This is a genomic window from Parviterribacter multiflagellatus, from assembly GCF_056863265.1.
In genome coordinates, this window is sequence record NZ_JBXPIZ010000001.1 from 566,864 (window position 1) to 622,506 (window position 55,643).

52 protein-coding genes and 2 tRNA genes (2 of these 54 running past the window's edge) are annotated in these 55,643 nt (G+C 74.3%); 23 read left to right on the forward strand and 31 right to left on the reverse strand.

From position 1 onward, the window contains the following. A protein-coding gene (locus AC1UE5_RS02510; protein ID WP_482920484.1) for an exonuclease domain-containing protein crosses the window boundary here: on the forward strand, nt 1-1,194 show its 3' portion. It extends 513 nt beyond the left edge of the window; only the last 1,194 of its 1,707 coding nucleotides appear in the window; its start codon lies off the left edge, out of view; it ends in the stop codon at nt 1,192-1,194. Nucleotides 1,195-1,262: 68 nt separating this feature from the next. Next, entirely contained in the window at nt 1,263-2,054 is a 792-nt protein-coding gene (locus tag AC1UE5_RS02515) for a hypothetical protein (RefSeq protein WP_482920485.1), read from the forward strand. On the opposite strand, the gene ygfZ is transcribed toward AC1UE5_RS02515, so the two are convergent. Then, nucleotides 2,051-3,022, reverse strand: a complete 972-nt coding sequence (gene ygfZ, locus AC1UE5_RS02520; RefSeq protein WP_482920486.1) for a CAF17-like 4Fe-4S cluster assembly/insertion protein YgfZ — start codon at nt 3,020-3,022, stop codon at nt 2,051-2,053. The genes AC1UE5_RS02515 and ygfZ overlap by 4 nt on opposite strands. 27 nt (nt 3,023-3,049) lie before the next feature. On the opposite strand from ygfZ, the gene AC1UE5_RS02525 reads away from it, so the two are divergent. The 3 genes from AC1UE5_RS02525 (at nt 3,050) to AC1UE5_RS02535 (ending at nt 5,814) form a co-directional block, all read left to right on the forward strand. Then, complete coding sequence (locus AC1UE5_RS02525) at nt 3,050-3,412, forward strand: hypothetical protein (RefSeq protein ID WP_482920487.1); 363 nt, start codon at nt 3,050-3,052, stop codon at nt 3,410-3,412. A gap of 44 nt (nt 3,413-3,456) precedes the next feature. Next, nucleotides 3,457-4,086 carry a hypothetical protein gene (locus AC1UE5_RS02530; RefSeq protein WP_482920488.1) on the forward strand — a complete coding sequence of 210 codons (630 nt, stop codon included), beginning with the start codon at nt 3,457-3,459 and terminating at the stop codon, nt 4,084-4,086. 78 nt (nt 4,087-4,164) lie between these two features. Then, complete coding sequence (locus AC1UE5_RS02535; protein WP_482920489.1) at nt 4,165-5,814, forward strand: calcium-binding protein; 1,650 nt, start codon at nt 4,165-4,167, stop codon at nt 5,812-5,814. 6 nt (nt 5,815-5,820) lie between these two features. On the opposite strand, the gene AC1UE5_RS02540 is transcribed toward AC1UE5_RS02535, so the two are convergent. Together AC1UE5_RS02540 and AC1UE5_RS02545 are read right to left on the reverse strand one after the other, a co-directional pair. Further along, nucleotides 5,821-7,002 carry an MFS transporter gene (locus tag AC1UE5_RS02540; RefSeq protein ID WP_482920490.1) on the reverse strand — a complete coding sequence of 394 codons (1,182 nt, stop codon included), beginning with the start codon at nt 7,000-7,002 and terminating at the stop codon, nt 5,821-5,823. A gap of 2 nt (nt 7,003-7,004) precedes the next feature. Next, on the reverse strand, nt 7,005-7,985 hold the full coding sequence (locus AC1UE5_RS02545; RefSeq protein ID WP_482920491.1) for an ABC transporter substrate-binding protein: 981 nt from the start codon (nt 7,983-7,985) through the stop codon (nt 7,005-7,007). A gap of 53 nt (nt 7,986-8,038) precedes the next feature. Here AC1UE5_RS02545 and cofH point away from each other — a divergent pair, with 53 nt between their 5' ends. Next, nucleotides 8,039-10,252, forward strand: coding sequence for a 5-amino-6-(D-ribitylamino)uracil--L-tyrosine 4-hydroxyphenyl transferase CofH (gene cofH, locus AC1UE5_RS02550; RefSeq protein WP_482920492.1), 2,214 nt, complete (start codon nt 8,039-8,041; stop codon nt 10,250-10,252). Nucleotides 10,253-10,333: 81 nt separating this feature from the next. Then, a complete protein-coding gene (locus AC1UE5_RS02555; protein WP_482920493.1) occupies nt 10,334-13,264 on the forward strand; it encodes a hypothetical protein in 2,931 nt (976 codons plus the stop codon). Here the strand turns inward: AC1UE5_RS02555 and AC1UE5_RS02560 are convergent. From AC1UE5_RS02560 to cofD, 7 genes are all read right to left on the reverse strand, one after another. Further along, entirely contained in the window at nt 13,261-13,914 is a 654-nt protein-coding gene (locus AC1UE5_RS02560; RefSeq protein WP_482920494.1) for a calcium-binding protein, read from the reverse strand. The genes AC1UE5_RS02555 and AC1UE5_RS02560 overlap by 4 nt on opposite strands. 24 nt (nt 13,915-13,938) lie before the next feature. Further along, nucleotides 13,939-15,360 carry a M1 family metallopeptidase gene (locus AC1UE5_RS02565; RefSeq protein WP_482920495.1) on the reverse strand — a complete coding sequence of 474 codons (1,422 nt, stop codon included), beginning with the start codon at nt 15,358-15,360 and terminating at the stop codon, nt 13,939-13,941. A 52-nt stretch (nt 15,361-15,412) separates the two neighbouring features. Continuing rightward, nucleotides 15,413-18,028 carry an ExeM/NucH family extracellular endonuclease gene (locus AC1UE5_RS02570; RefSeq protein ID WP_482920496.1) on the reverse strand — a complete coding sequence of 872 codons (2,616 nt, stop codon included), beginning with the start codon at nt 18,026-18,028 and terminating at the stop codon, nt 15,413-15,415. A gap of 67 nt (nt 18,029-18,095) precedes the next feature. Continuing rightward, nucleotides 18,096-18,953 (reverse strand): DUF5718 family protein, encoded by an 858-nt coding sequence (locus tag AC1UE5_RS02575; protein ID WP_482920497.1) that lies wholly within the window; start codon nt 18,951-18,953, stop codon nt 18,096-18,098. A 14-nt stretch (nt 18,954-18,967) separates the two neighbouring features. Next, the gene (gene cofE / locus AC1UE5_RS02580) at nt 18,968-19,693 is read right to left on the reverse strand and encodes a coenzyme F420-0:L-glutamate ligase (protein WP_482920498.1); all 726 of its coding nucleotides are present in this window, start codon (nt 19,691-19,693) and stop codon (nt 18,968-18,970) included. Continuing rightward, a complete protein-coding gene (cofC, locus tag AC1UE5_RS02585; RefSeq protein ID WP_482920499.1) occupies nt 19,690-20,283 on the reverse strand; it encodes a 2-phospho-L-lactate guanylyltransferase in 594 nt (197 codons plus the stop codon). The genes cofE and cofC overlap by 4 nt, the downstream gene beginning before the upstream one ends. After that, nucleotides 20,280-21,206 (reverse strand): 2-phospho-L-lactate transferase, encoded by a 927-nt coding sequence (cofD, locus tag AC1UE5_RS02590; protein ID WP_482920500.1) that lies wholly within the window; start codon nt 21,204-21,206, stop codon nt 20,280-20,282. Before cofD ends, cofC begins: the two co-directional genes overlap by 4 nt. A gap of 26 nt (nt 21,207-21,232) precedes the next feature. Here cofD and AC1UE5_RS02595 point away from each other — a divergent pair, with 26 nt between their 5' ends. From AC1UE5_RS02595 to AC1UE5_RS02605, 3 genes are read left to right on the forward strand one after another with little or no spacing between them, the layout of a single operon-like run. After that, a complete protein-coding gene (locus AC1UE5_RS02595) occupies nt 21,233-21,601 on the forward strand; it encodes a thioesterase family protein (protein ID WP_482920501.1) in 369 nt (122 codons plus the stop codon). Then, a complete protein-coding gene (locus AC1UE5_RS02600) occupies nt 21,598-22,509 on the forward strand; it encodes a hydroxymethylglutaryl-CoA lyase (RefSeq protein ID WP_482920502.1) in 912 nt (303 codons plus the stop codon). Before AC1UE5_RS02595 ends, AC1UE5_RS02600 begins: the two co-directional genes overlap by 4 nt. Then, nucleotides 22,506-23,573 carry a M28 family metallopeptidase gene (locus AC1UE5_RS02605; RefSeq protein ID WP_482920503.1) on the forward strand — a complete coding sequence of 356 codons (1,068 nt, stop codon included), beginning with the start codon at nt 22,506-22,508 and terminating at the stop codon, nt 23,571-23,573. Before AC1UE5_RS02600 ends, AC1UE5_RS02605 begins: the two co-directional genes overlap by 4 nt. A 15-nt stretch (nt 23,574-23,588) precedes the next feature. Here AC1UE5_RS02605 and AC1UE5_RS02610 read toward each other — a convergent pair whose 3' ends face one another. Continuing rightward, a complete protein-coding gene (locus AC1UE5_RS02610; protein WP_482920504.1) occupies nt 23,589-24,380 on the reverse strand; it encodes an MlaE family ABC transporter permease in 792 nt (263 codons plus the stop codon). 65 nt (nt 24,381-24,445) lie between these two features. Here AC1UE5_RS02610 and AC1UE5_RS02615 point away from each other — a divergent pair, with 65 nt between their 5' ends. The 7 genes from AC1UE5_RS02615 to AC1UE5_RS02645 all read left to right on the forward strand — a co-directional run bounded on the left by AC1UE5_RS02615 (nt 24,446) and on the right by AC1UE5_RS02645 (nt 32,318). Next, nucleotides 24,446-25,138: a GntR family transcriptional regulator gene (locus AC1UE5_RS02615; protein WP_482920505.1), complete on the forward strand. Its 693-nt coding sequence runs from the start codon at nt 24,446-24,448 to the stop codon at nt 25,136-25,138. A gap of 88 nt (nt 25,139-25,226) precedes the next feature. Then, nucleotides 25,227-26,432 (forward strand): hypothetical protein, encoded by a 1,206-nt coding sequence (locus tag AC1UE5_RS02620; protein WP_482920506.1) that lies wholly within the window; start codon nt 25,227-25,229, stop codon nt 26,430-26,432. Nucleotides 26,433-26,528: 96 nt separating this feature from the next. Continuing rightward, nucleotides 26,529-27,668 (forward strand): hypothetical protein, encoded by a 1,140-nt coding sequence (locus AC1UE5_RS02625; RefSeq protein WP_482920507.1) that lies wholly within the window; start codon nt 26,529-26,531, stop codon nt 27,666-27,668. A gap of 18 nt (nt 27,669-27,686) precedes the next feature. Next, nucleotides 27,687-28,577 (forward strand): 3-hydroxyacyl-CoA dehydrogenase family protein, encoded by an 891-nt coding sequence (locus AC1UE5_RS02630; RefSeq protein ID WP_482920508.1) that lies wholly within the window; start codon nt 27,687-27,689, stop codon nt 28,575-28,577. Between the two features lie 54 nt (nt 28,578-28,631). Next, complete coding sequence (locus AC1UE5_RS02635; protein WP_482920509.1) at nt 28,632-29,795, forward strand: hypothetical protein; 1,164 nt, start codon at nt 28,632-28,634, stop codon at nt 29,793-29,795. A 46-nt stretch (nt 29,796-29,841) separates the two neighbouring features. After that, nucleotides 29,842-30,756, forward strand: a complete 915-nt coding sequence (locus AC1UE5_RS02640) for a hypothetical protein (RefSeq protein WP_482920510.1) — start codon at nt 29,842-29,844, stop codon at nt 30,754-30,756. Nucleotides 30,757-30,782: 26 nt separating this feature from the next. After that, a complete protein-coding gene (locus tag AC1UE5_RS02645) occupies nt 30,783-32,318 on the forward strand; it encodes an acyl-CoA carboxylase subunit beta (RefSeq protein ID WP_482920511.1) in 1,536 nt (511 codons plus the stop codon). 28 nt (nt 32,319-32,346) lie between these two features. Here AC1UE5_RS02645 and AC1UE5_RS02650 read toward each other — a convergent pair whose 3' ends face one another. From AC1UE5_RS02650 to AC1UE5_RS02675, 6 genes are all read right to left on the reverse strand, one after another. Next, entirely contained in the window at nt 32,347-33,588 is a 1,242-nt protein-coding gene (locus tag AC1UE5_RS02650) for an Ig-like domain-containing protein (protein WP_482920512.1), read from the reverse strand. A 114-nt stretch (nt 33,589-33,702) separates the two neighbouring features. After that, nucleotides 33,703-34,755, reverse strand: coding sequence for an ATP-binding protein (locus AC1UE5_RS02655; RefSeq protein WP_482920513.1), 1,053 nt, complete (start codon nt 34,753-34,755; stop codon nt 33,703-33,705). 41 nt (nt 34,756-34,796) lie between these two features. Beyond that, nucleotides 34,797-35,111 carry a hypothetical protein gene (locus AC1UE5_RS02660; protein WP_482920514.1) on the reverse strand — a complete coding sequence of 105 codons (315 nt, stop codon included), beginning with the start codon at nt 35,109-35,111 and terminating at the stop codon, nt 34,797-34,799. Between the two features lie 51 nt (nt 35,112-35,162). Then, the gene (locus AC1UE5_RS02665; protein WP_482920515.1) at nt 35,163-35,441 is read right to left on the reverse strand and encodes a hypothetical protein; all 279 of its coding nucleotides are present in this window, start codon (nt 35,439-35,441) and stop codon (nt 35,163-35,165) included. Nucleotides 35,442-35,519: 78 nt separating this feature from the next. Further along, nucleotides 35,520-35,831, reverse strand: coding sequence for a hypothetical protein (locus AC1UE5_RS02670; protein ID WP_482920516.1), 312 nt, complete (start codon nt 35,829-35,831; stop codon nt 35,520-35,522). A 74-nt stretch (nt 35,832-35,905) separates the two neighbouring features. Continuing rightward, complete coding sequence (locus AC1UE5_RS02675; RefSeq protein WP_482920517.1) at nt 35,906-37,606, reverse strand: DNA polymerase III subunit gamma/tau domain-containing protein; 1,701 nt, start codon at nt 37,604-37,606, stop codon at nt 35,906-35,908. Between the two features lie 95 nt (nt 37,607-37,701). On the opposite strand from AC1UE5_RS02675, the gene AC1UE5_RS02680 reads away from it, so the two are divergent. Next, nucleotides 37,702-39,633, forward strand: a complete 1,932-nt coding sequence (locus AC1UE5_RS02680) for an acetoacetate--CoA ligase (RefSeq protein ID WP_482920518.1) — start codon at nt 37,702-37,704, stop codon at nt 39,631-39,633. Here AC1UE5_RS02680 and AC1UE5_RS02685 read toward each other — a convergent pair. From AC1UE5_RS02685 to AC1UE5_RS02700, 4 genes are all read right to left on the reverse strand, one after another. Further along, on the reverse strand, nt 39,617-40,330 hold the full coding sequence (locus AC1UE5_RS02685) for a hypothetical protein (protein WP_482920519.1): 714 nt from the start codon (nt 40,328-40,330) through the stop codon (nt 39,617-39,619). The genes AC1UE5_RS02680 and AC1UE5_RS02685 overlap by 17 nt on opposite strands. Beyond that, a complete protein-coding gene (locus AC1UE5_RS02690; RefSeq protein ID WP_482920520.1) occupies nt 40,330-41,670 on the reverse strand; it encodes a DUF1501 domain-containing protein in 1,341 nt (446 codons plus the stop codon). Before AC1UE5_RS02690 ends, AC1UE5_RS02685 begins: the two co-directional genes overlap by 1 nt. After that, on the reverse strand, nt 41,667-43,331 hold the full coding sequence (locus AC1UE5_RS02695) for a DUF1800 domain-containing protein (RefSeq protein WP_482920521.1): 1,665 nt from the start codon (nt 43,329-43,331) through the stop codon (nt 41,667-41,669). The genes AC1UE5_RS02690 and AC1UE5_RS02695 overlap by 4 nt, the downstream gene beginning before the upstream one ends. 113 nt (nt 43,332-43,444) lie before the next feature. Next, nucleotides 43,445-44,446, reverse strand: a complete 1,002-nt coding sequence (locus AC1UE5_RS02700; protein WP_482920522.1) for a hypothetical protein — start codon at nt 44,444-44,446, stop codon at nt 43,445-43,447. Nucleotides 44,447-44,491: 45 nt separating this feature from the next. Here AC1UE5_RS02700 and AC1UE5_RS02705 point away from each other — a divergent pair, with 45 nt between their 5' ends. The 3 genes from AC1UE5_RS02705 to AC1UE5_RS02715 are packed head-to-tail and all read left to right on the forward strand — an operon-like array spanning nt 44,492 to nt 46,844. Continuing rightward, complete coding sequence (locus AC1UE5_RS02705; protein ID WP_482920523.1) at nt 44,492-45,877, forward strand: amidase; 1,386 nt, start codon at nt 44,492-44,494, stop codon at nt 45,875-45,877. Further along, nucleotides 45,874-46,659 carry an inositol monophosphatase family protein gene (locus AC1UE5_RS02710; protein ID WP_482920524.1) on the forward strand — a complete coding sequence of 262 codons (786 nt, stop codon included), beginning with the start codon at nt 45,874-45,876 and terminating at the stop codon, nt 46,657-46,659. Before AC1UE5_RS02705 ends, AC1UE5_RS02710 begins: the two co-directional genes overlap by 4 nt. A gap of 38 nt (nt 46,660-46,697) precedes the next feature. Next, nucleotides 46,698-46,844, forward strand: a complete 147-nt coding sequence (locus tag AC1UE5_RS02715; RefSeq protein WP_482920525.1) for a hypothetical protein — start codon at nt 46,698-46,700, stop codon at nt 46,842-46,844. An 18-nt stretch (nt 46,845-46,862) separates the two neighbouring features. Here AC1UE5_RS02715 and AC1UE5_RS02720 read toward each other — a convergent pair whose 3' ends face one another. Both AC1UE5_RS02720 and AC1UE5_RS02725 read right to left on the reverse strand, forming a co-directional pair. Beyond that, complete coding sequence (locus tag AC1UE5_RS02720) at nt 46,863-47,264, reverse strand: TIGR03618 family F420-dependent PPOX class oxidoreductase (RefSeq protein ID WP_482920526.1); 402 nt, start codon at nt 47,262-47,264, stop codon at nt 46,863-46,865. Between the two features lie 4 nt (nt 47,265-47,268). Next, nucleotides 47,269-47,538, reverse strand: coding sequence for a DUF167 domain-containing protein (locus AC1UE5_RS02725; RefSeq protein WP_482920527.1), 270 nt, complete (start codon nt 47,536-47,538; stop codon nt 47,269-47,271). Between the two features lie 42 nt (nt 47,539-47,580). On the opposite strand from AC1UE5_RS02725, the gene AC1UE5_RS02730 reads away from it, so the two are divergent. Beyond that, nucleotides 47,581-49,041 (forward strand): flavin-containing monooxygenase, encoded by a 1,461-nt coding sequence (locus AC1UE5_RS02730; RefSeq protein ID WP_482920528.1) that lies wholly within the window; start codon nt 47,581-47,583, stop codon nt 49,039-49,041. Here the strand turns inward: AC1UE5_RS02730 and AC1UE5_RS02735 are convergent. From AC1UE5_RS02735 to AC1UE5_RS02750, 4 genes are all read right to left on the reverse strand, one after another. Then, nucleotides 49,038-49,832: a leucine-rich repeat domain-containing protein gene (locus AC1UE5_RS02735; protein ID WP_482920529.1), complete on the reverse strand. Its 795-nt coding sequence runs from the start codon at nt 49,830-49,832 to the stop codon at nt 49,038-49,040. The genes AC1UE5_RS02730 and AC1UE5_RS02735 overlap by 4 nt on opposite strands. Beyond that, nucleotides 49,829-50,596 carry a helix-turn-helix domain-containing protein gene (locus AC1UE5_RS02740; protein ID WP_482920530.1) on the reverse strand — a complete coding sequence of 256 codons (768 nt, stop codon included), beginning with the start codon at nt 50,594-50,596 and terminating at the stop codon, nt 49,829-49,831. The genes AC1UE5_RS02735 and AC1UE5_RS02740 overlap by 4 nt, the downstream gene beginning before the upstream one ends. Before the next feature lie 32 nt (nt 50,597-50,628). Further along, nucleotides 50,629-50,712, reverse strand: a tRNA-Leu gene (locus AC1UE5_RS02745). Between the two features lie 24 nt (nt 50,713-50,736). Beyond that, nucleotides 50,737-51,252, reverse strand: a complete 516-nt coding sequence (locus tag AC1UE5_RS02750; protein WP_482920531.1) for a hypothetical protein — start codon at nt 51,250-51,252, stop codon at nt 50,737-50,739. A 60-nt stretch (nt 51,253-51,312) separates the two neighbouring features. Here AC1UE5_RS02750 and AC1UE5_RS02755 point away from each other — a divergent pair. Beyond that, nucleotides 51,313-51,394 (forward strand) — tRNA-Leu (locus AC1UE5_RS02755). Nucleotides 51,395-51,491: 97 nt separating this feature from the next. On the opposite strand, the gene poxB is transcribed toward AC1UE5_RS02755, so the two are convergent. From poxB to AC1UE5_RS02775, 4 genes are all read right to left on the reverse strand, one after another. Next, nucleotides 51,492-53,237: a ubiquinone-dependent pyruvate dehydrogenase gene (gene poxB, locus AC1UE5_RS02760; RefSeq protein ID WP_482920532.1), complete on the reverse strand. Its 1,746-nt coding sequence runs from the start codon at nt 53,235-53,237 to the stop codon at nt 51,492-51,494. Further along, on the reverse strand, nt 53,234-53,497 hold the full coding sequence (locus AC1UE5_RS02765; protein ID WP_482920533.1) for a response regulator transcription factor: 264 nt from the start codon (nt 53,495-53,497) through the stop codon (nt 53,234-53,236). Before AC1UE5_RS02765 ends, poxB begins: the two co-directional genes overlap by 4 nt. A gap of 69 nt (nt 53,498-53,566) precedes the next feature. Further along, nucleotides 53,567-55,162, reverse strand: a complete 1,596-nt coding sequence (locus tag AC1UE5_RS02770; protein ID WP_482920534.1) for an MFS transporter — start codon at nt 55,160-55,162, stop codon at nt 53,567-53,569. Between the two features lie 8 nt (nt 55,163-55,170). Continuing rightward, nucleotides 55,171-55,643 carry the 3' portion of an alpha/beta fold hydrolase gene (locus tag AC1UE5_RS02775; RefSeq protein WP_482920535.1) on the reverse strand. It continues 247 nt past the right edge of the window, so only the last 473 of its 720 coding nucleotides appear in the window; its start codon lies beyond the right edge, outside the window; it ends in the stop codon at nt 55,171-55,173.

A 55,643-nucleotide genomic window follows, 5' to 3' on the forward strand; every position in this document is an offset into this window, starting at 1 on the left:
CTCCTGCCCAAGCTGTGCGCGAACGCGATGACGATCCGCGACGCGCTCCAGGCGATCCGCCCGTCCAAGCGCAAGACGCAGCGGCCGAAGCTCAAGAAGCCGGCGGTGCTGGAGCGGCCCGACCTCAAGGACCTGCCGGACACGCCCGGCGTCTACATCTTCCGCAACGAGTCCGGCCAGCCGCTCTACGTCGGCAAGTCGGTGAAGCTGCGCACGCGCGCGCGGGCGCACTTCGCGCCGTCCAACGAGGGCGGCGACTGGCAGACGCAGGCGGCGATCGTCGATCACCGCGCGACGCAGTCCGAGCTCGGCGCGCTCGTGCTCGAGAACCGCCTCATCAAGGCGCTGCGCCCGCCCGGCAACGTCAAGCTCAAGCACAACGACCGCTACGTCTACCTGCGCTGCCGGTTCGACATCGCGTACCCGGTGCTGGAGATCGCGCCCGAGCCCGCCGCCGGGCACGCGGTCAACGTCGGGCCGCTGTCGTCGCGCTCGGCGGCGATCGAGCTCAAGGAGCAGCTCGACTCGCTCTTCGGCCTGCGCCACTGCCAGCGCTCGCTGCCGCGCCGGTACTCGCCGTCGATCTACGGCCAGATGGGCAAGTGCCTCTCGCCGTGCCTCGGCGACCTCGATCCGAACCTGTACCGCCGGCGCCTGGACGAGGCGCTCGCGCTGTTCACCGGCGATGGTGACGGCGGAGCGGCGCTGCTCCGGCACGTGGACGGCCAGATGCGCGCGGCGTCGGCGTCCAGGCAGTACGAGCGCGCGGCGTGGCTGCGGCGCAGGCGCAAACGGCTGAGCGTGCTGCTGGAGCGGCTCGGCCCGCTCGTGCGCGCGGCGCACACGCACCCGCGGATGTTCGTGGTGCCCGGGCCCGAGGGTGCCGACGTCTTCTGGCTGGTCGGCGGCCGGGTGGCGGACTGGGGCGCCGCCGGGCCGGACGTGGTGGAGCGGACCGAGCGCGCGCTGGCCGCGCGCGTGGAGCCGTACGTCCCGCCGGACGAGGTCGACGAGCTGCGGATCGTGTCCACCTGGGTCGCCGCGAAGGAGCCTGCGACGCTGGAGCTGGCGCGGTGGCCGGGAGCGCACGCGATCGAGCGGTTCGTCTCCCGCGCGAGCGGGGACATGAGCATCGCTGTGAGCGCTCGACGAATGTCTGATTCCGGTTCAGCGCTCCAGCACTCCACAATCTGAGCGCCGGCTGACGCGGCCTGGACGGATCCAGGCGCGGGCCGGCACCCCGGAGAAGACGAGGATCACGGATGAACCAGGGCCACGGCGACCCGCCGGCGGACGTGCGAGCGTTCCTGCCGCGACCGGGCGAACCCGTCCAGCAGTACGCGGAGCGTCTCCGTGCGCTGCACCGTGATCTCACGCTCGTGCTCGAAGCGGTCGAGCGCGGACTGGCGACAGCGAGGCGGATCGAGGGGGAGGAGGTGCCCGCGTCGGAGCCGGACGCGGGTGAGGAGCCCCCTCGCTGGCGCCGCTCGGAGGCGCCGCGCGCGGAGGACGAGCCGCGCGCGGCCGCCCCGGGGGACGTCGAGATCCGCTCGGACGTGCCCGACGAGCTCGCCGACCCGTGGGACGAGGGGCCCGTCGAGATCCACCCCGTCGCCGCGCAGCCGCCCGCCGAGGCCTCGGACGACGTCGCGCGCACCCGCTCGCCCCGCCCGGCGGTCCCCCGCATCGAGGTACGGCCCGCGCCGTCCGGCGAGCGCCGCCGCGACGACGCCGACACGCGCCGGCCCGAGCCGGTGGACGCACCCGCGCCCGCGCCCGCGGACGCCCGCGCGCGCGAGGAACCGCCGCGCCCTGCCCGATTCCCGCCGCGACCGTCCGCCGCGGCGACCTCGGGCGCGGCGCGCGAGCCGGAATGGGTGGAGGGCGAGCACGGCGCCGCGCCGCACGCCGCCGCCTCCGCGCCGGTTGCCTCCCCACGGCACGCCCTCCCCGCGGCGCCCGCGCCCTCCCCGCTCTCACCCCTCGTGGTCGGCGGCCTGGTCGCCGGCTGGGTGACGGCGGTCGCGCTGCTGCTGGCGCTGCTGCTCGGCTAGGAGAAGGGCAGCTCGACGACCGTCGCGGTCGTCCCGCCGTCCGGCTCGCCGACCGCCAGCGTCGCGCCCGGCTCGGCCTCGCGACGCACGAGCGCCAGTGCGATCGTTCCCCCGAGCCGCTCGGACTCGACGACCGTGCCGAGCCGCCCGACGACCTTCTCGCCCAGACGCAGCTCGTCGCCCGTCGACGCGGGGCCGGACAGCCGCAGCCCGCGCAGGTGGCGGTTCGGCTTGCCCTTGTAGAAGAGGCGCGCGACGGTCTCCTGGCCGACGTAGCACCCCTTCGTGAAGCTCACGGCGCGGTCGTTCAGGCCGGCCTCCTGCGGGATCGTCGCGTCGTCGAGCTCGACCCCGTACCGCGGCCGGCCCTGCTCCACGCGCACGACCTCCGCGGCGGCCTCGGACACCCGCACGGCGCCCGCCTCCTCCAGCGCGCCGACGACGGCGACCGTGTCCTCGGCGAGGCAGAGCACGTCGACGCCGACGTCCGTGACGATCAGGCGCACGTCGCGCCCGCCCAGGACCGCCGGCACGTGCGTGTGCTCGGGGGCGTCGGCGGGGAGCTCCGCGGCGCCGGCGAGCACCTCGCGCACGCGCGGGCCGACCAGCGACAGCAGCCCGCGCTGGAGCGTGCGCTTGTGCAGCTCGACGTCGAACCCGACCTTGTAGCGGCGGATCATGTCGAACAGCGCCTGCAGCGCGACGCGCTCGGTGTCGAGGAGCACGCCCTCGTCGCCGGCGTCCAGGACCCGGACGTCGCCGAGCATCTTGCCCTTGTGCGTGAGGAACGCGGCGTAGACGCCCTCGCCGGGGGACAGCTTCTCGATCTCGTTCGTCACCTGGCCGTTGAGGAACGCCTTGGCGTCCGGGCCGGTGAGGGCGAGCTTGCCGCGCTCGGAGCGGTCCACGAGCGCGCAGCCCTCGACGAGCACCTGGTGCTCGGAGGACGCTGACACGGTGACTGCCACGAGGTCGAGGGTACTGTTCATGGGAGCATGGCCCTCGCCGACACCTTCAACGAGATCGTCGGGTCCCTCCCGGACGACTGGACGGACCTCGAGCTCGACCTGCGCATCCACGACGAGACCCGCTACGTCGAGGCCTCGACGTACCTCGTCGTCGTCAACGCCCAGCCGTACTCCAAGCACGACTGGCACTGGCGGATCCTCGTCGCCCACCGCTTCGGCCACGCCGCGGCCGTCCCGGCGGTCCACGCCACGCTGAAGATGCTCGACGACGTCGAGATCAGCGGCGAGCTCGCCGTCCGCGGCGTCCGCGAGGGCCGCGCCGAGGTCGTCCCGATGTGGGGCCGCCCCGAGTCGGTGCGGCAGGAGTTCCGCAAGATCCGCGCGCAGTAGGGCGGCTCAAGCCGCCCGGCTGACGGCCGATCAGCGCGGGGTGCATGCCGCATCGCCGCCCCGCGCTCCTCACCCTCCTCACCGTCCTTCTCGTGACCCTCGCCGCCGCGCCGGCCGCGCACGCGTTCCGGCTCCCGCTGAGCCTCGGGCCGCAGGCGAACAACCCCGCCGAGACGCTCGCGCACCTGCCGATGGACGCGCCGGAGTACGACGGCGCGCGGCGCTGCGACCCGAAGGCCAAGCAGGGCGTCGTGCGGCTGACGACGTGGCTGCAGCGCAACGCGCGCGGCCAGTTCTGGGGTTCGTACCGCTGTGAGAAGTGGGGCAGGGGCCAGGCGTCGCTGCACGCCGAGAACCGCGCCATCGACTGGCACCTGAACGCGTTCGACGCGACCGACTCCCGCGCGGCGCGCAAGCTCATCCGGCTCCTCCTCGCGCCCGACTCGACCGGCGCGCCGCACGCGCTCGCGCGCCGGATGGGGATCGAGGAGCTCATCTGGGACTGCTCGTACTGGGGCGCGGGGATGGACCAGTTCCGCCCGTACTCCGCGTGCCTGAACAAGCACGGCGACGTGCGCCGGCGCGTCAACCGCACGATCGCCCACCGCGACCACATCCACATCGGGATGAGCAAGCGCGGGGCGGCCGGGCGGACCAGCTTCTGGCGCCGTTAGCGCGGCAACTCACCCGATCGGTGGGTTCTGCGGAGGAGGCGCGCAGCTCCCCGCTCCGATGGGGTATCCCCGACGGAGATGCCCCGCTTCGCACGCCTCCCCCTGATCGCCCTCGCCGTGGTGCTGCTCACCGCCACCGCCGTCGCCTACGCCGGCACCAAGCGCGGGACCTCGAGAGCCGACACGCTCGTCGGCACCGACCAGCGCGACCGCCTCTACGGCTTCGGCAACCGCGACACGATCTCCGGCCGCGCGGGGGACGACCTCCTCGACGGCGGCTCGAACCGCGACAAGATCGACGGCGAAGACGGCAACGACACGATCCGCGGCGACCAAGGCACCGACACGATCGTCGGCGGCCCGGGCAACGACAGCATCGACGCGGCGAGCGGCAACGACGACATCGACGCTGGCGACGGCGACGACAGCGCGTTCGGCGGCCCCAACGCCGACCGGCTCCGCGGTGGGCTCGGCAACGACATCGTCGAGGGCCAGACCGGCTCGGACCAGATCGACGGCGGCGACGGCAACGACGCGATCGAGGGCGGCAGCGGCAGCGACCGGCTGTTCGGCTCCGCGGGCTTCGACCGCCTCGGCGGCGGCGCGGCGCAGGACCAGATGTCCGGCGGCGACGGCAACGACCTGATGGCGGGCAACACCGGCGACGACACGATCGACGGCGGCCTTGGCAACGACACTGCGATCGGCGACAGCGGCAACGACGTCGTCGGCGGCGGTGCGAACGACGACCGGCTCGACGGCGGCGACGGCGACGACCGCGTCGACGGCGGCGAGGGCAACGACTTCGTGGTGGAGGAGCGCTTCGGCGACGACATCTCCATCGCCGGCGGCCCGGGTGACGACTACGTCCACTCCAACCGCGGCCGCGACAAGCTCGCCGACGGCGGCCCCGGTAACGACGTCGTGCTCGGCGGCTCGGGCCCCGACCGCGTCGAGGGCGGCGAGGGCAACGACATCCTCCTCGGCGGCACCTCGCCCGACGACCTGTTCGGCGGGCCCGGCGACGACCAGATCTACGGCGGCACCGCGCCCGACGACATCGACTGCGGCGAGGGCAACGACGTCGCGTACGTCGAGGGCGGCTACGAGGCGCAGGGCCGCGGGCCGAACACGATCACCGGCTGCGAGCAGGTGATCCAGACCGACCCGAGCGCGGCGCCGGGCAACGAGGCGTTCGACGGGCTCAACGGCGGGTTCCACCCGGGCAAGGCCGCGGGCGGCGAGGAGGGCCTGCGCATCCTCGACGACATCGCCAAGAAGCAGGAGTCGCGCCGGCGCGTCGGCGACAACGGCGCGGACATGTTCAACGGCAACGACGAGCCGGAGATCCTGATCGGCAACGGCGGCGGCGACCTGATGCGCGGCAACGGCGGCGACGACGACCTCGACGGAGGCCCCGGCAACGACCGGATGCTCGGCGGCGCGGGCCTCGACCTGCTCTTCGGCCGCACCGGCGACGACGAGATCCACGGCGACGACGGCGACGACGAGATGACCGGCGACCGCGGTGACGACGAGCTGTACGGCGGCAACGGCAACGACACGATCGCCGGCGGCTTCGGCGTCGATCGCGTCTTCGGCGGCAGCGGCAACGACCGCATCGCGGTCAACGGCGGCTCGCGCGACGTCGTCGACTGCGGCCCGGGCTTCGACCGCGTCAGCCGCGACCGGCGCGACCGCACGCGCAACTGCGAGGTCGTGGAATAGCGGCCGCTAGGCCGCCACGGCGGCAGGGCTGAGCTGGCGGCGGCGCGTCGTCGCCAGCAGCGTCCCGAGCGCGATCGCGGCGACCGCCTGGAGGAACGGCCCGCGCGCGGTCTGCTCGGCAAGCACCCCGCCGAGCGCCGCGCCGCCCGCCAGCCCGCCGCCGATCGCGCACGACGTCCACGAGTAGGTCTCGGTCAGCGTGCCGGGCGGGGCGAGGTCGCCGATCAGCGCCATCGCGCCGGTGAGCGACGGCGCGATGAGGCCTCCGGCGAGGAAGAGGAGTGGCGCGAGCACGAGCGGCTCGGTCGTGACGAGCAGCATCGCGTGCGCGGCGGTGAGGACCGCGAACTGCGCCGCGAGCGCCCGCGGCGGGTCCGTGGGCTTGGGCCGGCGCGCGACGACGAGGCCGCCGACCATCGAGCCGGTCGCCCAGACGCCGAGGAGCACGCCCGCGATCCCGCGCGCGTCGGCGGCCTCGGCGATCGCGGCGACGCCGACCTCGATCGACCCGAAGCCGACCCCCATCCCGAAGAGCACGAGGAGCATCGTCCGCACGGGCGCCGCGCTGAGCGGCCCGAGGAAGCTGTGGTGCTCGCGCGCCGCGCCCCGCCACGCGCGGACGATCGGCCGCGTCACGTACAGCGCGACGCCGGCGAGCAGGATCACGGCGCTCACCAGCAGCGCGAGCCGGCTGTTCCACGTCCCCAGCCCGCCGGCGAGCACGGCCGGCCCGAGCGCGTACGTGGCCTCGACCCCCGCCGAGTGCAGCGCGAAGACCCGGTGGCGGTCGTCGGGGTCGAGCTCCGTCGTCCAGATCGCCCGCACGTTCGACCCGCCCGGCGGCATCGCGAGGCCGGTCAGCAGCGCAAGGACGACGATCGCGCCCGTCGGCGCGCTGTCGGGCAGGACGGCGATGGCGACGAGCAGCGCCACGACCGCGACCGTCATCCCGACCATCAGCGGGACCTGGCCGTGGCGGTCCATCAGCCGGCCCACGACGGGCGCGCTCACCGCGAGGCCGAGCGCGAACGCGGCGGACGCCAGGCCGGCGATCGCGAACCGGTCGGTGAGGTGCTCGACGTGCAGGAGGAGCAGCAGGCCGAGGCCCGTCACCGGGATCGTCCCCAGCAGCGAGCCGGCCAGCGGCCCGGGCACGCCGGGCGTCCGGAGCACGGCGCGCAGCGACACGGCTACCCGGCGCTGTTGGCGAAGCGGGGGTTGAACGCCTGGTCGACGTCCGGCGCCTCGTCGACCAGGCCGAACTCCACGACCCACGCCGACCACGCGTCCAGCCGCTCCTTGTCGAGCATCCCGAAGCGCGGCACGCCGGACGTGAACGCGGGGGAGACGGCGCGCAGCTCCTTCATGACCTGCGCGCGGTCGGTGCCCTTGACGCGGCTGACGAGCGCCTCGACGCCAGACTCCGGGTCGGTCAGCGCTTCGTCGTAGCCCCGGCGCAGCGAGGTGACGAGGCCCTGGACGAGGTCGGGCGAGTCCTGGATGGTCGTGGCGAGCGCGCAGATCACGAGCTCGGGGTACGCGGGCGCCCCGTAGCGGTCGACGCGGAACTCGCGGACGCCCGGCAGCTCCTCCTCGGCGGCGAGGCCCTCGGCGTTCCAGAAGGCGGTGACGGCGTCGACCTTGCCGCTGACCAGCGAGGGCACCGCCGTGAAGCCGATGTTCGTCTTCTCGACCTTGGCGGGGTCGGCGTCCGAGCCGCGCAGGACGGACTCGAGGACCGCGTCGTCGCTCGGCAGCCCGGCCACGCCCGCGCGCCTGCCCTCGAGGTCCTTCGGCGTCTTGATGCCCGGCCGGGCGAGGACGGCGGCCAGCGGGCGCTGCACGATCGCCATCACGCCGACGATGTCCGCGCCCTTCGCGCGGGCGAGCGCGAGGTCGCTGATCGAGAGGATCGCGAAGTCCGCCCGGCCGGCCTGCAGCAGCCGCACCGAGTCGGTCGTCTCGGACGGCGGGCGCACGCGGAGGTTGACCTGCTCGGCCCCGTCGTAGTCGCGCGCCAGCGCCGTGTAGATGCCCGTATGGACCGCGTTCGGCGTGAAGTCGAGCACGAGCGAGGCATCGTCGGTGCCGCTGCTGGACTCGCTGCCGCAGGCGGCGAGGAGCAGGGTCGAGGCGACGGCGGCGAGGAGGGCGAGGGGGCGGGTTGTCACCGCGCGAGCATAGGCGCGCGGCAGACGCATGCGGCGTCATACACTCCGCCCGAGTGCGCCGCCGCGTCACCTTCTCGCGCAACGTCACGCTGTCGCTCTCGCGGACCTGCGTGTCGCACTGCAAGTACTGCGCCTTCCAGACGCACCAGCCGCACCTCCACGAGCCGGACGAGGTCCTGCGGCTGCTCGACGGCGCCGCGCGCCGCAACGTCAAGGAGCTGCTCGTCCTCACGGGCGACGATCCCGATCACCATCCGGGCGTCCGCAAGAAGCTCGCCGAGCTGGGGTTCGAGGACTTCGTCGCCTACGTCGTGTGGTGCTGCGAGCAGGGTCTGGAGCGGGGGCTCCTCCCGCACACGAACCTCGGCGCGCTGGCCAAGGACGACCTCGCCCGCCTGCGCGAGGTCACCGCGTCGCAGGGGCTGATGGTCGAGTCGACGCGGCCGGACCTGGTCGCGCACCAGGGCTCGCCGACCAAGGATCCGGCGCTGCGCCTGGCGACCGTGCGCGCCGCGGGGGAGCTGCGGATCCCGTTCACGTCCGGGATCCTCGTGGGGATCGGCGAGACGGCGGCGGACCGGCTGGAGGCGCTCGAGGCGCTCGCCGCGCTGCACCGCGAGCACGGGCACCTGCAGGAGGTGATCCTCCAGAACTTCGTCCCGCACCGGAAGTACTACGGCGAGGAGCCGGCGGAGATCGCCTCCGCCGCCGCCGAGGCGTACTGGAAGTCGGGCCTCCACACCGGCCCGGACGTCCCCGCGCCGGCGTGGGCGTCGCCGGTGAGCCTGGACGACATGGTCGGGCTCGTCCGCGACGCGCGCGAGATCCTCGGCCCGGACGTCGGCATCCAGGTCCCGCCGAACCTGTCGGACTGGTGGCCGCAGCTCGTGGCCGCGGGCGCGACCGACCTCGGCGGCCTGTCGCAGAACGGCGACCACATCTCGCCCGAGCACCCGTTCCCGTCGCCGCACCAGGTCCGCAAGACGCTCCAGAAGGACGGCGTCGCGCTGACCGAGCGGCTGTGCGTCTACCCGCAGTACATCGACCCGGAGTGGGTCGCGCAGGGCGTGCTGGACGTGGTCAAGCTCAAGTACTGGTCGTTCATCCCGCGGCGCGGCAGCGGCCGGACCGACGCCCCGTTCGCGATCAGGCAAGACCTCGTCGGCCCGGCGACCGAGAAGGCGCGCGACGGCGGCGCGCTGTCGGCCGAGGAGCTCACCGCGATGTTCGCGTCCACCGACGCCGGGGCGATCGAGGGCATGCGGCAGGCCGCGGACGAGCTGCGCGCCGAGCTGGCGGGGGAGACCGTCACGTTCGTCGTCAACCGCAACATCAACGTGTCGAACGTCTGCGTCGTCGGGTGCGCGTTCTGCGGGTTCGGGCAGGGCAAGCGCTCGCCCGACGCCTACCAGCACGACGAGGCGGAGTTCCGCTCCCGCATCCAGGACGCCGTCGCGTACGGCGCGACGGAGCTGTGCATCCAGTCGGGCATCCACCCGGACTGGACGATGGACGACTACCTGCGCTACCTGCGGATCGCGAAGGACGAGGCGCCGCACCTGCACCTGCACGCGTACTCGCCGATGGAGATCGCGCACATCTGCGACATCTCCGGGCTGCCGCCGGCCGACGTGTTCGCGGCGCTGCAGGACGCCGGCCTGGGCTCCACGCCGGGCACCGCGGCCGAGGTGCTCCACGACGGCGTGCGCGAGCGGATCTCCCCGAACAAGCTGCCGGTCGCGCGGTGGGTCGAGATCATCGAGGCGTCGCACCGCGCGGGCCTGCGCTCCACCGCGACGGTGATGTTCGGCCACATCGAGGAGCCGTGGGAGCTGGCCGAGCACCTGCGGGTCGTGCGCGAGCTGCAGGAGCGGACGGGCGGCTTCACGGAGTTCGTGCCGCTCTCGTTCATCCCGTTCATGACCCTGCTCGGGCGCACGCACGGCGTCGAGGAGATCTCGCGCGAGGAGAACCTCAAGCACACCGCGGTCTTCCGCCTCGCGCTCGGCAAGACCGTGTCGTCCCTTCAGGCGTCGTGGGTGAAGATGGGCCTCGACGCCGCCACGGAGGCGCTCCGCTGGGGCGTCAACGACCTCGGCGGCACGTTGATGGAGGAGTCGATCAGCCGGCTTGCGGGCTCCTACCACGGCGTCAAGCTCGACCCGCCCGAGCTGATCGCCGCGGCCCACCGCGCCGGCCGCCCCGCGGCCGAGCGCACCACGCTCTACGACCTGCGCCGCACCTACCCGCTCCCGCTCGCGGCCTAAGGGGGAACCGGCGCGCCGGCCGCGCCGTTCTGACACGCTGCCGTCTCAGTAGGACACGGACGTGTGCGTGAGGGGGAGCCGATGAGGCAGTGGGTCACGGGGTTGGTCATGGCGGTCGCGGTGGCGCTGGCGCTGCCGGCGGCTGCGCCGGCGCAGGACGCCGCGCAGTTCGGCCTGGCTGAGGCCGAGACCGGTCGCATCGGGTCCTCGAACGCCGGCGCGCACCCGACGGTGTGGTCGCGCTTCAAGTTCAAGACGAACTGGCTGGGCCTCCCGCTCGGGACACCCCAGCGCGTCGCGGTGGACATGCCGTACGGGCTCGTGGGCGACCCGAGCGTCATCCCGCACTGCTCGATGGAGGACTTCAAGGCGCACGCCTGCGCGCCGCAGTCGCAGGTCGGCGTGGCGGACCCGCAGGCCGTCGTGCTCGGCCAGCGCACGAACCGGCCGATCTACGTCCTCGAGCACGACGGCGGGGCGGGCACCGCGCTGTTCGGCATCGACGTCGACCCCGTCCTCAACGTCTTCTCGTACTACCGGATCTACGTCCGGCCCGACGGCGGTCTGCGCCAGATGACCGACCCGCTGCCCCAGCAGCCGACGCCGCTCATCTCCAACAAGCTGACGCTGTGGGGCGTGCCGGCCGACGAGAACCGCTGCAACCCGGAGCATCCGGAGTACGGCGGGCCGCTCAGCACGCCGTACGGCTACGCGTGCGGGAACGACGCCGATTGGGAGCGCAAGCCGTTCATGACCTCCCCGACCGACTGCACCGTGACGCCGAGCTCCCTGATCCGCGCGTGGTCCTACGAGGGCGGCTACGACGAGCGGCGCGTGTTCCAGCAGCACCCGCCGCTCGACTGCGAGAACGTCCCGTTCGAGCCCTCGGTCCGCGTCGCCCCGACCAACCCGTCGTCCGACGGCGTCAGCGGCATCACGGTCGACCTGGACGTCGCCCAGAACGAGGACCCCGACGGCCGCGGCGCCTCCCACGTCAAGCACGTCGCGATGACGCTGCCCGAGGGCGTCTCGATCAACCCGGGCGCGGCGGTCGGGCTGGAGACGTGCCCTGACGCGGCGTTCGGCAAGGGCGCGGACGGCGCCCCGACCTGCTCGGCGGCGTCCAAGGTCGGCACGGTGCGGATCACGTCGCCGCTGCTCGACGACCCGCTCACCGGCGACGTCTTCATGGGCGCCGAGCAGCCGGGCGCGCGGTTCCGCCTGTTCGTCTACGCGCACGGCCACAACGCCGAGGTCAAGCTGATCGGCACGCTGCGGCCGGACGCGCGCACCGGGCAGATCACCGCGATCTTCCGCGGCGCGCCGCCGCTGCCGTTCTCGAACTTCCACCTCGAGTTCCGCGGCGGTGAGCGCGGCGTTCTCGCGATGCCGGTCTCGTGTGGGACGAAGACCGCGAGCGCGGCGATGACGCCCTACCGCGGCGGCGCGGACGTCGTGCCGACCGCCTCGTTCGACGTCGCGGACTGCCCGGCGCCCACGCCGTTCGGGCCGGGCGTCGAGGCGAGCGTCACGTCGACCCAGGCCGGTGCCCACGCGCCGCTGACGATGACGTTCACCAAGCCCGACAAGCACGACGCGCTCGCGGGCCTGAGCGTCGACCTGCCGCCCGGGCTGCTCGCGAAGGTCCGCGGCGTGCCGAAGTGCGGCGACGCCGACGCCAGCGCGGGCACGTGCCCGGAGGCGACCCAGGTCGGCTGGGCGCGCACGTCGTCCGGGCCGGGCGGGGCGCCGCTCACGCTCGACGGCAAGGTCTTCTTCACCGGCCCGTACAAGGGCGCGCCGTACGGGCTCGCGGTCGCGGTGCCGGCGAAGGCCGGGCCGTACGACCTCGGCGTCGTCGTGGTGCGCCAGGCGCTGCACGTCGACCCGACCGACGCGCACGTCACGGTCGTCAGCGACCCGCTCCCGACCATCCTCGAGGGCGTCCCCCTGCGGCTGCAGCGCATCCAGGTGACGGTCGACCGGCCGGGCTTCACGCTGAACCCGACGTCGTGCGCGCCGCTCAGCTTCCGCGCGAGCCTGACCGCGGTCGGCGGGGCGCTCGCGTCGCCGGCGGCGCCGTTCCAGGCCACCGGCTGCGAGCAGCTCCCGCTCAAGCCGAAGCTGGCGATGTCGCTCACCGGCCGCAACGAGCTGACCGACGGCAAGCACCCGGGCGTGAACGCGTCGCTGACGCAGGCGGCGGGGGAGAGCGGTCTGCGGAAGGTCTCGGTGACGCTGCCGCTGTCGCTCGCGCTCGACCCCGACAACGCGCAGGCGCTGTGCGAGTACGAGGCCGGCCAGCGCGTCGCGTGCCCCGCGTCGTCGATCGTCGGCCACGCGACCGCCGAGTCGCCCGCGCTCAACGCGCCGATCTCCGGCCCGGTCTACTTCGTCAAGCACGTCCGCATCGGCGCGAGCGGGCGGCCGATCCGCACGCTGCCGACGCTGCTGGTGACGCTCCGCGGCGAGATCGCGCTGAACCTGCGCGCGACGACGGCGGTCGAGAAGGACCGGCTGGTGACGACGTTCGAGCCGCTGCCCGACGCGCCGATCTCGAAGTTCGACCTCAAGATCGCCGGCGGCAAGCACGGCATCCTCGCGGCGGTCGAGGACGTGTGCGCCAAGCGCCAGGTCGCGAGCGCGGTGTTCGACGGGCACAGCGGCAAGCGGTTCGCGTCGCGGCCGGCGATCGCGCTGCCGTGCGGGATGCGGGTCGCGTCGCGGACGTGGTCCTCGCGCGCGGTCACGCTGCGGCTCAGCGGCGCGCAGCCGGGCCTGCTCGTGGTGACCGGCAGCGGCGTCAAGCGCACCACGCGGACGCTGCGTGAGGCGGGGACGGCGACCGTGCGGGTGCCGCTGACGGCGAAGGGCCGGCGGGCGCTCGCCCGCAAGCGCGGCGCGGTGAAGCTGCGGGTCGCGTTCACGCCGAAGGGCGCGACCGCGGCGCGCGTGACGAAGACGACCGTCAAGCGCGCGCACCGCGCGAAGGTCAAGCGGAAGCGCGGCTAGCGCCAGCTCGGGCGGCTCGCGGGCGCCGACTTGCCTCCGGGCGTCAGGCATCCGCCGCGCCCGTCCGAGCCGTGCGCGCAGAAGTAGCGGATGACCTCGCAGTTGCGCACGCGGAAGCGGCTGACGAGCCGGATGCGCGCGGTGTCGCGGCCCGGGCCGCAGTCGATCGTGCCCTTGCCGTAGAACGCCCACACGAGGTCGCTCCCCGGCCCGGCCTCGACCCGCGTCGTGCCGTGCGACGGGTAGATCCAGTCGTCGCCGCCCTCGCCGAGCAGCGTGTCGCGCTGCGCGCCGTTGTTGTTGTGCGGATCCCAGTCGCCCCACAGGACGTCCTCGCCGGGCCCGCCGCTGAGGTGGTCGGAGCCGTGGTGCCCGAGCAGCTCGTCGTTGTCCGGGCCGCCCGCGCGCGTGTGGTCCTCGCTGTCGGTGACCTTCCACAGCACGCCCGTGATCGCGGGCCACCCGGCGTGCGAGACCTTCTCCCCGCCGCCGGGCGTGCGCCGCCCGTTCCCCGGCCCGCACTGCTCGCCTGGCGCGAGGCCGGCGCACAGCTCGTACCCCGGTTCGTCCTCCTCATGGTCCGCCGCGGCGGGAGCTGCGGCGGCGGTCAGGGCGAGCAGGGCGAGGAGGAGCAGGGGGAAGCAGCGCACCTCCAGGTAGTCGGCAGGTCGGCGTCAGGGTGTTGGCAGCGGCTCCGGCTTGCCGGCCTCGTACAGCCAGTCGGTGAAGAACGCGTCGAGGTCGCGGCCGGCGATCCGCTCGGCCAGCGCCGTGAAGTCGGCGGTGGTGACGACGCCGTAGCGGTTCTCGGCGTACCAGGCGCGGAGGATCGCGAGGAACGTCGCGTCGCCGACGATCTGGCGCAGGCCCTCGAGCGTCATCGCGCCGCGCGTGTACGTCGCCTGGTGGAAGAGCTGCTCGGCCGTCGGGCGCGCGGGCGGGACCGTCCACAGCTGGCTGGTCGCCGGGCGCGCGTAGTTGGCCGCGAACTGCTGGGCGGTCGACGGGGCGCCGTCGTGGCGGGCCGACCAGTCCCACTCCGCCCAGGTCGCGAAGCCCTCGTTGAGCCAGATGTCGACCCACTCCTTCGGCGTCACCGCGTTGCCGAACCACTGGTGCGCGATCTCGTGCGCGACGGTGTCCGCGGCCGGCGGGCGGTCGTAGTTGGAGATCGACTGCGACTCCAGCGCGTACCCGACGAAGTCCGCCCGGTCGACGGCCGCGCCGACGAACGAGAACGGGTACGGCCCGAACCGCTCGGCGAAGCTCCCCACGATCTGCGGCTCGCGCGCGAGTGACGCCGCGACCGCGCTCTTCTCCGCCGGCGTGAACGCGCTGTCGACCGCGTCGAGGACCCGCACGCCGCCCGGCGCGACCCCGCGCTTGACGTCGAACCTCCCCATCGTCGCGGTGGCCAGGTAGCTCGACATCGGCCGCGTCTCGCGCCAGTGCCACAGCGTCCGGCCGAACGCGGTCAGGTTCCCGACGAGCGCGCCGTTGCCGACCACCGTCACGCCCGCCGGCACGGTCGTCCACACGTCGTACGCCGCCTTGTCGCGCGGCGTGTTGTTGTTGGGGAACCAGGCCTGCGACCCGATCGGCTCGCCGACCACGAACGCCCCGTCGTCGGTCGGGAACCAGCCCTCCTGCGACCCGTCGGGATCGGTGATCGGCCCCGGCGTGCCGTCGTAGCTGACGGTCACCACGAACGGCAGCCCGCGGTGCAGCGCCCGCCGCGGCGTGACGATCAGCTTGGTGCCCTCGCGGCGGAACGTGGCGGGGAGCGCGTTCACCCGCACGCCGCGCACGGTCAGCCCCTCGAGGTCGAGGCTGAAGTCCGACAGCGCCTGCGTCGCGCGCGCGGTCATCGTCGCGGTCGCGTCGAGGGCGTCGGTCGCCGGGTCGTACCGCAGGTTCAGCGCGTAGTGGAGCGCGTCATAGCCGCCGTTGCCGATCTGGGGGAACAGCGGATCGCCGATCGAGCGGGCGCCCGACGTCGGCGTGGTGGGCGTGGCCGCGGGTGCGGCGGAGGCGGCGAGCCCGAGCGCCAGGCTCGCCGCCACCGCGGCCGCGGTGCGTCGTACGGGGAGGGCCATCCCCGGACCCTCTCACCGCACCACGCACCGGTACATGGACCGTCGGGCCGACCTACCGCAGCCGGAACCCGACCAGGCTCGCGTCGTGATCGGACGACGCGTATGGATCCGGGTCGTACAGCGCGTCGAACCCGTCGTACTGCTCGGGCCCGGCCTCGTCGGTGTTGATGTGCCACTCGGTCGCGCCGGTCGCCTTGCGGGCCAGCGAGCGGCTCGCGAGCGCGTGGTCGAGCACGCCCTGCTTGCCGTCGAACACGTACGAGTAGCGGCCGAGCCCGCCGAACCGCCCGTGCAGGTTCGTCAGCCCGCCGCGCTCCAGCGTGCGGATCGGGTCCTCGCGGCTGTACGCGTTGAGGTCGCCGACCACGAGGACGTCGTCGTCGCCCGTGGCCTCACGGAGGTGCTCGATGAACTCGAGCAGCGCCTGCGCCTGCTCGACGCGCGTGGCGTTGTAGCAGGACTGGCCGTCGCCCTGGTCGAGGTCGCCGCCCGTCGCGGAGCCGCATCCCTTCGACTTGAAGTGGTTGGCGATCACCGTGAACGTGTCGCCGCCCGGCCCGCGGTAGGTCTGCGCGATCGGCACGCGCGCGATCCCGATGAACCGCTCATCGTTGAACGCGACCGGCGCGCCGACCCGCTGCACCTTCGCGGGCTGGTAGATCTGCGCGACGCGGATCTCGTCGGTGTTGCCGAACGGCTGCGGCACCGGCGACTTGGCCCACTTGGCGTGGCCCGCGTCCGCGTTGAGCGCGGCGACGAGGCGGTCGAGCGCCGCGTCCGGGTCGTTGCCCAGCGACGGCTCGTCGGTCGTGTCCTGGATCTCCTGCAGCCCCAGGACCGCCGCGTCCTGGCCGTTGATCGCCGCCACGAGCTTGGCCTCCTGCTGCGCGAGCTCCTCCGGGCTGTCGGCGCCGCGGTCCTCGCTCCGCCCGAAGGTCAGGAAGTAGTTGAGGACGTTGAACGAGCCGGCCTTGAGGTTGCCGCCCACGCTCGCGGGCCTGGCGGGGCGCGGGTTGCGCCCGGTGTCGAAGGCGACGCGGCCGGTCGGCTGGACGCGGAAGGCGTCGAAGTCGACGTGCAGGACGCCCTCCAGCGGCGTGGTGAGCCGGTCGCCGCGGCGGCGTGGCTCGGCGTCGGACGTGAAGAGCGTCGGGCTCAGGTTCGTGGACGAGCGCCCGTCGTCGAGCACGATCGTCGCGTCGGCGTTGAGCTGATCCGCCGCGCGCGCCAGGCGGCCGGGCGGCAGGATCTCCGTCGGCTGCACGAGCCGGCCGAGGCTGCTGAGCAGGACCTCGCCGAAGCGCAGGTTGTAGAGGTCGGTGACCGTCAGCCGGTCGGTGGAGCGGACGCGCATCGACTCCAGCCGCTCCAGGCTGGTGCGGGAGCGGGGGAGGTCGAGCTCCTGCGCCCGCGGGAGCGGCGCGCCGGTGCCGCACGGGGTGACGGTGACGTTCGTCAGCTCGGTCAGCGTCTCGGTGTGGGCGTCCTCGCGCTTGAACTCCACGACGTCGCCGCGCACGCGAACCGTGTCGCCGGCGGCGGGCTGCTGGGCCGCGACGGGGGCGTAGACGAAGATCGCGTCGCTCGTGCGGCGGTCGCCGTCGCCGGCCGGGTCCTGGAGGAAGAAGCCGCTCAGGCCGGGGAACGAGCCGACGACGACGCCCTTCGTGCTCACGCGGGTCCCGGCGCTCGGGCTCGTCGCGCCCGTGCCCTGGATCGCCGGGATGGCGGTCGTCGGGTCCTCGCAGCGGCCGGCGGTCTCGAAGCCGATGGCGTCGTCGAGGCCGTCGGCGGTGCGGATGGTCAGCGCGCAGAGCGCCTCGCGGGGGAGCGCGCTGACCGGATCGACGCGCCACTGCGTCTTCTCGCCGGACGCCATGAAGGGCTGCACGGCGTCCCCGCACGTGAGCGCGAACTGCGGCTCGGCGACGTCCTCGGAGAACGTGACGGTGATGTCGGTGTCCTCGGGCACGCCGCGCGCGCCGTCCTCGGGCGTGGTGCCCGTGACGGTCGGGGGCCGGTCGCCGCCGCACGGCGCGAGCGGGCTGGCGGTCGTGCGCGGGCTCGGCTCGGCGCTGGTGAAGTCCGCGGCGTTGTCGTCGGTGTCGGTGCAGCCGCCGGTGGTGCGCGTGGCGGCGGTGGCGTTGGTCGTCGCGGGCGCCGCGGCGGAGCCCTCGTAGAAGTTCGCGGTGCCGTAGCCGACGAGGTCGACGATCCGTGCGCGCTGGTCGGCGTCGCAGGGGAGCGAGCCGCCGTTGCAGCCCAGCGACTGCGCGCCGTCGGCGAGCGCGACCTTGCCGCCGGTGCCCGAGAGGTTCAGCCCGCCGGTCGCGTCGGCGGCCGGGAGCGGCTGCCCGTTCCCCGCGCCGGGCGCGAGCTGGACGAGGAACGCCTGCCCGGGCTGGAGCGTCGCGTCCGGCAGCGCGACGGCCTGGAAGGCGCCGGTGCCGGTCGCGCTGGCGTACTGCACCGAGCGCCCGTTCGTGGTCACGGGCGTGTCGCCGCGGTTGAACAGCTCGACGTAGTCGTGCGTGTACGCGGCGCCGCTGTTCCCTCCGCCCCCGTACGCCTGGGCGATCACGAGGTCGGCGGGGGCGGCCTGCGCCGTGGCGGGCACGGCGGCTGCGGCGGCTGCGAGCGCGAGGCTCAGGGCTGTGCGTCGGATCATCGCTCCGGGGACGTTCGCGGAGCTTCCCTGCCGCCAGGTTGCCCGTCCGTGAACGGGCGATGATGCCCTACTCGACGCGCTGGCGGAGCACGCTGGCGCCAGGCAGCTCGTCCTCGGTGCCCCGCGCGACCGCGGTCGCGACCTCGTGCTCGCTGGTGCGCGCGCCGTCGTAGACGATGACCAGCGCCTCGTCGCCAGGCCGGAGGTACGTGGAGGCGCCGAGCGGCGTGTAGCGCGTGGCGCCGATCCCGACGAGGACGCGCTCGGGTCGACCGGCGCGGGCGAGGAGCGCCCCGACGTCCTCCAGCGGCGTGTCGGGCGCGCCCTGCTGGTGGTTCAGGCGGTCGGCGATCCAGTCCAGCAGCCGCGTGCCGTAGTACGAGTAGCCGGGGAGCGGCGAGTCGACGCCGTACGCCTCCGCGCGGCCGTCACGCCGCAGGAAGCTCGCCAGGCGGAGCGTCCGCGTCGCGCCGTCCGCCTCGATCTCCTCGACCGGGACGAACCGCTCGGCCACGCCCTTCGACGCCGCGCCCCAGTTCTTCTTGACGCTGATCTTCGGCGCGCCGGGGCGGCGGATCGAGCAGTCGTCGAACGCGCCGATCGCCACCGGCCGCAGCGCCTGCACCGCGCGGTCTTCGCCGTACACCACGTCCGCGAGCAGCCCGACCTCCGGCTCGATCTGGAGGTTCACCGGCTCCGGCGCGTCCGCCGGCCACGCGATCGTGTCGTGGCTGAGCGGGAACGTCCCGAGGAACGTGTCGGCGCCCGGCACGTACCAGGGGAAGATCCCCTTCGGGGCCTCTGGGGTCGCGGCGGTCACGGACGTGAAGTCCGCAGCCTCCCCGGCCTGCTCGAGGTGCCCGGCGAAGTTCCCGGCCACCCCGAAGCCGAGCACCCCGCGCAGATCGTCGAGCTCCAGCTGCATCGCGGCGCGGGAGCCTACGTGAACAGGTCGTCCGCGCGCGCCCGAACCAGCGGCCCGACCCCCGGGCCGTCGCCGTCGAGGAGGTGGCGGTCGAGGCCGCGGACGACGACCGCGGGCTCGCGCGCGGCCTTGCCGGCGCGGGCGAGGTCGGCGGCGGAGGCGGCCTCGTCGGCGATCGCGATCACCGACGCGCGCAGCTCGCGGCCGTGCGCGTCGACGCTCCCGCGGAAGTCCTCCAGCGGCGCGAGCCCCGCGACCCCGATCGCCACGTCGGCCTGGCCGGTGCGCCAGGCCCGGCCGAAGGAGTCGGCGATCACGACGCCGCAGCGCACGCCGAGCGCGGCCCGCAGCACCCGCGCGCTCGCGTCGGGGTCGACCGGCAGGAGCACGACCGAGCCGTCCGCCACGTTCGACGCGTCGACGCCCGCGTTCGCGCACACGAAGCCGTGGTGGGTGCGGCAGATCAGCACGCCGCGCTCCGCGCGCACGACCTCCGCCGACTCGCGCAGGACGACCTCGACGTGGCGTGGGTCGTCCTTCCCCAGCGCCGCCGCCAGCTCGACCGCGCGCGGCGACGGCGTGACCGACGTGAGCGCGACGACCCGCCCCTCGGCCTTCGACACGATCTTGTGGGCGAGCACCACGACGTCACCCTCCTGGACGTGCGGCCGCAGCAGCGCCGCCAGGTCGTCGCCCGCCGCGACCTCCGGGATCCCGGGGATCGCCGCCGCGGAGATCACGCCGCGCGCGTGCGCTCGACCTGCGCGAGGTCGTCGAGCGTGTCGACGTCGTGCGCGAACGCGACGCGATCCTCCACCACGCACGGCACGCCCGCCTCCAGCGCGAGCCTCGCGTGCCGCTCCCGCGATCCCGGCCCGAACGCGGGCGCGAGCGCCGCCGGCGGCGTCAGGAGCAGGCCGTTCGTCCCCGTCCCGTGGCGGTCCGCGAGCACGACCACGCCCGGTTCGTCCACCGCGTGCGCCCGCAGCAGCTCGTCGACGTCGGCGCTCGTCATCAGCGGGCAGTCGCCGGCGACGAGCAGGACCCGCAGCGCGCCCAGCTCCACCGCCCGAGCGACCCCGAGCGACGCGGCGGCCGAGTGGCCGAGCAGCCCGGGCTCGTGCACGACCTCGGCGCCCACGCGCCGGGCCAGCGCACCCGCCTCGAGGTCGGACGTCACGACGAGCACGTGGTCGACCTGCACCGCCGCGCACACCGCGTCGAGCACGCCGCTCGCCATCGCCCGCATCAGCTCGCCGCGGTCGTCGCGCTCCAGCCGCTGCTTGGCGTTCGCGAACCGCTTGATCGGAAGGACCGCGACGGTGGTCACGGGTCGGACTGTAGGGCGAGCGCGAAGGCCAGCACGTCCCGCGCGACCCGCTCGCGCTCCTGCGGCGTCGACAGGAGCGTCGGCGCGCGCAGCGCCGGGACCGGCAGCGCGACGTCCTCGTCGGTCACGAGCCCGTCGAGCAGCCCGCCGTACACCTCCGCGATCCCGCCCGCGTCGCACGGCACCCCGCGCCACTCCAGGAAGGCGCGCGTCGGGCCCTTGAGCACCTCGCCCGCGACGATCGGCGACACTGCGACGACGGGCGCCGCGGCCTCCCGCAGCGCGTCCGCGATACCCGGCACGGCCAGGATCGGCCCGATCGAGATGACCGGGTTCGACGGCCCGATCACGATCGCCCGCGCCCGTCGCAGCGCCTCCAGCACCTCCGGCGACGGCCGTGCCTCCGACGCGCCGTCGAACCGCACGTCCTCGACCGGCCCGTCCGCGCGCTCGCGGATCATGAACTCCTGGAAGGGGAACCAGGTCCCGCGCACCTTGACCGCGGTCCGCACCGGCCGGTCGCTCATCGGCAGCACCGTCGCGGGGACGCCGAGCCGCCGCGCGAGCCCGCGCACGCACTCGGTCAGCCGGGCGCCGGACGCGAGCTCCTCCGCGCGCTGCAGGCAGATCGCGAGGTCGCGGTCGCCGAGGTTGAACCAGACGTCCTCGCCGATCGCGCGCAGGCCGTCCATCGTCGCGAACGTGTCGTCGCGCAGGCCCCAGCCGCGCTCGTCGATCAGGTCCGCGAGCCAGAACGTGACGAGGTCCGGGTCGGGGGAGACGTGGCTGCGGTAGATCTCGACGTCGTCGCCGGTGTTGGCGATCACGACGAGCTCGTCGCCGACGACGTCCTGCATCCCGCGGGCGAGCTTGGCGCCGCCGGTGCCCCCGGCGAGCACGACGACGGTGGAGCGGTCGGGCATCGGCGGGCGACTGTAGCCTGCCGCAGATGGAGGCAGCGATCGGCGCCGAGCGCACCAGCGAGTTCACGGTCGAGGGGCTCCTGCTCACCGACGTGGGCGGGACGATCCCGACGAAGGTCCTCTCGACGCCCGGGATGATCGCGATGATGGAGCGCAACGCGGCCATGCTCGCGCTCGAGCACCTCCCCGACGGCCAGGCCACGGTCGGCTTCGAGGTCTGCATCAAGCACGTCGCGGGCGCCTTCGAGGGCGCGTCGTGCGTGGCGCACGCGCGCGTGCGCGAGGTCGCGGACGGGCGCAAGTGGCGGTTCGACGTGGAGGTGCGCGAGGGCGAGCGGGTCCTCGGCGTCGGCACGCACGAGCGGCGGGTCGTGCAGGGGGCCTCGGCCGCGTGACCGACACCGTCCGCATCCGCGAGGTCGGGCCGCGCGACGGGTTCCAGAACGAGCCCGAGATCATCCCGACCGACGCGAAGATCGAGCTGATCGACGGGCTCGCGCGGACGGGCCTGACGCGGCTCGAGGTGACCTCGTTCGTCCGCCCGGACGTCATCCCGCAGCTGGCAGATGCGCAGGAGGTGCTGCGCGGGATCGACGTGCCGCCCGGCGTCGCGCGGACGGTGCTCATCCCCAACGAGCGCGGGCTGGAGAATGCGCTCGCCGTCCGGGACCGCTTCGAGGAGGTCAACGTCTTCCTCAGCGCGTCCGAGACGCACAACCGCAAGAACGTCAACCGCTCCGTCGACGAGTCGCTCGCCGCGCTGGAGCGCGTCATCCCGCGCGCCCGGGAGGCCGGGCTGCGCGCCGAGGCCGTCATCGCGACGTCGTTCGGCTGCCCGTACGAGGGCCACGTCCCGCCCGCGCGCGTGTTCGAGATCGCCGCGCGGCTGATCGAGGCGGGCGCGGAGGAGATCGGGTTCGGCGACACGACCGGCATGGCGAACCCGGTGCAGGTGCGGTCGTTCTTCGGCGAGGCGCGCCGGGTGCTCGGCGACGAGGTCGAGCTGACCGCGCACTTCCACAACACCCGCGGGCAGGGCCTGGCGAACGTGCTCGCGGCGCTGGACGCCGGCTGCCGCTCGTTCGAGTCGTCGTTCGGGGAGCTGGGCGGCTGCCCGGTCCCCGCGGGCGCGACCGGCAACATCGCCACCGAGGACCTCGTCTCGATGCTGCACGAGATGGGCCTGGCGACGGGCGTGGATCTCGTCGCCCTGGTCGCGGTCGCGCGGCACGCGCAGGAGATCCTCGGCCGCCCGCTCGGCTCCCACACGCTGACGGCCGGGCCGATCGACTGGCGCGAATGAGCGTCGCGCGGGACATCGCGGCGCTCGCTTCGATGGACCGCGGTTCGGCGAGCGCGGGGGAGAAGGCGGCGGCGCAGTGGGCGTTCGGCCGCTTGCAGGAGGCGGGCATCGAGGACGTCGCGCTCGAGCCGTACCGGTGGCCGCGCACGTACGCGTGGACGCACCTGCTGCACCTCGCGGGCGGCCTCCTGCCCCGCCTGTCGCACCGCGCGGCCGCGGCGGCGGTCTACGAGCTGGCGGTGTCCGGACGCCTCGACCTCCTGCCGCGCGTCCTCCCGTCCGGCCACGGCCTCAACTGCGTCGCGCGCATCCCGGCGCGGGGGCGGGTGGAGCGGACGTTCGTGCTCGTCGCGCACCTCGACGCGCAGCGCTCCGGCCTCGTCTGGCACCCGCGCCTCATCTCCACCGGGACCTCCACCCGCCGCCGGGCGCAGGCGCCGGCGGGCCTGGCCGCCGCCCTCGCGATCCTCGCCGGCCGCCGCGCGCCCCTGGCCGCGATCGCCGCGCTCCTGCTCGACACCGCGCTGCGACCTCCGGTGCCGGGCGCCAACGACAACGCCTCGGGCGTCGCGGCCGTGCTCGAGTGCGCGCGCCGGCTCGCGGCCGATCCCCTCGACGGGTGCGAGGTGCTCGTCGCGCTGGTCGGGGCGGAGGAGTCGGGGATGGGCGGGATGCGCGCCTTCCTCGCCGAGCACCCGCTGGAGCCCGCGCGGTCGTTCGTGCTGGGGCTCGACACGGTGGGGAGCGGCGTGCCCGTCGTCGCGCGGGCGGAGGGCACCGTGCTCTCGCACCGCTACCGCGCGGCCGACCTCGCGCTGGTCGACCGCGGCGCGCACGCCGCCGGCTTCGACGCCCCCGAGCGCTGGCGCATCGGCGCGTGGACCGACCCCGTCCTGGCCCGCTTCGCGGGCGTTCCCGCGGCCTCGCTGCTGTCGGTCGGTGCCGACGGCGCCTACACGCACTACCACCGCATGTCCGACCTCCCCGAGCACGTCGACCACGACTGCGTCGCGCGCTGCGTGGCGATCGCGGAAGGCACCGCGCGGTTGTTCGCCTGCGGCTGACCGGCCGCCGGACCGTCACCTGATCACCTGGATCTCGGGGTGGGTGGCGAGGAGGGTCTGCGTGAAGACGAAGTTGAAGGCCGCGATGCCGAGGAGCGAGATCACGACGGCCTGGTTGACCGCGCGGCCGACGCCCTCCGCGCCGCCGCTCGCAGTCATGCCCTTGTAGCAGCAGACGATGGCGACGATCGCGCCGAAGCCGGTGCACTTGACCACCGAGCCCCACAGGTCGGTGGTGCTCGCGTTGGTGAAGAAGGTGGCCCAGAACGGGCCGAGCGGCGCGCCGTAGACGAGCGTCGCGATGATGCCGCCGAACACGCCCCAGATGAGGGCGAAGACGTCGAGCAGGCCGGTGAGGATGACGAGCGCCAGGAAGCGCGGGACCACGAGGTTCTTGACCGGGTCGACGCCGAGGACCTGCAGCGCGTCGAGCTCCTCGCGGATCTTGCGCGCGCCGAGGTCGGCGGTGATCGCGGTGCCGGCGACGCCCGAGACGATGATCGCGGTGATGAGCGGCGCGAACTCGCGGATCGAGGCGAGCACGAAGATGCCGCCGAGGCGGTCGAGCGCGCCGAACAGCACGAGGAAGTTCGCGCCCTGCAGCCCCGGCGCGCCGTAGCCCGCGCACACCGTGCTGACCAGCAGCGGGAACCAGCACAGCTTCAGCGCGAAGAGGAACTGGCTGACGAACTCGCCGCCCCACGGGAACGGCGGCCGGACGGCCGCGACCAGCGTCTTGCCGGTGAGGACGACGACGTCGCCGATCTCCTCCGCCGCCTGTCCGAGCCGTGCCGCCGCGTGCGCCATGCGGCGGAGAGTACTAGAGAACTAGAACTCTAGATCACTAGCGCTCTCCGGTACCGTGGCGGCGGATGGCTGAGGCGTGGCTGCGTGACGCGGGGATCGGGCTGGACCGGGCGTTGGAGGCGCCGGTCGGGCTGCAGCTCGCGTGGGGGCTGCGGGCGGCGATCGGCGCGGGCCGGCTCGTGCCCGGCGAGCGGCTCCCCGGCGCGCGGGAGCTCGCCGACGCGCTGGGCGTGAACGTCAACACCGTGCGCTCGGTCATCGGGCGGCTGGTCGACGACGGGCTGCTGGACGTGCGTCACGGCGCGGGCACGTACGTCGCGAGCGCGCCGCGGTCGTCGGGTGCGCCGGCCGAGCTCGTCGAGCGCGCGCGCCGGGCCGCGCTGGACGAGGGCGTCGACCCGCGCGAGCTGGCCGCTGCCCTCTACGCCGGCGGTGCGGAGCGGCCGCGGGCCGGCACCGCCGCCGCCCGCCGCCGCGAGCTGCGGGCGGAGATCGCGGTGCTCGAGCGCGTCCTCGCCGACCTGCAGGAGCGCCACAACCTCGTCCCCGCCGCCACCGCGCCCGCACCCGCCGCCGGCCCGCGCCTCCTCGACATCGACGCGCTCCTCGACGCGCGCGACGACGTCGCGCGCCGCATCGCGGAGGTCGCGGCAGCGACGCTCCCGCCGGAGCTGCGCGAGGGCGACGCGCCGGCGAAGGCCGCGAAGCCGCGCGCGACCACCGCTCCCGCTCCCCGCACCCGCCCCGCGACCGCCTGACCGCCGGTCGCTCGGGACGGCGGTCGCCGGCGCGCGCGCCCGACCCCCTGGCACCCCCCGAGGTCCCCGCACGACCGGGGATCACCCGATGACGCGCGACCGCGCGCCGGACACGCTGCGGCGCATGCTCCCGATGACCCGCTCCCTCCTCGCCGCCGGCGCGCTCGTCAGCGCGGCCGTCGCGCTGGCCGCGCCCGGCGCCGCGCAGGCGACGATCTACGAGGCCGAGTACGAAGCCGACCTCGAGCTGACCGCGACGTACGCCCACCGCTACTTCATGGAGAAGCTCAACCCCGAGTACCAGAAGGAGGTGGTCTGGGATGCGGGCACGACGGTCCGCGCGACGATCCCGCACATCCTCTTCCGCGACGGCAAGCTCATGACGCCCAAGCGGACCGGCGGCGCCACGCAGACCGCCGACGGCACCGTCTCGCTCGCCGACCGCTGGTGGGACGAGGCCAACCAGCGCACCGTGCGTCGCAAGCTCGACTGCGCCGCGGCGCCGATGGACCACCCGGGCCAGGCGCAGCTGGTCGACGGCGGCCACGGGCCGGACGGGCAGAGCTTCCGCGTGCGGTTCGCGGAGGTGCTGCCGATGGGTGTGGAGGACTGCGTCGGCGATGCGCCGACGCCGGACGGGTTCGACCTGGGCGGGCTCCAGTCGTACCGGCGCCCGGTCGGCGAGGCGATGCTCGACGCCGCCTTCACGCTCCCGGGCGAGACGATCGGGATGGGGCAGATCATCCAGGTCGTCCACGCGGCGGCGTTCCAGAAGACCCCGGCCTTCTGCCCCGACAAGCGCGAGAGCGACATCGAGAACACGCAGGCGTGCACGTTCGACTGGCACGCGAAGATCACGTTCCGCAAGGTCGGCGAGCACCACTTCTACGAGCAGTGGCCGGACGACGTGCCGCGCGGTGGGGAGCAGCCGGCCCCGCCGCCCGTCCCCGCGCCGCAGGGCCCGACGGCCCCCGGCACCACTGGTCCCACCAGTCGCGCGACTGGTTCGACCAGCGGCCAGCGCGTCGTGGCCCCGAAGCGCGTCGTCGTCCACCCGAGCGGCCGCAGGCTCACGTTCGCCGCCGTCTGCCCGGCCGGGTGCAGCGGCACCGCGAAGATCAAGGGCGCGGGCGGGAGGGGGCTCGCGACCCGCAGCTTCCGCGTGAAGGCGGGTGCGCGGACGGTCTCGGTCGCCGTGCCGCGCAGCGTGGTGAAGCGCGCGCGGAGCGTCGTGGTGACGCTCACGCCGAAGGGCGCGAAGGCGGTCACGAGCACGGTGGCGCTCCGGCGCTGAGGCCGGGGCCGCGCGGACCCCACATCTCTGGGAGGGGACCGCGCGCCCGGCGGACCCCCGATGCCCGCGCGCGCCGCCGGCGCGAGCATCGCCGCCATGCTCTCCCGACGACTCCTGCCGAGCGCCGCGTCCGCCGGCGCGGCGCTCGCGCTGATCCCCGCAACCACCTCCGCGCAGGGCCCGATCTACGAGGCCGAGTACCGCGTCGACGTCGACGTCATGGCGACGTGGAAGTACGCGCGCTTCGAGGAGCGCGGCACCGACTGGCAGCACGAGACCGACCTCGCTGCGACCGCCCGGCTCACCGGCACGATCGAGAACGTCCTGTTCCGCAACGGCGCGCTCGTCACCGCGAACATGGGGCTCGTCGACCAGCACCTGCAGACCAGCGGCTTCCTGGAGGAGCGGGTCTGGAGCGAGCAGCTCCACACGTGGGTCAAGGACCGCGACCGCTGCGCCGGCGACCACCGGTCGGGGATCGGCTCGAGCCGGCTCGAGGTCGACCCGGCCGCGCCGCCCGCGCCCGGCGGCGGCCAACGCGTCGTCCTGCGCATCGCCGACGCCGCGGGCGGCTCGCTGGACTGCGACGGGACCGACCGGCAGATCGAGCTCGCCAGGCCCGCGGCGCAGCTCGGCGACGGCCTCTTCGACGCGCGGTTCCACCTGCCCGCCGAGGCGCTCGGGATGGGGAAGATCATCCAGAACGTCGCCTCGACGGCGCCGCAGAGCAGCCCCGCGTTCTGCCCGCACGAGGACGACTGGACGTACCGGTGTGAGTTCGCCTGGAGCGGCACCGTGACGTTCACCCGCACGCACGAGGAGCAGTTCCCCGGCAGCCCGCAGCCCGGCCCGGCCACGCCGCCGCCCGGCCCGCCGATCAACGCCGAGGGGCTCCGCACGGCCGTCGAGGACTACGTCAACCAGCCCAAGCCGAAGCCGATCAACGCCGAGGGCCTGACCGCCGCCGTCGAGCGGTACGTCAACGGCGACCTCAAGCTGACTCCAGGATGCGCGACCGCGTGCTCGGGCACCGCCGCGCTCCTCATCGGCGGCGCCCGCAAGCCCGCCGCGACCGTGAAGTTCCGCGCGAAGGCGGGGCAGAAGACGGTCAGGCTGAGGCTGAGGCCGGCGGCCCGGCGCGCGGTGAAGCGGGCGAGGAAGGCGAGGCTCGTGGTGACCACGAGGCCGCACGGCGGCGGCAAGGCGACCAAGCGCACGCTGCCGGTGAAGGGCTAACGCCTAGATTCCCGTCCCATGGCTGAGATCAAGCGGGTCGGCGTCGTCGGCGCCGGCCTGATGGGACACGGGATCGCTCAGGTGGCCGCGGAGGCGGGCTACGACGTCGTCCTCAGGGACGTCGAGCAGCGCTTCGTCGACAAGGGCATCGCGAGCATCGAGAAGCTGCTCGCGAAGGCGGTCGAGAAGGGCAAGACCACGCAGGAGGAGGCCGACGCGGCGCGCCAGCGCATCACCGGCACCACCGAGCTGGAGACCCTCGCGGACCGCGACATCATCGTCGAGGCGATCCCCGAGGTCCTCGACCTCAAGCGCGCGCTGTGGAGCGAGCTCGACGGCATCGCCAAGGCGGACACGATCTTCGCGACGAACACGTCCGCGCTGAGCGTCGTCGACCAGGCCGCCGCGACCCAGCGCCCCGACCGTTTCGTCGGCCTGCACTTCTTCAGCCCCGTCCAGCGGATGGCGCTCGTCGAGGTCGTCCGCGCGATCACCACGTCCGACGAGACGATGGCGGCCGCCGAGCAGTGGGTCACCGGCATCAAGAAGCAGCCGATCCCCACCCGCGACACCGCCGGCTTCGTCGTCAACCGCCTGCTCGTCCCGTACATGGCCGACGCGATCCGCGCGCTGGAGGAGGGCGTCGGCACGGCGGACCAGATCGACGCGGCGATGAAGGCGGGCGCCGGCCACCCGGTCGGGCCACTGATGCTCAACGACCTCGTCGGCCTCGACACGCTCCTGAAGACGTGCGAGAACATGTACGAGGAGCTGCGCAACGAGCGGTTCGCGCCGCCGCCCACGCTCCGCAAGCTCGTCGCCGCCGGCTGGTTCGGCCGCAAGACCGGCAAGGGCTTCTACGACTGGTCCGGCGACGCGCCGGTCCCCAACGCCGCCGCCGCGCGATAGCTCCTCGGGGGGTTCCCCGATGTGGAGCGGGCGTGTGCCGAGAAGGATCGGCACATGCCCCTCCGGAGAACCCTGACGGCCGCCGCAGCCGCAGCCGCCGCCGCGTGCGCGACCGCCGGCGCACCCGCCGCGCACGCCACCCCGATCACCGAGACCACGTACGCCGTCACGGCCGAGGTCAAGCTCACCTACGGCCACTCGTCGCTGCGCGTGTCCGGCCCCGGCACGAGCAGCGAGCGCATCACGGACGCCACCGTGACGATGAAGACCACGATCGACGACGTGCTCTTCCGCAACGGCAAACTGCGCAACCCGGGCCAGTGGGGCCTCGGCGACGCGACGACGACCGGCAGCGGCAAGCGGGTCGAGAAGTGGCTCGACGAGCGCAACGACCCGCAGACCCGGACGTACACCTGCACACCGATCCCCGAGTCCTCGCTCGGCCGCGCGATCATCGACGACAACCCCGACATGCTCGAGCCGCTCGGGCCGGGGGAGCGGCTGACCATGCGCCTGGCGGAGGGCCTGCGGCTGGACATGCCCTGCCCGGGGACCGACCCGATCGGCCTGATGCTCGACGGCTCCGAGCCGTTCGGCCAGGGCCTGCTCGACACCGACTTCGACCTGCCCGGCGAGGCGATCGGGATGGGGACGATCATCCAGCTCGTCCACTCGACGCCCGCCCAGGAGGCCAAGGAGCGCTGCCCGGGCCTCGACGACAGCACGACGCGGTGCACGCTCTCCTGGGAGGGCACGATCCGGTTCGACCGCACCGCGCAGCACACGTTCGACGACGGCACCGCGCCGCCCGTCCAGCCGCCGGTGCCGCCGCTGCGCCCGGACGAGCTCGCGCCGCTCGTCCCGCCGACGGATGACAGCGACCTGCTCGCGCCGCTCGTCCCGGCCAAGACCGCGTCGCTGAAGGGCAGCACGCTGCGGTTCCGCGCGGGCTGCGCGGCCGGGTGCAGCGGGACGCTGTCCGTGGCGAGCGGGAGCGCGAAGGCCTCCGGCCATGTCGCGAAGGCGTCCAAGCCCGTCGTCGTGAAGTTCACCGTCAAGCCGGGGAAGACCGCCCGCACGATCAGCGTGAAGCTGCCCGCGAAGGTGCGCGCGGCGCTCCGCAAGGCCAAGCGGCCCGCGGTGAAGGTGACGCTCAAGCCGAAGGGCCGGGGCGCCAAGGCCGTCACCAAGACGCTGACGGTCAAGCGCGCGAAGTAGGAGCGAGCCGGCGCGCGACGGACGCTGCGCGTGTAGCGTCCGCCGCGTGCCTGCCGCCGACGACCGCCTCCTCTCCCTCGCCGCCCTGCTTGCCGCAGGCGCCGTCCTCGTCGCATGCCTGCGCATGGGGGACGCCTGGAGCGAGGCGGCGCTGCTCGTCGTCTCCGGTACGGCCGCCGTCGTGCTGCTGGGCGCGGCGCTGCGCGCGGGGGCCGACGGCGAGGCGGGTGGGCCGTCGGCGCGCACCTCGGTCCTGCTGCTCGCCGGGCTGGCCGTGTGGTTCCTCGCGGCGTACTCCCTGCTCGCGGTCCTCGCGCCGAAGGACCCGTTCACCGGCGAGCGCTCGATCATCGCGATCTTCGGCCTGGTGACGCTCGCCGCCGCGGCCGGCGCCTGGCGCACGGGCTCCGCGGCGGCGCTGCTGATCGCGGCGCTCGGGTTCGGCGGCGGCGCGGTCGCGGTGCTCGCGTGGCTCGCCTCGCCCGACGACGCCGACGCCTACTCCGCGGTGCTGGTGGGGCTCGCGCTCCTGTTCGCGGTCGCCGCGAGCCGTGTCCGCACCCGGCCGCGCCACCGTGACGTGCTCGTCGACGCCGCCGGCGTCTCCCTCGCGGCGATCGGGTACGCGGGCGGCGCCCTCTACACCCTCTACGGCTACAACACCGAGCTCGCGTGGGGGTGGGAGGCGGTCCTCCTGGCCGGCGGCCTCGGTCTCGCCGTCTACGCCGCGCACACCCGTGCGCCCGGCCCGGCCCTGGTGTCCGTCCTGGTGCTGGCCCTGTTCGTCAGCTCCGCGATGCTCGTGAGCGATCCCGGCACGGACACGTCCATCGACGACGGCTACATCGTCGTCGACGGCGAGGCCGCCGGGGACGCGACGCTGCTCGGGTGGCCGCTCGCGCTGGCCGTCCTCGCCCTCGTCGCGGCCGTCGCCGCGATCGCCCGTGGGCGCCGCACGTAGCGACCGTCGCTAGAGTCGCGCTGCGTATGGCAGAGACGGTCGGGTCGGATCTGCGCGACGCCATCGAGCGCGCGCGACTCGGCGGCCCTGAGCGCCACCGCGCGAAGGCCGCCGAGCAGGGCAAGCTCCCCGTGCGTGAGCGCATCGCGCTGCTGGTCGACGAGGGCTCGTTCCTCGAGGACGCGCAGCTGGCGAACTGGGAGCAGGACGGGCTGGGCGCAGACGGCGTGGTCACCGGGGTGGCGCACGTCGCGGGCCGCCCGATCGCCGTGATGGCCAACGACCCCACGGTGAAGGCCGGCTCCTGGGGGCCCAAGACGGTCGAGAAGATCATCCGCATCCAGGAGCGCGCGCTGTCCACGCGCATCCCGATGGTCTACCTCGTCGACTCCGCGGGCGCGCGGATCACCGAGCAGGTCCAGATGTTCCCCGGCCGCCGCGGCGCCGGGAAGATCTTCCACACCGAGGTCAAGCTGAGCGGCCTGGTCCCGCAGATCTGCGTGCTGTTCGGGCCGAGCGCCGCCGGCGGCGCGTACATCCCCGCGTTCTGCGACGTCGTGATCATGCGCGACCGCAACGCGTCGATGTACCTCGGCTCGCCGCGGATGGCCGAGATGGTCATCGGCGAGAAGGTGACGCTGGAGGAGATGGGCGGCGCCCGCATGCACACGGGCGTGAGCGGGTGCGGCACGCAGCTCGTCAAGACCGACGAGGAGGGCATCGCGCTGGCGCGCCGCTGGCTCTCCTACTTCCCGACGAACTGCTTCGAGGAGCCGCCGGTGGCCGCGCCCGCGCCGCCGGCCTCCGACACGCCGATCCGCGACCTGATCCCCGCGGACGAGAACAAGCCGTTCGACATCAAGCTGCTGATCGACAGCCTCGTCGACGCGGACTCGTTCCTCGAGGTCCATCCGCGCTGGGCGAAGGAGCTCGTCGTCGGGTTCGCGCGCCTGGACGGCAAGGCGGTCGGCATCGTCGCCAACCAGCCCAAGCAGAAGGGCGGCGTGCTGTTCGTCGACTCCGCCGACAAGGCCGCGCACTTCATCTGGCTGTGCAACGCGTTCGGGCTGCCGCTGCTCTTCCTCGCCGACGTGCCGGGCTTCATGATCGGCACCGCGGTGGAGCGCCAGGGGATCATCCGCCACGGCGCGAAGATGATCGCGGCCGTGTCCGAGGCGACCGTGCCGAAGCTCTCCGTCATCGTGCGGAAGGCCTACGGGGCTGGGCTCTACGCGATGGCCGGGCCGGCGTTCGACCCCGACGCGTGCATCGCGCTGCCGTCCGCCTCGATCGCGGTCATGGGCCCGCAGGCCGCCGTCAACGCGGTCTTCTACAACCAGATCCAGGCGATCGAGGACCCCGACGCTCGCGCGGCGAAGGTCGAGGAGCTGCGGGCCGAGTACGCGGCCGACATCGACATCCTGCACCTGGCGTCCGAGCTCGTCGTCGACGCCGTGATCCAGCCTGAGGACCTGCGCGAGGACCTCATCCGCCGGTTCGCGGTCGCCGCCGGCAAGTCACGCGACTGGCCGGCGAAGGTCAACCCGGTCCACCCGGTCTGACCCACGCCGGCCGTCCACGCGGCGGCCGTCAGAGCCGCCGCACCACCTGGAGCGTCTGCTCGTACGGCGTGCCGGGCCCGTCCGCCGTGGCCGCGACGAACGCGAAGTCGTCGGGCCCGACGTAGCCGCGGTCCGGCACGTAGATCGGCGGCCAGCTCGGGTGGGCGATGATCACCGTGCCGTGCTTGGGTGCCCGGGCGAGGGAGTACAGGACCGGCCCGTCGTCGGACGTGCAGTGCGGGTCGATCACGCGCGGACGGTTGCGGAGCACGCGCAGGTCCGGCGTCGGCGCGCAGTCCGGCGGCGGGGCGCCGTTGTCGGTGACCGTGACGTCGATCGTGCGCGGCTCGGAGGTCGCGCGCCCGTCGCTGGCGGTGTAGGTGAACCGGTCGGGGCCCTCGTAGCCGCGGGCCGCGCGGTACTCGAGCACCGGCCGCCCGTCGACCTGGATGCCGCGCGCCGTCCCGTGCTCCGGCGGGGTGGGGAAGGCGAACGTGTACGGGTCGCCCTCCGGGTCCTCGCAGAGGAAGCCGACCGTCGTCGGCCAGCCCGCGCTGGCCCAGATCGGCAGGTCGAAGCACGTGGGGGCGGTGTTCACGTCGTCGGTGACGATCTCGACCGGGATCACCGGGACCGGCACCTCGGTACGGCCGTCGCTCGCCAGCAGGTCGATCGCGTCGCTGCCGGTGTACAGCGGGCCGGTCGTGTACCTCAGCACCGTGGTGTCCGGTGCGGCGTCCGGCGGGTGCGTCAGCGCGACCGTCCCGTGCACCGGCCCGCCGCCGGGCGCGAGGCGCACCGTCACCGGATCGCCGTCACGGTCGAAGCAGGTGACCGCCCGCTCGCTCGTGCGGTTCGGCCGCGTGCGGATCGGGTGCGTGTCGTAGCAGAGCGGCGCATGGTTGCTGGCCGGGTCGATGACGATCGTCGCCTCGGCCGGCGCGCCGGAGCCGCTCGGGCTGGTGGCCCGGTAGGCGAACGTGTCCGTGCCGACGAACCCCGGCTCGGGGGTGTACCGCAGGAGCGAGCCCTCCTCGCCGTACGGCTGCTCGACCGTGCCGTGCTCGGCCGGGCGGACGAGCTGGTAGGTGACCGGGCCGTCGGGCGACGACTGCGAGCACGAGCCGTACAGGTCCAGCGGCTGGTCGCCCCGGGTCTGGACCTCGATGGGCTCGCAGCGCGGCGGCTCGGCGTGCGCCGTCGCCGCGGGCAGCCCAACCCCCGACACGGCAGCGAGCAGCGCGATGGACAGCAGACGGTGACCTCTCACGGCGCCTCCCCAGGCGTGTGGCAGGGCTCCAGGTCGCCCCGCGTGTGTGGGCATCGCACCGGTTTCCGGCGTAGTTGTCCATCGGCCATCCGTCCACGGCCGGCCGCCGCCCGGTCAGCGCGGGTCGCGCGGCGGGTCGGCCAGCTCCGCGAGGATCTCGGTGACCTGCTGCTGCGCCAGCCGCTCCAGCTCCGCCCCGCGCGACAGGGCGTCGTAGGCGTCCGTGGTCCGGCCGGCCTCCCGCAGGCAGGTGGCGACCGCCTCGAGGATCATGGCGCTCGCCTGGGGGACCCGGTCGCCGAGCCGCGCGACCGCGCGCTCCCCCGACTCGTGCGCCTGGTCGGTATGGCCGAGCGCGAGCAGCGCCTGGACCTGCAGCCGGGTCGCGACCCCGAACAGGTAGGGGTGCGGCTCGCCGTGGGCGGCCTCCAACAGCTCCAGCGCGCGCTCGGCGTCGAGCAGCGCGTCGCCGGGCCGGTCGGTGCGCAGCCGCAGCTCCGAGCGCGTGCAGTGCAGGACCCCAAGCGCGAACGCGTTGTGCGGGGCGAGCTCCTCGGCGATGGCCATCCCCTGGTCGAGCTCGACCTCCGCGTCGTCGGACTCGCCGTTGACCATCAGCCAGTGCGCGATGTCGTTGCGGGAGATCGCGATCTGCCAGTGGTCGCCCGCGGCGATCGAGAGGCGGAGCAGCTCGTACAGCTCGGCCACGAACCCCGGCGCCTCCAGGTTGCCGAGCACCAGGCACGCGCCGCGGCGGGCGAAGATGCGCATCTCGCGGGTGGCGAGCCGCTCGCCGAGGTCGATCGTCAGCCATGCCTGGCGCAGCGCGTCGTTGTGGGCGCCGGCGAAGAAGCTGACCTGCGACTTGAGCGCAGCGACCTCGAGCCGGGCCGCGTCGCTGTCCGCGCGCTCGGCCAGGCGCTCGGCGTCGTGCGCGTGGCGGAAGGCGTCGCGCAGGTCGCCGCGGTTGAGCGCGATGAGCCCGTGGACGACGTGCGCGCGGGCGCCGAGGTGGTCGTCGCCGAGCGTGCCGGCGGCTGCCTGGGCCTGCGTCGCGAGCGCTGCGGCGTGGGAGGGGACCTCCCAGTGGTCGTGTCGCGCCTCGTCGAGCGCCGCGGCAGCGCGGACGGCGTCCCAGCCGGTCGTCTCGTCGGTCAGCGTGCCCATCGGAGGTCCTATCGACCCGGGAGCTTCGCAGGTTGAACGGCCTACGTGGGACGGACGCGCCGACGCGCGCGGCGGTGGTCGAGGAACGTGCCGGCAAGGACGAGCAGGCTGACCGCGAGGGCGATGACGAGCATCTGCGGCGTCACCCAGTTCGGCAGGCCGTCGGCGCGCCACTCGGCGTCGGGCTGGCCGCCGCAGTCCATCCAGCCGGAGGCGCCGGTCTCGGGGCACGCGACGGTCCACTCGGTGCCCAGGCCGACGACGGCCGTGCCCACCAGGAGCGCCGCGACGCACGCGATCGTGAACCGGACGCTCGCGCCCGGAACGGTCCCGGGGTCGTCCTCCGCAGGGGGCATGCCCTGGAGGTTCCCCCGTGCACGTCACGGCGGTGTGGAGATCCTGTGGACCTAGCCGCGGGCCGGCGGGTGCTCGCCGACGAAGCTCGCGACGACGAACGCGACCTGCCCGGCCGGGATCGTCAGCCGCACGCTCCACGCGCCGCCCAGCTCCTGCCGGAACGAGAACGGGAGCCCCGCGGTGCTCAGCGTCTCCTCGTGCCGCGTCGCCAGCTCGTACCCGCTCGCCCCCTCGTACGTCACGTCGACGCCGAACCGCTCGTCGTCGAGCGGCCAGATCGTGACGCGATCGGGCTTGTGGGCCAGAGGTGCGAGCGACGTGGTCGGCACGGGCGGACGTTGTAGCACGCCTTGCGCAAAGCGGCACGCGGTGCATGTCGGTTCCCGACGGACGTTCGACGCGGCGGCTTACACGAGCGCGGTCACGCCCCAGCCTGCCCAGACCAGGCCGAGAACGGCGAAGACGGCGAAGGTGAAGAGGCGCATGCCGAGCGTGCGGGGGTCGCCGGAGGGCCAGCGCAGCCAGGCCGGGAAGGCGCGGAGGGTGCGGGTCCACGGGTCGTCGAGGTCGTAGAGGATGCGCAGGCCGGCAAGGATCCACAGCGGCCCGCAGGCGATCGTCAGCGCGCCCGCCGGCTCGGAGACCTCCCGTCCGAGCGCGCCGGCGACCGCGAAGACCCAGCCGGTGACGAAGTAGGCGAGCGACGGGAGCGTCCACACGCCCCCGTCCCTACCCGGTCAGACGTCCCGGACGAAGGCCGGTTCGACGAGGTGCGCGCCGTGCCGGTCGCGCATCAGCGGATCGTGAACGTCTTGGTGGCCGTCGCGGTGCCGGCGGCGAGCGTGACGCGGTAGCTGCCGCGCGTGCGCAGGGCGGTGCGGGGGAGCGTGACCGCGACGCGGCCAGTGACGCGGCGGACGAGGGTGCGGGTCGTCTTCCACCTGCGGCCCGTGCGGCGCTGCACGCGGATCGTGACGCGCGCGGTCGCGCTGGTGGTGAACGTCAGCCGGGCGGCCTGGTTCGCGCGCGGGGTCTTCGGGGTGAGCGCGAGGCGCGTGAAGCGGAGCGTCGGCGCGGGCCGGCCGCCGCCGTCGTCGCTGCGGGGCGTCGTGGGCGTCGGCGTGCTCGGAGCCGGCGTACCGGGCGCCGGCGTCCCGGGCGTGCCGGGGTCCTGCGGGCCGTCCGGCTCCTCCGGCTGGCCGGGGCGGATGTCGTACGTCGCGCTCTCCAGCGCGCCCCCGCGCCGCCAGACCGCCACGCCGTTCCCCGCCGCGTCGACCGCGACCTGCGGCGCGTCGGCGCCCGTCGCCGAGATCGCCTTCGGCCCCGCCCAGCCACCGGCCGAGCGGTCGCCCGCGATCGTCCCGTCGGCGCGCTGCCACACCGCGACCGGACGGCCGGCCGGGTCGAGCGCGACATCGGGACGCGCGTACCGATCGGCGAGCGGCGCGGTCTCGAGCGCGTGCGGCGCGCCCCAGCTCCCACCGCTGCCGGCGCGCACCGCGATCTCGGGCACCGCGCGCGCGTCGTCCTCCAGCGACGGCCGCGTCCAGATCGCCGCCGCGTCGCCGCTCCCCGCCACGCTCAGCGACGGCACCGGCACGCTGCCGCCGGTCACCGACGTCGGCCCGGCGCTCACGCCGACCTCGCCGAACCCGCTCCCGTCGACGCTGCGGCCGGCCGTGACGAGCGGGTGGCCGGTCGAGCTCCCCGTGTCGTCCCACGCGGTCCGCGCCGTCCACAGCGCTGTGACCGCGCCGGTGTCGTCGGCGGCCGCGAAGACCGGCACCGGGCCCATGCTGTCGAGCGCGACCGGGGCGCCCCACGACGCCACCGACCACGCGCCGCCGGCGGGCTTGGAGGCCGAGCGCTGGCGCGGGTCGATCCCGTTCTTGGCGCTCCACACCAGCGTCAGGCGGCCGTCGGGCGACGCGGCGATCGCGGTGAAGCCCGGCTCGTTCTCGGTGAAGGTCTGCACGCCGGCCGGCCACGTCGCCTGCGCGGCGGTCCGCTCCGCCACCTGCACGATCGATCCCCGCACCCACGCCACGGCCACGCGCCCGTCCGCCCCGACGGTGGCGCTCACATCGCCCGGATCGGCCCCGGAGATGGGCGCCGGCGTGTCGAACGCGGCGCCCGCCGCGGAACGCACCGACGCCTCGAGCACCCCGCCGCGCACCCACGTGACGACCGCGCGGCCGCCGGCCCCGACGGCGAGCACGGGATCGCTCTGCGCGCCGCTGGCGGACACCGCCTGCGCGGGCGCGAAGGTGCCGTCGGCCGCGCGGTCGCTCACGTGGACGACCCCGCCCGAGCGCCACGCCACCGTCACCGCACCCGCCGGCGCGGCCGCGACCTGCGGCGCCCCGGCACCCGTCGCCGCCGGCCCGGGCAGGGGCACGGCGGTCGTCCACCCGGCGGCGTGCGCCGACGTGGCGGGCAGGAGGATCGTGAAGGCGGCGGCGGCATGGAGCATCCGGGTGGAGCGGGGCATGGCCGCCACCTTCGCCGCCGCGCGCCGGGAGCACATCGGGGGAACCCCGGAAGCTGCAGCCCCGACGCGCCGCGCCTCCGCTAGCGTCCGCGGCAATGCGAGGAGACCTGCTGTGGGAGCCGCCCGCGTCGCTGGTCGAGGGGTCGAACCTCACGGCGTTCATGCGCGCGATCGGCAAGGGCGACGCGACGTACGACGAGCTGTGGCGGTGGTCGGTCGACCACCTCGACGAGTTCTGGGCGTCGATCTGGGAGCACTTCGGCGTCGAAGGCGGCTACGACAGGGTGCTGGCGGACCGGAGCATGCCCGGCGCGCAGTGGTTCCCGGGGGCGCGCGTCAACTACGCGGGCCACCTGCTCACGCGTGACAAGCCCGGCGATCGGGTCGCGATCGTCCACCGCAGCGAGGTCCGCACCGAGACGCACGAGATCACCTGGGACCACCTGCGGCGCGGCGTGGAGGCGTGCGCGACCGGGCTGCGCAGGCTCGGCGTCGAGCCAGGCGACCGCGTCGTCGCCTACCTGCCGAACATCCCCGAGGCGATCGTCGCGTTCCTGGCCACCGCGTCGCTCGGCGCGGTGTGGTCGTCGTGCTCGCCGGACTTCGGGCCGCGCAGCGTCGTCGACCGGTTCGCGCAGATCGAACCGAAGGTGCTCATCGCCGTCGACGGCTACCGCTACGGCGGCAAGGACTTCGACCGGCGCGAGACCGTCGCCGGGCTGCGCGCGGAGATGCAGACGCTGGAGCACACGGTCCTCGTCCCGTACCTCGGCAGCGGCGAGCTCGACGGCACGATCGCGTGGGAGGACCTCCTGCGCGAGCGCGAGCCGCTGCAGGTCGAGGACGTCCCGTTCGACCACCCGCTGTGGGTGCTCTACAGCTCCGGCACGACCGGCCTGCCGAAGGCGATCGTCCACGGCCACGGCGGGATGCTGCTCGAGCACCTCAAGAAGCTCCACCTCCACCTCGACGCCCGCCAGGGCGACCGCGTCTTCTGGTTCACCACGACCGGCTGGATGATGTGGAACTTCCTCGCCGGCGTGCTGCTCACCGACGCGACGATCGTGCTCTACGACGGCAACCCCGCGGGCGAGGTGCTGTGGGAGTACGCGGCCGAGGTCGGCATCACGACGTTCGGCACCAGCGCGGCCTACATCGCGGCGTGCATGAAGCAGGGCGTCGAGCCGCAGGGCGGCGGGCGGGACCTGTCGCGGCTGCGCGCGGTCGGCTCGACCGGCTCGCCGCTGGCGCCAGAGGGCTTCCGCTGGATCTACGACCACGTCGGCGCCGACACCTGGCTGTTCAGCACCAGCGGCGGCACCGACGTCTGCACCGCGTTCGTCGGCGGCGTCCCGACGCTCCCCGTCTACGAAGGGGAACTTCAGGCCCGCGCGCTCGGCTGCAAGGTCGAGGCGTGGGACGAGGCGGGGCACCCGGTCGTCGGCGAGGTCGGCGAGCTCGTGCTGACCGAGCCGCTGCCGAGCATGCCCATCTTCTTCTGGGGCGACGAGGACGGGACGAAGCTGCGAGAGGCGTACTTCGACCACTACCCGGGCGTCTGGCGGCACGGCGACTGGGTCGAGATCACCCCGCGCGGGACCGCCGTCATCAGCGGCCGCAGCGACTCCACGATCAACCGCGGCGGCGTCCGGATGGGCACCGCGGAGATTTACCGTGCGGTGCTCGCGCTGGACGAGATCACCGACGCGCTCGTCGTCGACCTGGGCGATTACATGCCGCTGTTCGTGGTGCTGCGGGAGGGCGCGCGGCTGGACGAGGCGCTGGAGCGCGCGATCGCGCGGCGGATCCGCGAGGACTGCTCGCCGCGCCACGTGCCCAACGAGGTGCGGCAGATCGCCGAGGTGCCGCGGACGCTGTCCGGCAAGGTGCTCGAGGTGCCGGTCAAGCGCATCCTGTCCGGCGTGCCGGTGGAGAAGGCGGCGTCGCGCGACTCGCTCGCCAACCCGCGCGCGCTGGACCCGTTCGTGGCGCTCGCGGCGGAGGGCGCGTTCAGGACGCCGGCGTGACCGTGAGGTCCCGGGTCATGACCTCGTGACCCGGGATCGCGCAGTAGAGCTGCCACCGGCCCGCGGTGAGGTCGACCGTGCCGTCCTCCTGCCCGGGCGTGTCGCCGGTGTCGATCGCCTTCGGCGCGACGAGGTCGACGACCTCGCGCGCGGGCGCGGCGGGGGCGAGGCCGCGGGCGTAGAGGTTGTGGTGCGCCTGGTCGGTGTTGAGGTAGCGGACGATCACGCGGCCCGCGCGGATGCACTCGCGGGAGAGGTCGAGCCGGAAGCCGAGCGTCGTGTCCTCGCGGGCGAACGCGCCGAGCCACATCGAGTCGTCCTCGCACACGGGCGTGGCGGGCGGCTCGGCGGTGGGGGTGGAGGGCGTGGTGGGCGTCCCGGCGGCGGGAGCGGCGGGCGTGCCGGCGGCGGGCGCGGGGGTGGGGAACCAGGGCCGCGGCACGTTGGCGGGCGCGGTCGTCGCGGGCGCGGAGGTGCGCGGCTTCGAGGACGTCGTCTTCTTCTTCGACTTCGTCACGCGACAGACGCGCTTCTTCACGGCTTTGCGGTGCTTGGTCTTCTTCTTGACGACCTTCGTCACGCAGCTGCGCTTGTTCTGCGGAGACTTCGCGGAGCCCGCGGCGTGCGCGGACGTGACGGGTGCGGCCGCCGCAAGGAGCAGCGCGACCGCGGCGAGGAGCGCGAGGACGCGGCGCATCACGCCTTCACCACCGCGTAGCGCGCGACCTTCGCGGCGTCGGGGAGCACGTCGGCCGCCGCGGCACCGCCGAGGAAGCCCTCGATCAGCGACGCGTAGACGCCGCGGAAGTCGGAGGTGGCGAGCAGGTTGCCCTGCTTGTCGAGCGTCGTCAGGCCGGGGAACTCGCCGACCATCTTCCCGCTCGCGCGCGTCCCGATCAGGAAGGCCGTGCCGGCGGCGCCGTGGTCGGTGCCCGCCGAGCCGTTCTCCTGGGGCCGGCGCCCGAACTCCGACCACAGGTGCACGAGCACCCGGTCGGCGATCCCGCGCGCCTCGATGTCGTTCTGGAACGCGACGATCGCGGCGACCGTCGCGGCGAGGTTCGTGTTGAGCGCGCGCGCCTGGTCGGAGTGCGTGTCGTAGCCGCCCTGGCCGTTGAGTGTCACCGCGCGGATCGGCAGGCCGGCGGCGAGCATCTGCGCGAGCCCGCGCAGGCGCGTCGCGACGCCGTTGTTCGCGGGGTAGCCCGTGCCGAGCCCGTCGGCGGTCAGGGACGACAGCTGCGAGCGCAGGATCGCGGCGTTCGACTGCGCCTGGCGCGCCTGGCCGGTGATGGGGTCGGCGGACGGCAGCGTCCCGAGCTTCCCGAACGACTCGAGCAGCGCGGACTTCGCGTGCGCGCTCCACACGCCGGGCGAGTCGAAGCGGTAGTCGGTCGGCGACGACGTGGCCGCGACCGCGACGCGCGACGTGGCCAGCGCCGGGGAGAGCGCGGCGTCGAGCGACAGCCCCTGGATGGCGTTGTTGGGGTCGCCGACGACGTCCAGCCAGCGGCCGAGCCAGCCGGTCCGCGCGTTGGCGTCCAGGCCGCCGGTCTCCCAGAAGTGGCGCGACGTGAAGTGGGACTGGTTCGGGCTCGCGTACCCGACCGCCGGCATGACCGTGACCTTGCCCGCGGCGTGGAGGTCGGCGAGACCCTGGGCGGCGGGCGCCCACAGCAGGCGCGAGTCCTCGGAGAACGGGGTCCCCGAGGTGACCCGCAGCGTCGGACGCAGCTGCAGGTACTTGGGATCCTCGTGCGGGGCGAGGATCGACAGCGCGTCGGCGCCGCCGCTGAGGAAGATCGAGACGAGCACCGTGTCCGGCTGGCCGCTGGCGGCCATCGCGATCGACTCCTCGAACGCGCCCGGCAGCACGCGGCCGGCGCCGTAGACGCTCAGCGCGAGGCCGGCGGACTTGAGCAGGAACGAGCGGCGCGACAGGCCGGTGCCGGCGGGGATCGGCATGCCCGGCTCGATGGCGGGCAGGCCGCCGTTGGCACGGGCGTAGTCGGCGCAGTGACGGTGGTCGTGGCTCACGAGAGGTACGCGTCGGGGCAGGTGGCGATGAGGTGGCGCAGGCCGTTCTGGCGCTCGGCGCGGATCTGGCTCTTCTGCCACTCCGGCACCACGGCGGGGACCGCGGCGGCGGCGTAGCGGGCGAGCTCGGCCCGCGTCTCCTCGGAGATCGTCGGGTTGCCCCAGAACTGAAGGGCCGCGGTCAGCGCCTCCTCCGGCGTCTCGGTCTTCGAGTACGGCTGCGACGGGTTGACGTACTGCGGGTTGAGAACCTCGTACGCGATGCCCCAGCGGCCCTTGATCGTGGCGGTGTCGAGCCAGCCCTGGTCGTTCCACCCGCTGACGTTCGGCGGGTAGAAGAGCTGCTGGCCGCACTGCTGGCCGCGCCACGCCCACGCGTCGGTCTCGATCGTGCGGCCGCGGGCGCGCAGGAGCGACGCCGTCCACACGACCGGCGGCTGCACCATCGGCGCGCCGGCGGCGTAGAAGTCGGGGTGCAGGAGGATCGCCTCCACGACGGGGCGGATCTCGAAGCCCGTGTTCCAGTAGAGGCCCTCGAGCGCGGCCTGCGTCTCCGGGCTGGGGTCGGTCGGGATGAAGTACGACCACAGCTTGCGGACGAAGAACGAGCGGTGGAACGGGTGGTTCAGGCAGAGCTTGACCGCGTCCTCCCAGCCGAAGTTGCCGCTGCGCGCGTGCGGCGTGCCGGCCCAGAGGCTCTTGACGCCGGTGTCCTGGCGCTTGGGGTCGAAGCGGAAGTTCTTGAAGCCGGTGCCGTCGACCCAGTCGGCGCGCCAGCCGGTCAGCGCGCGGGCCAGCTCGCGGACGTCGTCCTCCGTGTACGCCCCGCGGTCGGCGCCGAGCGTGAAGAGCTCCATCAGCTCGCGGGCGTAGTTCTCGTTCGGCCGCCCCTTCACGTTGTCGATGCCGTTGAGGAAGATCAGCATCGCCGGGTCGGTCGTGAGCTTCAGCGTCAGGTCCTGGAAGTTCCCGAGAGCGGCAGAACGGAGCGTTTCGTTCTGCCCGATCATGAGCCGCTGGTTGCCGACGTCGCTGTTGGAGGTCGCGAACCAGTCGTGCCACACCAGCGTCATGCGCTCGACGAGCGGGTGCTCGGAGCGGGCCATCCGGTCCAGCCACCACAGGTGGTCGTGGCCCCAGACGTTGTTGCGGTCGATCGGGTTGCCCTTCTGGTCGCGCGGCTCGGCGCCGGTGAGCGGGGCGGGGCCCGAGACCCGCGTGAGCGCCGCCACCGCGGTGCGCGCGTCGACGCCGGTGAGCGCCTCGACCTGGCCCGGGCGCGGGCCGAACCCTGCCCGGGTGAGCAGCCGCTCGGCGTCGCGGGCCGACAGCGTGCCGTGCACGGGCGTCGGCGGGGCGGGGAGCGGCTGGCGCGGCTCCTCCTGCGGGGCGCTGGGTGCGGCGGGCGCTGCCGGTGGGGCTGGGGCGGGCGCGGCCACGGCGGGGGCCGGTGCGAACTTCGCCGCGGGCGGCGCCGCGGCGGACGGCTTGGGGAGCTTCGACGCGGGCTTCTTCGCCGCGGTCGTCTTCCGCTTGGCCTTCGCGGGCGTGCAGACGCGCTTCTTCTTCCGCGTCTTCTTGTCGCGGACGACCTTGCACGTCTTCTTGGCCGCGGGCTTCTTCTTCGCCGCCGCCTTCTTCTTGCGCTTGAGGAGCCCCACCCCAGTCACTGATCGGGGCGCGACCCTAGGAGGTTGAGGGATCTCGTACGCCCGTCCAGAGCCACTCTGCACGGGTTCCGCGACGTTATCTGGAACGAAGGCGTACCGAGACGTCAGACGCGCCGGTCGAGCCCGCGGACCAGCGCCGCGGGATCGCCGCCGCTCACGGCGATCACGGCGCCGCGGGTGCGCGCCGCGGCCAGGGGCGCAGGCCCGGACGCCGGCGCGTAGCCGGCCTCCTCGGCGGCGGCGACGAGGTCGGGGTGGGCGCGCCGCACACCCGCCCGGGGCCACGCGAGCGCCTCCGCCGCGCCGTCCTCGTCCGGCCCGCCCGGCTCCAGCCACACCAGCGCGGCCCCGCGGGCAACCCGCGGCAGTGCCACCGCCCGCGCGTCCGCCGCGCCCACGAGCAGGAGGTCCACGTCCACCCGACGCGGCGGCCGCGCGTCGAGCTGGGCGAGCGCGTCGAGCGCGGCCGCGACGGCGGAGGGCGCGCCGGGGTCGGGCTTGGCCAGCGCCAGCTCCAGCAGCGACGCGGCGGCAAGCAGGCACGCGACGGTGGGGAGGAGCTGCACGGCGCCGAGCCACGTCGCCTCCACACCACCCACACGCGCGCCCGCGCACGCCGTGAGCACGACGAGCGACGAGGCGACCACGCCCGGCGTCCCCGCGCCGAGCCGGAAGAGCAGCCCGGCCGGGGTCGCGCGGGGCGTGTCGGCCGCGACCGCGAGGACGACGCGCACGCGACCGTCGGCGGCCGGCGGCGCACCGCGGTCGGCCGGCTCCAGGCCGGGTGCCGGGCTCCACACGTTCTGCGTCGCCCGCCGCGGCCACGGCCACGAGACCGCGGGGAGGCCGCTCCCCAGCTCCACCAGCGCGGCCGCAGCGACCACGCCGAGCACGGCCAGCGCGACCTCCGGCGCCGCGGTCGCCGCAACGCTCCCACCGACCGCCACCAGCGCGACGACGAGCCACACCCACGGCCACTGCGGCCGCACCCACACGGCGTCGATCCGCGTGCGCCGGTGGCGCCGCCGCAGCTCCCGCGCGACCGTGCGCGACGCACGCCGCTCCGCGTCCGAGCACGCGGGACGAGGCGAGTCCGGTTCCGTCATCGCGCCCCAGCCTTGCGGATTGGCGCAGGCAATAGCCTGCAGGCCGTGCCCGACGCCCCTGACGAGCTGGCCTTCGCCGGCGTCGCGCGCAGCCTCGAGCTGCTGCGCGCCGGCGACGTCTCCCCGCGCGAGCTCACCGAGCTCGCGCTGCGCCGCATCGAGCGGCTCGACCCGCAGCTGAACGCCTTCCGCACCGTGCTCGCCGAGCGCGCGCTCGTGGAGGCCGACCAGGCCGGCGCCCGCCTGCGCGCCGGGGACGACCGCCCGCTGCTGGGTCTCCCGATCGCGGTCAAGGACGACGTGTACGTCGCCGGCACGCCGCTCACCGTCGGCTCCAACGCCCACGCGGCCACGCCCGCCACGGCCGACTCCGAGATCGTCCGCCGCCTGCGCAGCGCGGGCGCGGTCGTCGTCGGCATCACGAACGTCCCCGAGCTGACGCTGTGGCCGTTCACCGAGACCCCGACCAACGGCTTCACCCGCAACCCGTGGGACGTGCAGCGCACGCCGGGCGGGTCGAGTGGCGGCTCGGCGGCGGCGGTCGCGGCGGGCCTCGTCCCGGCCGCCACGGCGTCGGACGGCGGCGGCTCGATCCGCATCCCCGCCGCGTGCTGCGGGCTCGTCGGCCTCAAGCCGGCGCACGACCGGATCTCCTACGCGCCGAAGGTCGACCCGTGGAACGGGCTGTCGACGCTGGGCTTCCTCGCGCGCACGACGCTCGACAGCGCGCTGATGTATGACGCGGTCGTCGGCGAGCGGTGGGCGGACGCGGCCACGCGCGAGCCCGGGCGGCTGCGCGTGGCGCTCTCGTACAAGGTCCCGCCGGGCGTGGTCGCGAAGGTCGACCCCGAGGTCCGCGCGGCGGTCGAGGACGTCGCGGCGCTGCTCCGCTCCCTCGGCCACGAGGTCATCGACCGCGACCCCGACTACGGCCCGCTGGCCAGCGCCGGGTTCAGCGCGCGGTTCCTGACGGGCGCGATGCAGGACGTCGACGCGCTCGCGCATCCCGAGCGGCTGGAGCCGCGCACGAGGCAGGTCGCGGCGCTCGGCCGGCTCGTGGGGGAGCGCGGCCTGGCGTGGGCGCGCGGGCGGCAGGCGGCGGACGCCGCGCGGGTCGGCGCGATCTTCGACGACGTCGACGTCGTCCTGCAGCCCGGGCTGGCGACCCTGCCGCCGGCCGTCGGGACGTGGACGAGCGCGGGCGCGCTGCGGACGCTGCTCGGCGTCACGCGGTTCATGCCGTTCTCGCCGGTCTGGAACCACACCGGCCACCCGGCGGCGACGTTCCCGGCGGGCGTCACGGCCGGCGGCGTCCCGCTGAGCGCGCAGGTCGCCGCGGCGCCGCACCGCGAGGACCTGCTCCTGTCGCTGCTCGGCCAGCTCGAGCGCGAGCGGCCCTGGGCGGAGCGCACGCCGGAGGTCGCAGCGTGAGCGCCCCGGCCGAGCTGCTTCCCGTCGCGGTCGACGCCGCGCGCCTGGCGGGGGAGCTGCTGCGCGAGCGGTTCCTCGCGGGCGCCGAGTCGGAGATCCACGCCAAGTCCAGTGCGACCGACCTCGCGTCCGCCGCCGACCTCGCCGCCGAGGAGGCGATCCGCGCGCTGCTGGCCGAGCGCCGCCCCGACGACGCGCTGCTCGCCGAGGAGGGCGGGGGCGATCAGGTGCTCGAGCCGGGGCGCGTGCGGTGGATCGTCGACCCCCTCGACGGCACGATCAACTTCCTCTTCCGCATCCCGCAGTGGTGCGTGTCGATCGCGTGCGAGGACGAGCGCGGGACGCTCGCCGCGGCGGTCTACGACCCGATGCGCGAGGAGCTGTTCACCGCGACGCACGGCGGGCCGGCGCTGCTGAACGGCGACGAGCTGCGCGCGCCGGCCGAGCCGCGGACGCTCGACCACGCCCTCATCGCCACCGGCTTCGCGTACGACGCGGCGCTGCGGGCGCGGCAGGCGGAGGTCGTCGCGCAGATCATCCCGCGGGCGCGCGACGTGCGCCGGATGGGCAGCGCGGCGCTCGACCTCGTCTGGCTGGCCGCCGGCCGGTACGACGCGTACTACGAGCGCAACGTGCAGCTGTGGGACGTCGCGGCGGGCCGGCTGATCGCGGAGCGCGCCGGCCTGGAGACCCGCGAGCTGGAGCCGGCGGACGGCCTTCCGTGGGGCGTCATGGCGGGCCCGCGCCCACTTCTGGACGCCTTGACCGGGTTCCGCCCCTAGCCGCTCAAGGGCCGCCCCGGACGACCGACATCCGGGGCGTGGACCCGAAGAACACAACTCCTGACGCCAAGACCGTGATCGAGGCGATCGAGGAGATCGTCGAGTCGTCCCAGGACGAGCGCGACGAGCTCCTCACCGATCTCCTCTGCCACGTCTACGGCACGCTCTCGTCGCAGAACGGCTAGGGCGCCGGCCTCCCGCGCCTAGTGCGCCGGGCGGTGCCGCACGAGCTCCGGCTCGATCACGTACGTGATGCGGTCGTCGGTGCGCGCCTTGTAGTCCTCGCCCGTGTACTTGCGGGAGAGCGCGTCGATGAGATCGCCTGCGCCCTCGTCGGTCGTCTTGACGACCTTGCCGCGGATCTCGACGTACTCGTACGGGTTGTCGCCGTTGATGACCGCGACCGTCGTGCGCGGGTCGCGATCCAGGTTGCGCGGCCACTTGCGGCCCTTCGCACTGTTGAGCAGGAGGTTGCCGTTCTCGACGCCGACCCAGATGACGGCGGTGAGGATCGAGCCGTCGGTGTTGAAGGTCGAGACCGTGGCGTAGTTCGGGGCGTCGAGGAGCGCGCGGACTTCCGGCGCGTCGAGGGAGGTCTTCGGCATCCGCTCAGGGTGCCACGCCGAGCTTCGCCCTGAGTGCTGCCGCGTCGATGCCCTGCACCCGCACCACCTTGTCGCGTGACGTGTGGCCGCGCACGACCTCGACGTCCGTCTTCGGGACGCCCGCGCGCTTGGCGACGAACGCGCACAGGGCCGCGTTCGCCTTGCCGTCGACCGGCGGGGCGGTGATGCGGATCACGACCGCGCCCGCGCGCTCGCCCACGACCTCGTCGCGCTTGGCGCGCGGCTGGAGGCGGATCGCGAGGTCGGCGTGCATTTGTGCGCATGCGAGCGTAGGCCGCGGGGGAGGTTGCGCGACATGTCCTACGAGGTGGCGATCATCGGGAGCGGGTTCTCCGGGCTGGGGACCGCGATCCGGCTCAAGCAGCAGGGCCGGGACGACTTCGTGGTCCTGGAGCGCGGCGACGACGTCGGTGGGACGTGGCACTTCAACACGTACCCCGGCTGCGCCTGCGACGTGCCCTCGCACCTCTACTCGTTCTCCTTCGCCCCGAACCCGGGCTGGTCGGAGACGTACTCGCGCCAGCCGGAGATCGGCGCCTACCTCAAGCGGGTCGCCACGGAGTTCGGGGTGCGGCCGCACGTGCGGCTGAGCACGACGGTGACCGGCGCGCGGTGGGACGACGATGCGCGCGAGTGGGTCGTGTCGACGCGCGGCGCCGACGGCTCGGGCTCCGAGGTGCGGGCGAAGGTGCTCGTCGCCGCCGCGGGTCCGCTCGCCGAGCCGAAGATCCCCGACCTGCCGGGCCTCGACGAGTTCGCGGGGGAGACGTGGCACTCGGCGCGGTGGAACCACGACTACGACCTGCGCGGCAAGCGCGTCGCGGCGATCGGGACGGGCGCGTCGTCGATCCAGTTCGTGCCCTCGATCCAGCCCGACGTGGCGGAGCTGCACGTCTTCCAGCGCACGCCGCCGTGGATCTTCCCGCACACCAACCGGCCGATCACGGAGGTGGAGCGGCGGCTGTACGAGCGCGTGCCGGCACTGCAGCGGCTCGTGCGCGGCGGGATCTACGTGGGGCGCGAGACGGCGGTGCTGGGCTTCGTGAAGAACCCGCGCATCATGAAGGTGGCCGAGGTGCTCGCCCGGCGGCACCGGGAGAAGGCGATCAGCGATCCCGAGCTGCGCCAGAAGGTCACGCCGAACTACACCATCGGCTGCAAGCGCATCCTGCCGTCGAACCGCTGGTACCCCGCGCTCGCCGAGGACAACGTCTGGCTGCACGAGGGCGGGGTGGAGCGCGTGACCGCGCGCGGCGTGGTCGGACGCGACGGCGTGGAGCGCGAGGTCGATGCGATCGTCTTCGGCACCGGCTTCCAGGTCACCGAGATGCCGGCGGCGGACTTCATCCGCGGCCGCTCGGGGCAGACGCTGAACGAGGCGTGGGGCGGCTCGCCGCGCGCGTACCTCGGCACGGCGATCCCGGGCTTCCCGAACCTCTTCTTCCTCCTCGGCCCGAACACGGGGCTGGGGCACTCGTCGATGGTCTACATGATCGAGTCGCAGATCGCGTACGTGCTCGGGGCGCTGGACGTGCTGCGACGCAACGGCGCCTCGACGCTGGAGGTGCGCCCCGAGGTGGAGCGCGCCTTCAACGAGGCGCTGTCGCGGCAGCTCGACGGGACCGTGTGGAACACGGGCTGCGCGTCGTGGTACCTCGACGACACCGGCCGCAACTCGACCCTGTGGCCCGACTGGACCTGGCGCTTCCGCCGGCGGACCGCGCGGTTCGACCCGTCGAAGTACGTCCTGGCCTAGGGCGAGTACAGGACCACGCACCCCCTTTCGCGCAGCCGCGCCGCGGTCTGCTCCCCGCCGCCGCGCAGCGGGTTCCAGCGCAGGTCGAGCTTCTCCAGCCCTTCGAGCCCTCCCAGGATCTCGTCGGGCAGGTCGGTCAGCTCGTTCGCGCGGAGGTCGAGGGTGCGCAGGCGCGTGCAGCCGGCGAGCGTGTCGGGGAGCGCGGTGAGGGCGTTGTCGCGCAGGTCGAGGTGGCGCAGCTCGCCCAGCTCGCCGATCGCCTCGGGCAGGGCGGTGATCGCGTTGCCTTCGAGGTACAGCTCGCGCAGCCGCGTGAGGTCGCCGAGGCTGTCCGGGAGCGCGGTGAGCTGCGTCCGCTGCGCGCGCAGCTCCGTGAGCTGCTCGAGCTCCCCGATCCACGCGGGGAGCGTGGTGAGCGGGTTGTCGTTGAGCCCGAGGTACGTGAGCGCGCGCATGTCGCGCACCGCCTCCGGAACGCGCTCGAGCCCGTTGTCGGCCAGGTAGAGCACCTCGAGCCTGCGCAACCGCGCGAAGCTCGCCGGCAGGTCGCGCAGCCGGTTGTGCGCGATGTCGAGCGTGTGCAGCTCCGCCAGCTCCCCGATCGTCTCGGGCAGCTCCTCCAGCGGCGTCCCCGCGACGTACAGCCCGCGCAGCTCCCGCAGCCGCCCGACCGCGTCCGGCAGCTCCTCCAGCGGGTTGTCGACCAGCGACAGCGACCGCAACCCGCTCCGCCCCCACACCTCGTCGGGCACCCGGCTGATGCCGGCCCGCCGCAGCGACAGCGCGCTCACCGCTTCGGCCCCACGAACTCGTCCATCAACGCCACCGACGCGCGCTTCGCAACGCTGATGTTCTTCGCGTTCATCCGCCGCCACTCGACGCCGAGCAGGTCGCACGCGTCGCAGAAGATCTGGCGGATGTCGTCCGAGACGTTGCAGAAGTTGTACCGGGGATACGCGTACTGCTTGCTCTTGACGGTGACGCGGTTCGTGCCGCGCCAGCCGTCGGAGTGGATGAGCCCGCGCAGCAGCGCGCCGGGCTCGCGGCGGACGATGTCCCACTGCCAGTCGGTGAGGGCGATGAGGCGCTCGTGCTTCCGGCCAGGCCCATGCTGCGGGAAGAAGCACGGCCACGACTTCCAGTACGCCTGCACGTTGAAGCACCCTTGCTGCGGCACGAGGCTGGCCACCTTGCCGCCCGTCACCCACCAGATGGCGGTCTGGCATTCGGCGATGATGCCCGGGTACTTCATGTCGAGCGAGACGCGGAGCGTGTAGACGCCGCGCCGGTGCGTCGAGATGCACCCGTCGCCGAGGTACAGCCCGAGCAGATACGCGTACTGCCACTCCGGCAGCGTGTCGAAGTCGTGCTCCGGATGGCCGCAGGCGGTGCAGCAACCCTCCACGCGCGCGATGCGCCGATCCGAGCGGTTACGACCGTGCCGCCACTCGCGAACGGTCGAGCGCGGGATGCCCGTCCGGCGCGCGATCGCGCAGTCGTTTAGCCCGTCGGCGACGAGCGAGCGGACCAACGCCACCTCTTCGACCGAACGCATGTTCGCATCGAATCAGGGGTGTCGGACAGAAGTACCCGGCGTGGGATTCGAACCCACAAGCTCGCAAGAGCAGCGGAGCTTGAATCCGCCGTGTATTCCAGTTCCACCAGCCGGGCAGGCGTGCGCCGCGAAAGTCTAGTTCACGCCGGCGCCGGCGCCGCCCCCGACGAGCCACCCGACGCCCGCCGCCCCCGCGACCCCTCGGGGTGCCGCTCGACCTCCACGTGCCAGTTCTGGCGGAAGCCGGACATCGAGAAGGCGATGAGAAGGACCTGGACGGGGACGAGGAGCAGCGTGACGAGGCCGAGGACGCTCGAGTCGAGCGCCGGGTCGGTGAAGCCGTCCTTGTCGCGCGCGAACCACTCGGGGCCGGAGACGGCCGCGAAGATCAGGAGGATGATCGCCAGCGCGGCCGCGACGGGGAGCAGGCCGGAGCGCCAGCGCGCGATGTAGAAGGCGACGATGAGGTAGATCGCGATGTACGCGATCTGGATCGCCTTGGCGCCCTGGAGCTTCTCCCAGCCCCCGACGGTGACGATCGTCATCAGCGCGGCGCTCACCAAGATCAGGAGCACGACGACGGCCTTGGTGGCCTTGCTCGACGCCTTGTCGCGGTTGGGGTACTCGAGGACGACGTCGGGAGATCGTGCAGCCATGGTGTGCGGGACCTTACAATCCCTGGCAACCGGTGCGCTCCACTCGCGCCGGCCCGGAGAGCGGGCGTGGTGGAACCGGTAGACACGCCGGCTTTAGGTGCCGGTGGCTTCGGCCGTGGGGGTTCGAGTCCCTCCGCCCGCACTCGCGTGCCCCTCCTGCGGGAGGGAGGGGCAGCCCGCGACGGGGCGGGAACGGGCGTCGGCGGCGGTGTGGGCGCGCCCGCAGGCGCGCCGGCAGGTCACGGCCGGTGCAGGCCCGTGGCGTTGTCGCGCGCGAGGTCGAGCAGCTCGTCGCCGCGGCCGGACAGGACGGTCCGCAGGCCCCACAGCGCGAAGCCCTTCGCCTGCTCGGGCGCGATGGTGGGCGGGAGCGCGAGCTCGTGCCGCGCGGTCATGACCTCCACCAGCGCCGGTCCGTCGACCGCGAACGCCTCGCGCAGCGCGTCGTCGAGGTCCCCGGGGCGCTCGACCCGCCGTGACCACAGTCCGACCGCGCTCGCGACCGCCGCGAGCGACGGGTTGTCCAGCTCGGTCCCGTAGTTCACGACGCCCGCGGCCTTCATCTCCAGCTCGACGAACCCGAGCGCCCCGTTCGCGAAGACCACGACCTTCACCGGCAGCGCGTGCTGGCGCAGCGTGAGGAGGTCGCCGAGGAGCATCGTCAGCCCGCCGTCGCCCGACAGCGTCACGACCTGCCGCTCCGGCGCCGCCGCCGCGACACCGATCGCCTGGGGAAGCGCGTTCGCCATCGAGCCGTGGGTGAACGAGCCGATCAGCCGCCGCCGGCCGTTCATGTCCAGGTGCCGCGCCGCCCAGATCACGGGCGTGCCGACGTCCGGGATGAACACCGCGTCTTCCGTCGCAAGTGCGGAGACTCTCCGCGCCACGAGCTCCGGCCGCACCGGCCCGGCGGCGCGGCCGTCCTCAGCGGCGTGGTCCAGCCTCGCCTGCGACTGGTTGGACATGTGGCGCAACTGGTCCAACCAGTGCGACGGCGCCGCGCGGAGGGTGAGGAGCGGGAGGAGCGCGCGCACCGTCTCCGCCACGCCGCCGACCAGCGGCGCGCGCACCGGCATCCGCCGGCCGATCACCTCGCCCCGCAGGTCGACCTGCACCACCGGCACGTCCTGCGGCAGGAACTGGCGGTACGGGAAGTCGGTCCCCAGCAGGACCAGCGCGTCGCACCCGTCGAGCGCGTGCGCGCCCGCGGTGTGGCCGAGCAGCCCGGTCATCCCGACGTCGTACGGGTTGTCGTACGCGACGTGCTCCTTGCCGCGCATCGTGTGCACGACCGGCGCCTGCAGCGCCTCCGCCAGCGCGACGAGCTCCGCGTGCGCGCCTGCGCACCCCGCGCCGGCCAGGATCGCTGGCCGCTCCGCGCGCTCGAGGATCTCCGCCGCCGCGCGCAGGTCGCGCTCCGCCGGCACCACGCTCGACGACGCGCGCACGATGGGCGGGTGCCCCGACCGCGCCCGCGCGTGCGGCACCCGCGCGAGCAGCAGGTCGCCCGGCACGACGAGCACCGCGACGCCCTGCCGCTCCACCGCGGCCCGCACGGCCATCTCGGCGATCCGCGGGAACTGCTCGGCCGACGCCGCCATCTCGCAGAAGACGCTGCACTCGCGGAACAGCTCCTGCGGATGCGTCTCCTGGAAGTAGCCGCCGCCGATCTCGGCGCTCGGGATCTGCGCGGCGATCGCGAGCACCGGCACGCGGCTGCGCTGCGCGTCGAACAGCCCGTTGATCAGGTGCAGGTTGCCCGGCCCGCAGCTGCCCGCGCAGACGGCCAGCTCGCCGGTGATCTGCGCCTCGGCCGACGCCGCGAACGCCGCGGCCTCCTCGTGCCGGACGTGGATCCAGTCGATCGTCCCGTCGCGCCGCAGCGCGTCGGTGAACCCGTTGAGCGAGTCGCCCGGCAGGCCGAAGACGCGGCCGACGCCGGCGGCGTGAAGGGTGTGGACGAGCTGCTCGGCGACCGTGCTCACCGCGCCTCCTCCAGCCGCTCGAGGAGCCCGCGGTCGGCCAGGTAGCGGACGAGCTCGGCGCGCGAGCCGACGCCGAGCTTGGCGAACACGCGCGCGAGGTGGGAGCCGACGGTTCGGGGTGAGAGGTACAGGCGCGCGCCCGCCTCGCGGTTGGTCGCGCCCTCCGCGACGACGCGGACGACCCGCAGCTCGGCCTCGGTCAGGGCGGCCCAGCCGAGTCGCGGGGCGGGCGGGCGGGGAGGGCTCACGGTCGTGCTCATGCAGCGACGATCGCGCGCCCCGCGCCTCGTCCCCATGGGCGGCGTCCCGAGGTCGGGGTAGGGCTGGCTCTACCTGCGCGCGGGGACGATCCCGAGCGCGTGGCGCGCGGTCCGCGCGGTGCCGGGCTCCAGCAGCGCGTCGATCTCCGCCAGCAGCGCGCGGTCCTTCCCCTGGGCACGCTCGTGCTGGCGCTCGTGCTCCTCCCACGACCCGACGAGGAACGTCTCGGTGTAGCGCCCCGGCTCCTCCGCGACGCGGAACAGCCGCCAGTGCCGCCCGCCCGTGCGGCGCCGCGCGCGCCGGAGCGCCACCGCGTGGGCGAGGAACGCGTCCTCGGCGCCGGCGCGCAGGCGGTAATCGACGATGACGAGCACCGGGGCGTCGGCGTCGGCGCTGACGGCGACGTCCGGGAGCGGGAGCGGCTCGGTCTCGATGCCGTCGGGCACCGCGTCGGGGAGCGCGAGGCGCCAGGTGAGCACGGCGGCTCCGACGAGCCCGGCCGCGAGGACGGCGAACGCTGTCCGCACGTCGGTCGCCTGGGCCAGCGCGCCGACGCCCAGCGACCCGAGCGCGTTCGAGCCCTGGAACGCGATCAGGTAGTACGAGATGCCGCGCGCCTTGACCCACCCGGGCATCTGCGCCTGGTACGCCGCGCCGAGCAGGCCGATGCCGAGGATCCACGCGCCGCCCGCGGCGACGAGCGCGACGATCGCGAGCGGGATGCTCGACGTCGTGCCGAGGACGGCCGCGGCCGCGGCGACGGTCAGGCACGCGAGCGCGTAGGTCGTGCGTGGCGCCATGCGGCGCTTGAGCGCGGGACCGAACGTCGCCGCCGCAAGCGCGCCGACGCCGACGCAGCCCAGCAGCAGCCCGTAGCCGGCGGAGCCCAGGCCGAGGCGGTCGCGGGCGATGATCGGCAGCAGCGCCCAGATCGCGCCCGCGAACAGGATGAACGCGGTCGACCGGACGATGAGCGCGAGGAGCAGCGGCGAGCCGGCGACGTAGCGGGCGCCGGCCTGGACCGCGGCGACGGCGTGCTCGCGGGGGAGCGCCGTGCGTCGCACCGGGAAGCGCGCCACGGCCACCGCGGCGAGGACGCCGAGGAACGAGATCGCGTTCACGCCGAAGACCGCGGCCGCGCTCGTCGCGGCGAGCAGCGCGCCGCCGAGCGCGGGGCCGACGGCACGGGCCAGGTTCTGGTTGACGGCGCCGAGCGCGATCGCGTCGGGGCGCTGGGCGGGCGGGACCAGCTCGGGCTGCAGCGTCTGCCATGTCGGTGCGCTGAGAGCGCCGCCGACCCCGATGAGGAGCAGGAGCGCGAGGAGCGTCGCCGGCGTCAGGCCCCCGGTCGCGGCGAGGGCGGCCAGTCCGCCCGCGGCGCCCAGCATGAGCAGTTGGGCGCCGAGGACGAGCCGGCGGCGGTCAACGAGGTCCCCGAGAACGCCGCTCGGCACCGCGAGCAGCAGGACGGGGAGGCTCGTCGCCGCCGGGATCGCGCCGAGGAGGACGGCGGACGAGGTGAGCGAGGTCATGACCCACTGGGCCGCGACCGTCTGCATCCACGAGCCGACGTTGCTCGTGAACTGCGCAAGCCACAGGCGGCGGAACGCGGGCGCGCGGAGCGGGGCCCAGCCGCTCGCTCCCGTCTCGTCCTCGGTCCTCATCGGGCGGGTCAGGCGGCGGCGACGGCGGTGCGGATCAGGTCCGCGACGGCCTTCGGCTGCGAGAGCGCGACGGCGTGCGACGCGCCCTCGACCTCGACCGTCGTCATGCCGGCGCGCTCGAAGCCGAACCGATGGACGTCGGGGTTGATCGTCGTGTCGGCGGTCGGGATGAGGCCGTAGGACGGCGTCGTCTTCCACGCGGCGACGGGCGCGGGCTCCTCGAACGCGGACGCGGCGAGCGGCCGCTGGCTGATCGCGAGGAAGCGCGTGACGGCCGGGACGACGTCGGCGGCGAAGACGTCGGGGAACGCGGCCGGGTCGACCGACACGTCGGTGCCGTCCTCCGCGCCCGCGATCGGGAACGGCGCGAACCGCAGGTTGGCCGCGAGCTTCGAGTCGGGGAAGCGGCCCTGCAGCTCGCCGAGGCTCTCGCCCTCGTCGAGCGCGTACGCGGCGACGTAGACCAGCCCGACGACCTGGT

What these genes read in the sequence shown, in the direction of transcription:
- AC1UE5_RS02515 (WP_482920485.1), top strand. Translation starts at nt 1,263, where the DNA reads ATGAACCAGGGCCACGGCGACCCGCCGGCGGACGTGCGAGCGTTCCTG.
- AC1UE5_RS02525 (WP_482920487.1), top strand. Translation starts at nt 3,050, where the DNA reads ATGGCCCTCGCCGACACCTTCAACGAGATCGTCGGGTCCCTCCCGGAC.
- AC1UE5_RS02530 (WP_482920488.1), top strand. Translation starts at nt 3,457, where the DNA reads ATGCCGCATCGCCGCCCCGCGCTCCTCACCCTCCTCACCGTCCTTCTC.
- AC1UE5_RS02535 (WP_482920489.1), top strand. Translation starts at nt 4,165, where the DNA reads ATGCCCCGCTTCGCACGCCTCCCCCTGATCGCCCTCGCCGTGGTGCTG.
- AC1UE5_RS02555 (WP_482920493.1), top strand. Translation starts at nt 10,334, where the DNA reads ATGAGGCAGTGGGTCACGGGGTTGGTCATGGCGGTCGCGGTGGCGCTG.
- AC1UE5_RS02565 (WP_482920495.1), bottom strand. Translation starts at nt 15,360, where the DNA reads ATGGCCCTCCCCGTACGACGCACCGCGGCCGCGGTGGCGGCGAGCCTG.
- AC1UE5_RS02570 (WP_482920496.1), bottom strand. Translation starts at nt 18,028, where the DNA reads ATGATCCGACGCACAGCCCTGAGCCTCGCGCTCGCAGCCGCCGCAGCC.
- AC1UE5_RS02575 (WP_482920497.1), bottom strand. Translation starts at nt 18,953, where the DNA reads ATGCAGCTGGAGCTCGACGATCTGCGCGGGGTGCTCGGCTTCGGGGTG.
- cofD (WP_482920500.1), bottom strand. Translation starts at nt 21,206, where the DNA reads ATGCCCGACCGCTCCACCGTCGTCGTGCTCGCCGGGGGCACCGGCGGC.
- AC1UE5_RS02595 (WP_482920501.1), top strand. Translation starts at nt 21,233, where the DNA reads ATGGAGGCAGCGATCGGCGCCGAGCGCACCAGCGAGTTCACGGTCGAG.
- AC1UE5_RS02605 (WP_482920503.1), top strand. Translation starts at nt 22,506, where the DNA reads ATGAGCGTCGCGCGGGACATCGCGGCGCTCGCTTCGATGGACCGCGGT.
- AC1UE5_RS02610 (WP_482920504.1), bottom strand. Translation starts at nt 24,380, where the DNA reads ATGGCGCACGCGGCGGCACGGCTCGGACAGGCGGCGGAGGAGATCGGC.
- AC1UE5_RS02615 (WP_482920505.1), top strand. Translation starts at nt 24,446, where the DNA reads ATGGCTGAGGCGTGGCTGCGTGACGCGGGGATCGGGCTGGACCGGGCG.
- AC1UE5_RS02620 (WP_482920506.1), top strand. Translation starts at nt 25,227, where the DNA reads ATGACGCGCGACCGCGCGCCGGACACGCTGCGGCGCATGCTCCCGATG.
- AC1UE5_RS02625 (WP_482920507.1), top strand. Translation starts at nt 26,529, where the DNA reads ATGCTCTCCCGACGACTCCTGCCGAGCGCCGCGTCCGCCGGCGCGGCG.
- AC1UE5_RS02630 (WP_482920508.1), top strand. Translation starts at nt 27,687, where the DNA reads ATGGCTGAGATCAAGCGGGTCGGCGTCGTCGGCGCCGGCCTGATGGGA.
- AC1UE5_RS02635 (WP_482920509.1), top strand. Translation starts at nt 28,632, where the DNA reads ATGCCCCTCCGGAGAACCCTGACGGCCGCCGCAGCCGCAGCCGCCGCC.
- AC1UE5_RS02645 (WP_482920511.1), top strand. Translation starts at nt 30,783, where the DNA reads ATGGCAGAGACGGTCGGGTCGGATCTGCGCGACGCCATCGAGCGCGCG.
- AC1UE5_RS02655 (WP_482920513.1), bottom strand. Translation starts at nt 34,755, where the DNA reads ATGGGCACGCTGACCGACGAGACGACCGGCTGGGACGCCGTCCGCGCT.
- AC1UE5_RS02660 (WP_482920514.1), bottom strand. Translation starts at nt 35,111, where the DNA reads ATGCCCCCTGCGGAGGACGACCCCGGGACCGTTCCGGGCGCGAGCGTC.
- AC1UE5_RS02675 (WP_482920517.1), bottom strand. Translation starts at nt 37,606, where the DNA reads ATGCCCCGCTCCACCCGGATGCTCCATGCCGCCGCCGCCTTCACGATC.
- AC1UE5_RS02680 (WP_482920518.1), top strand. Translation starts at nt 37,702, where the DNA reads ATGCGAGGAGACCTGCTGTGGGAGCCGCCCGCGTCGCTGGTCGAGGGG.
- AC1UE5_RS02685 (WP_482920519.1), bottom strand. Translation starts at nt 40,330, where the DNA reads ATGCGCCGCGTCCTCGCGCTCCTCGCCGCGGTCGCGCTGCTCCTTGCG.
- AC1UE5_RS02700 (WP_482920522.1), bottom strand. Translation starts at nt 44,446, where the DNA reads ATGACGGAACCGGACTCGCCTCGTCCCGCGTGCTCGGACGCGGAGCGG.
- AC1UE5_RS02720 (WP_482920526.1), bottom strand. Translation starts at nt 47,264, where the DNA reads ATGCCGAAGACCTCCCTCGACGCGCCGGAAGTCCGCGCGCTCCTCGAC.
- AC1UE5_RS02725 (WP_482920527.1), bottom strand. Translation starts at nt 47,538, where the DNA reads ATGCACGCCGACCTCGCGATCCGCCTCCAGCCGCGCGCCAAGCGCGAC.
- AC1UE5_RS02730 (WP_482920528.1), top strand. Translation starts at nt 47,581, where the DNA reads ATGTCCTACGAGGTGGCGATCATCGGGAGCGGGTTCTCCGGGCTGGGG.
- AC1UE5_RS02740 (WP_482920530.1), bottom strand. Translation starts at nt 50,596, where the DNA reads ATGCGTTCGGTCGAAGAGGTGGCGTTGGTCCGCTCGCTCGTCGCCGAC.
- AC1UE5_RS02750 (WP_482920531.1), bottom strand. Translation starts at nt 51,252, where the DNA reads ATGGCTGCACGATCTCCCGACGTCGTCCTCGAGTACCCCAACCGCGAC.
- AC1UE5_RS02765 (WP_482920533.1), bottom strand. Translation starts at nt 53,497, where the DNA reads ATGAGCACGACCGTGAGCCCTCCCCGCCCGCCCGCCCCGCGACTCGGC.
- AC1UE5_RS02770 (WP_482920534.1), bottom strand. Translation starts at nt 55,162, where the DNA reads ATGAGGACCGAGGACGAGACGGGAGCGAGCGGCTGGGCCCCGCTCCGC.